Source organism: Paractinoplanes globisporus DSM 43857, from assembly GCF_000379645.1.
GTDB classification, from domain to species: Bacteria; Actinomycetota; Actinomycetes; order Mycobacteriales; family Micromonosporaceae; genus Actinoplanes; species Actinoplanes globisporus.
This window is the reverse complement of record NZ_KB903310.1, coordinates 54,266-109,475: the sequence shown is the minus strand read 5'-3', so window position 1 is coordinate 109,475 and position 55,210 is coordinate 54,266. Positions and strand designations below refer to the sequence as shown.

The window sequence follows — 55,210 nt, the reverse complement described above, 5'->3', positions numbered from 1 at the left end:
CCGAGCAGCGGGTGGCCCGGTTCGACCGGCCGCGCAACCGGGTGGTCGGCCGGAGGTCGATGTGAAGAAGAACAGGCGCCGGTCGAGCCGTGGCACCGAGCCCGAGCCCGCCCTGCCGCTGCCCGAGCCCGAGGCGGCCAGGGTCGGCGGGCGTCGGCCGCGGCGCGAGCCCGAGGCGCCGCCGCCCGAGCCGGAGGCGGTCAATGCCGGCGCGCGCCGCCCGCGGCGCGGAGCCGAGCCCGTGGTGGAGCTGCCGCCAGACCCGCTGCGCCCCGAGCCGGCGGCGATGGGTGCGCTCTCCGGCCAGCTGCCGCCCGGAACGCCGCGCGGGGCCGGGCTGATCGCCACCGACGCGGGCCGCTATCTGCGGCAGGCCGCGCGCGACGACGCGCCGTCCCGGTTCGGCTCGCCGGACGGCGAGGTAGACGAGTCGGCGCGTCGGGTCTGGGAGATCGCATTCGGTCTGGCGGTGCGGCGGCGATTCGAGCCCGACACCGCGCTCGCCGAGATCAGCCGCACGGTCGCTACGGCCGTGCACGAGCACGCGGCGGCGGGGCTGCCGATCCTCGACGCCGAGATGCTGGTGCGCGCGGCGCTGGGCGAGGTCGTGCCGGTCGGTGACATCGACGGGAGCGTGCTCCTCGGCGTACACCTGCTGCTTTTTGCCTCGCTCGCGGATGAGCTGGCCCTGGGCGACGCCGAATTGGACCAGCTCATCGCGGAAGCCGAGGAGAAAGCCGAAGCCCTGGTGGGCGTGTAGGTCAGGCGGCCAAAGCGGCCAGGTGGTCCTTGACCTGGACGATGGACGGGTTGGTCAGCGCCGACCCGTCGTCGAAGCGCAGCGTGGGGACCGTGCGGTTGCCGCCGTTGACGGTCTGCACGTACTCCGCGGCGGCCTCGTCCTGCTCGATGTCGACGACGTCGTAGGCGATCCCTTCGCGATCGAGCTGCGACTTGAGCCGGTGGCAGTAGCCGCACCAGGACGTCGAATACATGGTCAACATCGGTCAGAGATCCTCTCGCCGGGGTCACATGGCACTCCGCCTTGCCGCATAACGTCAGACCGGGGTGCCATGATTCCCTCCGTGCGGACTGATGCGGTGCTGGCGGGGCTCGACCCCGAGCAGCGGGCGGCGGTGACCGCTCCCGCCGGCCCGGTCTGCATCCTGGCCGGCGCCGGCACCGGCAAGACCCGCGCCATCACCCACCGCATCGCCTATCGCACGCTCACCGGTGAGGTCAGCCCCCGGCACGTCCTGGCCGTCACCTTCACCACCCGCGCCGCCGCCGAGATGCGCGCCCGGCTCGGCGCGCTGGGCGCCACCGGTGTGCAGGCCCGCACGTTCCACGCCGCCGCCCTGCGCCAGGTGCGCTATTTCGCGCCCCGCCTGCTCGAGGGCCGCCAGATGCCCGAGCTGCTGGAATCGAAGGCACGCATGGTCGGCCTGGCCGCCGCCCGGGCCGGGCTCCGCGCCGACCGCACCGGCGCCCGCGACCTGGCCGGCGAGATCGAGTGGGCGAAATCCTCCCTGGTCGAGCCGGGGGAGTATGCGGTGGCCGCCACCAAGGCCCGGCGCGAGCCGCCGCACGACCCGGCCAAGGTCGCCGAGGTCTTCGCGGCCTACGAGACACTCAAGCGTCGCCAGGGCGTCATCGACTTCGAGGACATGCTGCGCGCCGCCGTCTGGGGCATCGAGGAGCACGCCGACGTCGCCGAGGAGATCCGCAACCAGTACCGGCACTTCGTGGTCGACGAGTATCAGGACGTCAACCCCCTTCAGCAGCGCCTGCTCGACGCCTGGCTGGGCGGGCGCGACGACCTCACCGTGGTCGGCGACGCCAGCCAGACGATCTACTCGTTCACCGGTGCCACCGCGTCGTACCTGATCGACTTCCCCCGGCTGCGGCGCGAGGCGGTCGTGGTCCGCCTGGTCCGCGACTACCGCTCGACCCCGCAGGTGGTCGGGCTGGCCAACGCGGTGATCCGGCAGGCCCGCGGGAGCGAGGCGCGTCTGCGGCTCGAGCTGGTCGGCCAGCGCCCGCCCGGCGCCGAGCCCGAGCTCAAGATCTTTCCGGACGAGGGGGGCGAGGCCGCCGCGGTGGCCCGCCGCTGCCGCGAGCTGATCTCCTCGGGCACCTCGGCCAGCGAGATCGCTGTGCTCTTCCGCACCAACGCCCAGTCCGAGACGTATGAGGAGGCCCTCGCCGAGGCCGAGGTGCCCTACGTGGTGCGCGGGGCCGAGCGGTTCTTCGAGCGGCCCGAGATCCGCCAGGCGATGATCGCGTTGCGTGCCGCCGTGCGCTCCACGCCGGGGGAGACCCCGCTCGTGACGGCGGTCGTCGAGGCTCTCGCGGCGACCGGCTGGGCGCGGGAACAGCCCCCGGCCGGCGGCTCGGCCCGCGAGCAGTGGGAGGCGCTGGCCGCTCTCGTCGCCCTCGCCGAGGAGTATGCGAAGGCGCCCACCCTCGTCCCGATCGGCGAGGCCGGCGCCGTGCAGAGGGACGTGTCGCTTGCCGAGTTCAACGCCGAGCTCGCCCGCCGCGCCGAGCAGCAGCACGCGCCGACCGTCGAGGGTGTGACGCTCGCCTCACTTCACTCGGCCAAGGGCCTCGAGTGGGACGCGGTCTTCCTCGTCGGCCTCTCCGACGGCACGCTCCCGACGACGTACGCGAAGACTCCCGAGCAGCTGGAGGAGGAGCGACGCCTGCTCTACGTCGGGGTGACCCGGGCCCGGCAGTGGCTGTGGCTCTCCTACGGCCAGGCCCGCTCGGCCGGTGGCCGCGCCCGGCGTCCCTGCCGCTTCCTGCCGCAGCTCGAGCGCAACTCGCCGACCGAGCGCGCCGCCGACCGCAGTCGGAAACCCGACCGGCGACGCGCGCAGGTGTCCTCCTGCCGGGTCTGCGGCGCCACCCTGCTGGCCGGCGCCGACCGCAAGCTGGGCCGCTGCCCGACCTGCCCGTCCGACCTCGACGAGGATCTTTTCGAGCGCTTCCAGGTGTGGCGGAAGGCCACCGCGGAAGACCTGAAAGTTCCTGCGTACGTCGTGTTCACCGACGCCACCTTGGTCGCTCTGGCCGAGCGGCGGCCGGGCACACCCGCCGAGCTGCTCGCGATCGCCGGGATAGGCCCCCGCAAGCTGAGCCAGTACGGCCCCGCGGTCTTCGCTCTGGTGGGCGGCGCGAGCCCCGGCGAAGCCTCGTCAAAAAAGTTTGAAAACTAGTCCGGAAATTCGTTTGCCCTCTCCTGAGGGGGAGGCATAGCCTCAGAACACACCTTGGCGAGCAGTCCCGCCCGCCTGGGCAAACCATTCGAGTGCAAGGCATATGGAGGAGGTGGCAACGATGGAGATTTACACGATGACGACTCGACCGTCGGCGCCGCTGACCCGTGCCTGCGCTCTGACCGTTCCCGAGCCGAAAGCTCCGGCTCAGGCTGTCCGACCGGTAGCCATCCTGGCTGCCGCGCGGGCTTCGGTTTCGCGGGTGCACCAGGTCCAGATCCAGGCCGAGCTGGCTCAGGCCCTGACGCTTACCGACGGAATCAATGGCACCACTGGGTTCATGGGCATCAATGTCTCCAAGAAGCGCTACGCGGATGGTGGCAGCGGTGTCCCGCCTCGAGGAAGGCCGGTCTGATCAACCAGACCTACCGGCTCACCTCGAGGCCGCGGAACCCGTACAGGGTCCGCGGCCTAATTTTTTGCCGGCTCACCGGCCGGTGCATGACCAGCACTGCGATCCAGAAGATCGTCGAAGAAGAGAGAGGTGACCGGGCTTTATGAGTCTGGCGCTGGCCCCGATCGACGTGAGCGTCGACATCGAGGCAAACCTGCCCTGTCGGAAGTTCGACCCGGACCTGTGGTTCTCGGACTCCCCGGCCCAGCTGGAGCTGGCCAAGTCGCTCTGCGGGGACTGCCCGCTGCGCGTCGAGTGCCTGGCCGGTGCGGTCGAGCGGAACGAGCCCTGGGGTGTCTGGGGCGGCGAGATTTTCGAGCGCGGCGCCGTGGTTCCGCGCAAGCGTCCGCGTGGCCGTCCGCGCAAGGCCGACGTGGCGCGCGACGCCGAGCTGGCCGTCGAGGTCGAGGAGCGGCTCGCCGCGAACGGTCTCGAGTCCCGCAACCAGGTCCGCCTCGCGGCCTGAGATCCCACCAACCCCCTCCCCCTGACGGCCTTCGAGGCCACCAACCGAAAGCAGAGACCAAGATGAGCACGAATGGAGCTTCCAAGATGAGACTTCTCCAAGAAGCGTTGTCCCGGGCCCGAATGCGTCGGCCTCAGCGTGACTACACACCTGAGGCGCACCGCCCCGCTCGACTCGTAGCCATGCGGGCCCATCACCGGGCCTCGCGCGAACTCGGCGGTGGCAGCTACTGAGACCCGGCAACCGATGAGAAGACGGCCCGTCCCCGATGGGGGCGGGCCTTTCTCGTGCCGGAAACGATCAGACGAGACCGGTGAAGAAGACCGCGGCGGCGGCCGCGAGCGAAGCCGGGTCGTCCACGTGACAAAGCTCACGGGCCGAATGCATGGAGAGAAGAGGGGTGCCGACGTCGAGGGTCGGTATGCCGATCCGGGTCGCGGTGAGCGGGCCGATCGTCGACCCGCAAGGGACCGCGTTGTTCGACACGAACGGCTGCCACGGCACCTCGGCCGCCGCGCAGGTGCGCGCCCACAGCGCCGACCCGACCGCGTCGGTCGTATAACGCTGGTTGGCGTTGATCTTCAGGAGTGGCCCGCCGCCGACGATCGGCCGATGCGTGGGGTCGTGCTTCTCGGGCCGGTTGGGATGCACGGCGTGGCCGGCGTCGGCCGAGAGGCACCACGATCCCGGCAGCGAGCGGACGAGATCGATGCCGAGCGCCCGGGCGACCCGGTCGAGCACGTCGGCGAGGAACGGGCCGGACGCGCCGGAACGACTCTCCGAGCCGAGCTCCTCGTGATCGAAGGCGGCGAGAACGGCGATGGCGTCGCCCCGCTCGAACGAAAGCAGGGCGGTCACCCCGGCATGCACGGAGGAGAGATTGTCGAGCCTGGCGGCCGCGAAAAGCGAGGCGCCGAATTGTGCCGGAGCGGCCGAGTCGACCGCGACCACGTCGTGACCGGCGATCTCGGCGGCGTCGATGCCGGCGTCCCGGGCCAGATAGTCGAGCACTTCAGGGCCGTCGACGCCGAGGACCGGCTGCACGTCGCGCTGGCGGTCGGGCGCGAACGAGCTGTTCACCTCGCGGTCGAGGTGGATCGCCAGGTGCGGGATGCGGGCGAGCGGACCGGTGCGGACCAGGTGGACCGTGCCGTCGCGGGTGACGAGCCGGCCCGCGAACTCCAGCTCGCGGTCGAACCAGGAGGCGAGGATCGGGCCGCCGTAGACCTCGACGGACGCCTGGAGCCAGCCGTTCGAGGCGAGCGCGGGCCGCGGCTTGAGCTTGAAGGTCGGCGAGTCGGTGTGCGCGCCGAGGATGCGGAACGGGGTGGTCGCCACGACCCGGCCGGGCACCGCGAGCGCGATCACGGCGCCGTCGCGAACGATGACGACCCGGTCGCCGGGCGAGAGGTGCCACTCGGCGGTCTCGTCCAGCGCGGTGTAGCCGGCCTCGACCAGCCGGCGGGCCGTCTCGGCCGCCGCGTGGTACGAGCTGGGCGAGGCCGTGATGAAGCTGGCAAGATCATCGATGTGTGTGGTGGCGTCCATGCCCTTCATCGAAGCACGGTGGCCACGAAGCCGATCACGCGACCGGCGCGAACCCCGGCAGCCATTTCTCGACGATCGAGCGGTAGGGCGCGGACGCCTCCAGCTGGCACAGCACGCCGATCGAGCCGAGCGTCACCCGGTGGATAAGAAGGTAGGACGGGGGGAGGTTGAGCTTGCGGCTCAGCTGGTAGGCCGGCGAGCGGGGGCTGCCCAGCCGCGCCGCCTCGCCGCGCAGCCAGGAGCGGGTGAACCGGAACTCGTCGACCGCGATCGGCTCGATCATCGGCCGCAGGAACTTCAGCACCGCATCGGCGTCGATCTCGTCGTCCGGCTTGATGAAGCCCTGGTCGCGCAGCCCGTCGGCGACCGCCTCGGCGTCACCGTCGAGCGCGAGCCGCACCAGCCGGCCGATCGGCTCGGGGTGGCCGCCGGGCAGCCGCGCCACCGCGCCGAAGTCGATCACGCCGAGCCGGCCGTCGGGCAGGATCCGGAAGTTGCCCGGGTGCGGGTCGGCGTGCAGCAGCCCGGCCCGGGCCGGGGCCGAGAAGTGCAGGGTGGCCATCAGCCGGCCGGCCTCGTCGCGCTCCTCGGGCGTGCCGTCGGTGATCACCTTGGCCAGCGGGGTGCCCTCGGCCCACTCGGTGACCAGCACCCGCGGCGACGAGGCGATCACCCGGGGGACGTAGATCTCCTCGTCGCCCGCGTAGGCCTCGGCGAACGCCGCCTGGGTCTCGGCCTCGAGCGCGTAGTCGAGCTCCTCGGTGATCCGGGCGCGAAGCTCGGCGAGCAGGGGCTTGATGTCCATGCCCGGCTGGATGATCTTGAACATGCCGGCCAGCAGGGACAGCTGCTTGAGGTCGGCCAGCAGTGCCTCGCCGGCCCCGGGGTACTGCACCTTTACCGCGACCTCGACCGTCTTCTGCCTCGCGTTCTTCCGGGCGCGGGGCAGTTTCCACAGCGCACGGTGCACCTGGCCGATGCTGGCCGCGGCGGCCGGGCTGTCGTCGAACTCGGCGAATTTCTCCCGCCAGTCGTCGCCGAGCTGCTCGGCCATCGCCTTGTGCAGGCTGGCGGCCGGCATCGGCGGTGCCGCCTCCTGCAACTTGGTCAGCGCCTGCCGGTACGGGCCGGCCATCTCCTCGGGCAGCGCGGCCTCGAAGACCGACAGCGCCTGCCCGAATTTCATGGCGCCGCCCTTGAGCTGCCCGAGGACGCTGAACAGCTGCTCGGCGGTGCGCTGCTGGATGTCGGCCGAGATGACGTCGCTGGCGATCCCGACGGCTCGCTTGCCCAGACCCAGGGCGGTGCGCCCGGCGAAGCCCAAGGGCAGCGCGGCCAGCCTCGCGGTGCGGGACGCGGCTCGCCGCGGTATGTCGCTCACCAGATCATTGTGACCGACGGATCGCCGGTCATCCGCCCGCCCGATCCGGCTTCGCCCGATCTGCCGGAAAAGTCGAGACAGAGAACGTCAGCGCGCGCATGAGCACTCCGCATGCGGCTGCCAACTGCGCCGCCGCACCCGCCCGGGCGAGGTGATCTCCGCGGTGGCGGCCGCCGTCTGCGGGACGGTGCCGTCCAGGAAGGCCAGCGCCTCGGCGACCGCGTACGCCGTGGCCGCCAGCAGGGTGCTGACCGCGCACGGTTCCGCGCTCGCCGATCCGGCCGAGACCGGGCCCGGCCAGGTGCGGTCCCGTTCGCGCCGATGCAGGTCGAGACAGTTGAGACAGGGCCGGCCGACGGCGGGGACTAGCGGCCCGATCACGGCGGCGCCCTCCCGGATGGTGACGGCCAGGTGTGGCTGCCGACGGTTGGCCAGAGAAGCGGCCAGCAGTGCCACGGGCTCGTCGTGGTCGAGCTGGATGACCAGGGTCGCGGCGGCCCGGCGTACGCCATGGTTGGTGCCCGGCGCCGAGCGGGAGAGGGCCTCGATGATCGCGTCTCGCCGGGGCCGGCCCACGTCGGCGCCGCGCAGCGGCCCGCCGGCCAGCTCACCCCGGCGCACCAGGCCGGTGACCTCGGGCCGCACGTGACCCACCCCGGCCTGGGCGAGCCCGACCGCGATCGCCGCACCCAGTCGGCCGTGCCCGGCCAGCACCACCTGGGACGCGCCGCGGCGGCGCAGGATCTGGGCCGGGGCGTCGGAGCCGCGCAGGGCCAGGGCCGCCGCCTCACCGGTCAGCCGCTGCCGGGAGTCGGCCGGCATCGTGGGCGGGACCAGCGCCGAGGCCGGCAAGGTGAGACCGGCCGCGCGCAACGTGTCGAGCAGGGCCCGGCAGTCGGACGGCGGGACGCCGAACTCGGCGGCACGCAGCAGGACGAGCCGCTCCGAGCGGCTGCCGTCGAGCAGGTCGAGGACGCGCTCGCAGCGCGGGTCGGGTAGGCGAAGCAGCAGCGCACGGGCCGGGTCGGAGCCGATCTGCAGCTCGCCGGGGCCGCGCCAGACGCGGGGAAGACCGGGAATCAGGGTGGGACGGTTCACCGTGACAGGTTGTCATCGATGGGACGCGGAACGCGTTGGTTGTCCACAGGGCCCCGGGGCCCGTGACACGTATTGTCCACAGCTAAACGCGAGTTATCCACAGGCGCTTGCCGTTATCCACAACAACTCAACGTGTCGGGTTCGACACGGTTATGGGTAGAGCGACACCCCCGGCCCCGCTCTACCCAGCCGGGTGAATCAGGCCTTGGCCTTGCCGAGGATCCGGTTCACGGTCGTGCCACAGACCGGGCACTTGCCCTTGGCCATGTTCATGCCGGTCTTCGACACCTCGACGGTGCCCTGGAAGTCACGCTTCTCCTTGCACTTCACGCAGTAGCCGTTGTACGTGTTGTCGGCCACGGTTCCTCCTCGTCATGTCGTCGGCCGGGGTCGGCCCGATGCAATGTGGCGGCGCCGGCCGCTCCGGCCACGTGGATGTGGCCTCCCCGCCAGGGGCGGTCACTACCCAGGTCCGGCCGTTTCCATGTCTCATCTGCGCCGCCGACGTGAGTGTGCCGGGAGAAAACGCCCTTTTCGCGAAGTTAAGCCCGAACACGCCGGAAATTTCTGGCAAAGACTGGCAAATGGGACGCTGGGCACCGGTTCCGCCCATGCGCTAGGTTGGCCAACCAACGAAGATGTTGCGCCCTGGAAAATTTTTTCGGTTATACGGGGAGAAAGCGCACATATCCGACGCGTGTCATCGGCCGTACTCTTGCGGTGACATGGGTCTCACGGATTAGCGTCTCAACGTGAACCCGAATCTGGGCCGCGCGAGCCGGTAATGGCCCGGACGCGCAAGCCTGTCGTCGAAGTGCGGCGTAGCCAGCGCCGGCGCCGGACGGTGTCCGCTTATCGCGACGGTGAGCGCGTGGTCGTGCTCATCCCGGACCGTTTCTCCCGCGCCGAGGAAACCGAGTGGGTCGAGCGCATGCTCGCCCGCCTGGCCGCCCGCGAGGAACGCATCCGGCGCACGGATGACGAGCTGCTGGCCCGCGCTCGCCGGCTCACGGCACGCTACCTGGCCGATCACACCCACCTGGTGACCCCGGCGAGTGTGCGCTGGGTGACCAACCAGAACGGCCGCTGGGGTTCCTGCACCCCCGACGACGGCACGATCCGCATCTCCCACCGCATCCAGGAGATGCCCGACTGGGTGATCGATTACGTGCTGCTGCACGAGCTGGCCCACCTCGCGGTCCCGTCGCACAACAACCGCTTCTGGGACCTGGTCGCCCGCTACCCCAAGTCCGAGCGGGCCCGAGGCTACCTCGAGGGCATCAGCGCCGCGACGGGCCTCGTTCTCACCGACGACTAATTCATTTGCCCGTACGAGGTCAGCCAGGCCCCGGCGTCCCGAGGGCGAGCTGGGTGCCGTCCCGGCCCCGTGCCGCCCGCATCCGGGCTGAGCTGCAACTCAGGCTAGTGTTGCCCCGTGGTCCGCCGGGTTGTCGCCGCTCTGCTCGTGCCCGTTCCGTGGAGCCCGCCCGGCGTCGACCTGCGGGCCTGGCGCACCGCGCTCGCCGAGGACGTCGTCGACCTCCTGGCCCGCCTCGCGCAGGCCGAGGCCGCGATCGCCACGACCCCGGCGGACCGCGAGCTGGCCGACGAGATCGCCTGGCCCGGCATGCGCGTCTACGAGATCCCCACCCCGACGTACCTGCCCGTGCTGACAGCGGCCGCGGCGGACGGATTCGACCAGGCCGCGGTCATCGCCGCCGACGCACCCGACCTTCCCGGCATGATCCTCGGCAAGCTCCTGCGCCCGCTGGAGAACAAGGCGGTGGCCGTCGCCTCCGGCGGCCCCGGGAACGGCCTGCTCGGCCTGGCCACGAGCCTGCCCGCGCCGGCCTGGCTGGAAGACCACGAGCTGGACACGGCGTCGGCCGCGCTCCTGCGCAAGACGGCGCCGCAACCCGGGGACGTGAGCTCCACGCCCGAGTGGCGGCGCCTGCGCGGCCCGGCCGAGCTCGCCTCGCTCGACCCGGCCCTGGAGGGCTGGGACAACACCCGCGCCCTCCTGGGCGGCTGAGCCCCTACTTCTCGGTCTCCGACGGGCCGTTTTCCTCGGGGCCCTTCTCGTCGGGGGCCTGGCCGAGGTTGTCGAGCTCGCTGATGTCCCAGTCCATGGCGCTCTGGGCGAACACCTCGGGGTTGGCGAAGTCCTCGTCGGTGGGGAGCAGGTCGGGGTGACCCCACAGCGCGTCCCGGCCCTGGATGCCCCGGTGCTCGGTGACGGCCGCCCACAGCGCGCCGGCCTCGCGCAACCGGCGGGGCCGCAACTCGAGGCCGACCAGCGCCGCGAAGGTCTGCTCGGCCGGGCCACCGGCGGCCCGACGACGGCGGAACGCCTCGCCCAGGGCCGACACGCTCGGCAGGCGCTCGCCGGCCGCCGTGTCGACCACGTGGCCCACCCAGCCCTCGATCAGGGCCAGCGCTGTCTCGAGGCGGGCCAGGCTCGCCTTCTGTTGCGGGGTGTCCTCCGGGGTGAAGATGCCCTCGAGGGCCATGGCCTGCATCGACTCGGGGTCGGCCGGGTCGACGCGGCTCATCGCTTCCTCGATGGCCTCGCGGTTGACGGTGATGCCGTTCGCATACGTCTCGACGGCGGTCAGCACGTGCGCCCGCAGCCACGGCACGTGGCCGAACAGCCGCTGGTGGGCCGCCTCGCGCAGGGCCACGTACAGGCGAACCTGATCTTCCGGAAGCTCCAGGCCCTCGCCGTACGCCTTGATGTTGGCCGGGACCAGCGCGGCGGTGCCGGTCGGGCCGAGCGGGAGACCGATGTCGCCGGCCGAGAGCACCTCGGCGGCGAGCTGGCCGAGCGCCTGCCCGAGCTGGCCGCCGAAGAGCGCGCCGCCGAGCGTGGCGACCATCGACTGCATGGGGCCGAGCTGCGCTTTTGCTTCCTCGGGCACCAGGTCGCCCATCGCGCCCACCATGCGGCCCGCGATCGGGTCGCACAGCTTCTTCCACACGTCGAGGGTGTTGTAGATCCACTCGTTGCGGTTCCACGCGGCGGCCACGCGGATGCCGCTGGGCAGGGCGGAGACCGGGTCGATCCACAGGTCGGCGAGGCGGAGGGCCTCTTCCACCTGGTGGCGCTCGAACATGTTGACCGCCGGGTCACCGGAGGCGGAGAGCTGGCCGGCCGCGACCTGCCGGGCCATGTCCCAGTTCACCGGGCCGCTGCCGGGGCCGCCGGCGAACATCCGCTGCAGGTCCGCCATGAACTGCTGCATCTGCTGCGGGTCGGAGGGGTCGGGCGGCTGCGCGCCCGGCAGGCTGAAACCGAACGGGATATCAGGCACGTAGTCAACCGTACGCGCGAATCGCACGCTCCGGACCGATGGCGGTGTCAGCTCAGAGAGAACTCAGGGTGGGACGATAGTCTCTCGCGCATGAGACGTCGCGGTGTCACAGTCATCCTCGGCGCCCTGCTCACCGCCCTGCTGGCAGTCGGTGTCATGGCGGCGCCGCTGCCGTACGTCGTGCTGAAGCCGGGACCGACGGTGAACACGCTCGGTTCCAGCGACGGCACCGAGGTCATCCAGGTGACGAACTCCAAGACCACGGAGTCGTCCGGGCAGTTGCGGCTGACCACTGTGAATGTGCAGTCGCAGGTGGAGCTCGTGTGGGCGATCAGCAGCTGGTTCAGTAAGAAGGACGCGGTGGTCCCGCGCGCGCTGATCTACCCGCCCGGCCAGACCGAGAAACAGGTCGAGCAGCAGAACGCGCAGGAGTGGACCGAGTCGCAGGACAGCGCCGTGACGGTCGCGCTGACGAAACTGGGCTACCCCGTCCAGACGTACGTGAAAAGCGTGACCGCCGGGGGCGCCGCGACCGGACTGCTCAAGGCCGGCGACGTGATCACCTCGGTGAACGGTGCGAAGGTCACCAGCCCGACCGCGCTCACCGACGCCCTGCGGGCCAAGCCGGCCGGCACCACCTTCACGATCGGCTACACGCGCTCCGGCCAGGACGCCACCGTCAAGGTCACGACCAAGGCGAGCGGCAGCGACAAGACGCCGCGCCTGGGCATAGAGATCGACACGAAACAGAACGCCCCCTTCAAGGTCGAGATCGACCTCGACAAGATCGGCGGACCCAGCGCCGGCCTCATGTTCACGCTCGGGATCATCGACAAGCTCGAGCCGGAAGACCTCACCGGCGGCAAGATAATCGCCGGGACCGGCACGATCGACGACGCCGGCAACGTCGGACCGATCGGCGGCATCCCGCAGAAGCTGGTCGGCGCCAAGAGCGCCGGCGCTCAAATCTTCCTCGTGCCGAAAGACAACTGCGCCGAAGCACTCAAGAACGCCGTGTCCGGCCTGCCGATGGCCGAGGTGGCCACGGTGGACGACGCCCTCACCGCGCTCAAGACCTTCATCGCGGGCGGCACTCCCAAGCCGTGCTCGGCCTCGTGACCGATGTCGTAATGTGAGACACCGGTCGCCCCGATTGATGTGTGGAGCCCACGTTGGTTATGCGTAACAGCCCTCTACCGAGGATGAGCCGGCGCGGTCGCGTCACCGTCGGCGTCCTGGTCGGGGTCTTCCTTCTTTTCACGTTGCTCGGTTGGGGCATCGACGCGTACACCGACTATCTGTGGTTCAACGAGGTCGACTTCGTCAACGTCTTCTCCGGCGTGCTGGTGACCCGGCTGCTGCTCTTCGTGATCATCGGCCTCGCGGTCGCCCTGATCATCGCCGGTAACCTCTACCTCGCGTACCGGCTCCGGCCGCTGCTCCGGCCGCACTCGGCCGAGCAGGCCACCCTCGAGCGGTACCGGATGGTCATCGCCCCGCGCCTCGGCACCTGGATCACCGTGCTCTGCGTGATCATCGGCTTCTTCGCCGGCCTGTCCGCCCAGGGCCAGTGGAAACAGTGGATGCTCTTCCAGAACGCCCAGCCGTTCAACATCGACGACCCGCAGTTCAAGATGGACATCGGGTTCTACATCTTCGACTACCCGCTCTGGCGTTACCTGCTCGGCGTCGCGTTCACCGCGGTCGTGCTCTCGGTGCTCGGCGCGCTCGCCGTTCACTACATCTTCGGCGGGGTACGGCTGCAGGGCGTCGGCGACCGTATGACGACCGCGGCCCGGGCCCACCTGACCACGCTGGTCGCGATCTTCGTGCTGCTCAAGGCCGTGGCGTACGTCCTGGACCGGCGGGCCCTGCTGCTCGAGCAGCATGTGTCGCCGGGGCTCTACGGCGCCGGCTACACCGACGTCAACGCGCTGTTACCGGCCAAGGAGATCCTCGCGTACATCTCCATCGTGGTGGCGATCGCGATCATCGTGTTCTCCAACGCGGGCATGCGCAACCTGGTCTGGCCCGGCGTCTCGCTCGCCATGCTGGCCATCTCCGCGGTCGCGATCGGCGGTATCTACCCCCTCGCCGTGCAGAACTTCTCGGTGAAGCCCAGCCTCGCCGACAAGGAACGGCCGTACATCCAACGGTCGATCAACGCGACCCGAGCCGCCTTCGGCCTGGAAACCACCGAGGACCAGCGCTATCAGGCCAACAACGTGGTGCCGCCCGCGACGCTGGCCAGCGACACGAGCGCTCAGAACGCCCGGCTCGTCGACCCGCAACTGGTGTCCCAGGCGTTCACCCAGTCCCAGCAGTCCCGCGGCTTCTACGACTTCGGCAAGAAACTCGACGTCGACCGGTACACGATCGACAACAACACCGCCGACTACGTGGTGGGCGCCCGCGAGATCAACGACGACAAGCTGACCCCGCAGCAGCGAAACTGGCTCAACCGGCACACGGTCTACACCCACGGCTACGGCCTGGTGGCGGCCCCGGCCAACGAGGTGGTCTGCGGCGGCCTGCCGTACTTCGTCTCCGGCTTCCTCGGTGACGACCGTCCGCCCGGCTGCTCCTCGAAGACCGACGAGATCAAGGTCACCCAGCCGCGCATCTACTACGGCGAGCAGTCCACCGAGTACGCGATCGTCGGCCAGACCGACAAGAGCAAGAACGTCGAGTTCGACCGGCCGCAGGAGGGGAACAACAACGCCGAGGAGCTGTACACGTACAGCGGCAAGGGCGGCGTGCCGATCGGCTCGTTCTTCCGCCGGCTGGTCTTCTCGATCAAGCTGACCGAGAGCAACTTCCTGCTTTCCGACGCGGTCAACTCGAACTCGAAGCTCATGTACATCCGCGACCCGCGGTCCAGGGTTGAGAAGGTCGCGCCGTTCCTCACGATCGACGGCGACCCGTACCCGGCGGCCGTCGACGGACGGATCGTCTGGATCCTCGACGGGTACACGACGGCGAACACGTACCCGTACTCGCAGAAGGTCAACCTGGCCAACGAGACCAAGGACGAGCTCACCGGGCAGGGGCAGTTCGCGCTGGCCCGGGACGACGTCAACTACATGCGCAACTCGGTGAAGGCGACCGTCGACGCGTACGACGGCACCGTCAAGCTGTACGAGTTCGACGACCAGGACCCGCTGCTCAAGGCGTGGAACAAGGCCTTCGGCGGCCACCTGATCATCCCGAAGGCGCAGACGCCGGCGTCGCTCGCGGCGCACTTCCGGTACCCGCAGGACCTGTTCAAGGTGCAGCGGAACCTGCTGACCAAGTTCCACGTCACCGACCCGCGGACGTTCTTCTCCGGCCAGGACAACTGGCAGGTGCCCAACGCCCCCGACGAGCCGTCCAGCAACGTCAAGCAGCCGCCGTTCTACCTCAACGTGCAACTGCCCAACCAGGACAGCACCCGGTTCCAGCTCACCGCCGGCGTGACACCGTTCAACCGGGAAAACCTCGCGGCGCTGATCTCGGGCTCGTACGTCAACAACAAACCCAATCTGCAGATCCTCGAATTACCCGACCAGACCGTCATTCCCGGCCCGGTTCAGGTCCATCAAAAGATGACCAACAACGCCGCGGTCAGACAGCAGCTCAGCCTGCTCTCGACCAACAACAACCAGGCGCAGGTCCTCTACGGCAACCTGATATCCCTGCCGGTCGAGAACGGCATCCTGTACGTCGAGCCCGTCTACGTGAAGACCGGCAACCAGGACAGCGCCGCCCCGCTGCTGCAGAAGGTCCTCATGTCGTACGGCGACGGCGGCACCTACGTCGTGCTCGCCGACAGCCTCAAACAGGGCCTCGACGCGCTGGTCACCCAGGGCAAACAGAACACCAACCCGGGCCAGACCCCCAACCAGGGGCAGACCGGCAACAACAACAACGGCAACACCAGCGGAGGCTCGCCGCCGCCGTCGCTCAGCACCGAGCTCGCACAGGCGGCTGCCGAGGTCGACCAGGCCATCAACAACGTCCGGACCGCACAGCAATCCGGCGACTTCGCCAAGTACGGCGAGGCGCTGCAGGCCCTCGACGCCGCGATGACCAAGTTCCAGGCCGCCCAGCAGGCCGCCGCCGGCACCAAGCCGTCCGGCTCGGCCACGTCCGGGCCGTCCACACCGGCGACACCAACGCCGACCCCCAGCGGATGACGTGACGCGCGTGACCCGGAGGCCGTTTTGCAGACGACCTCCGGGTTGCGCTAGTGTTAACGAGCCGACGCGGGGTGGAGCAGCTCGGTAGCTCGCTGGGCTCATAACCCAGAGGTCGCAGGTTCAAATCCTGTCCCCGCTACGAGTCCTGAGGCCGCATGTCCGCAAAAAGCGCGGACGTGCGGCCTCTTCGCATGTCTGCTCAGGGGGCCGAGCCCCCTGAAACCCCCACGGTGCGGCAGCTTGCGCGCCGTCGTGGGTCCTTCGCATTCTGCTCGGGGGGCCGAGCCCCCTGAAACCCCCATGGTGCGGCAGCTTGCGCGCCGAGCCCCCTGAAACCCCACGGTGCGGCAGCTTTGCGGGTCGTGGGTCCTTCGCATTCTCGCTGAAGGCCCGCCCTTAGCGGCCGGGTGGTGTGGGGACTTGGGCTTGTGGCGCCTTGCGCTGGGGGGCGTGGGCGTTTGGGGTGGGGGTGGGGGTGGGGGGTGGCGGTGTAGCGTGACATTTGGTGACGGTGGTGGCTCATCGTCTGACGTTGCTCCGGACCCCGGCAGCGCACCGCGTTGACCGTGTGGCGTTGGAGCAATTGTGATCGTTGATATCCGTTGTGTATGGGTCGAGCCTGCGTGGGTGCACCGTGGGCGGGCATAGCACCGTGGGCGCGCGTAGCTGGGGGACGCAGGCGCTTCGGGCGCCGTATCTGGTCGCGGCCAGCACCTATGGGCGTGGCGTGTCGGTGGGTGTTGTCGCCGATGCGGGTACGGCTGTGGTGGAGATGACGGTGCATGGGCCGTGGTCGCAGCATCTCGACAGTCAGGTGACGGCGGGACTGCGGCTGTGCCGGGCGGGACCGTGCGCGTCGGTCATCATCGACCTTCATGATCTCAGTGACCCGTATGGGTTGAGCTATCCGTTCTGGTCGGAGGCGGTCCGGGAGGCATCGGTGGGGCCGGCGCCGGTGTGGCTGGCGTTGTGTGTGCGGGGGATGACGACGCTTGATGGTCGGCTGGGCGCTTCGGATGGGCAGAATTCGCTCGTGTTCGCCACCATGCCCGAGGCGCGGACGGCGATCGCCGGCCTGCTGTCGCGCACCCGCCGGGTGCAGGCTCGCCTCGCGCCGGAGGCGGCGTCCGTCCGGGCCGCGCGAGATCTCGTCGCGCGGGCGTGTCACGCCTGGCATCTGCCGCAGGTGCACGATGCCTGCTTGGTCGTGTCGGAGTTGGCGGCCAACGCCGTGGAGCATGCGGGCACCGAGTTCGTGGTGACCGCGTCCACGGATGCCGTCCGGCTGCACGTCGCGGTTCGGGACGGCGCTCCTCAATATCCAGAACTGGGCGAGCAGGCACTCGTCGACCAGCCGGCGTCGATCAACATGCGGGGGCGAGGCCTGCGGCTGGTCCACGCGGTGTCCACCGCGTGGGGTGCCATGCCGGCCCGCGTCGGCAAGGTCGTCTGGGCCACGGTGCCCCCGAGCCCGCCCTTGTAGCACCGTGCCGTGCTACCGGTGGCCGCCGGACAAACCGGGCGGCTAGGCGGAAACGGAGCGGCCGACCGAGTTCAGGTGACGTAACGCCTGCGCGTACGAGGCGATCAGGCCGCTCTCCAGGTAGGGCACCTGGTGGGTGCGGCAGAACTCCTTGACGATGTGCTGGGCGTGGCGCAGGTTTCCGCGAGGCATCGAGGGAAACAGGTGGTGTTCGATCTGGTAGTTGAGGCCGCCGAGAGCGAAGTCGGTGGACCAGCGTCCGCGCACGTTGCGCGAGGTGAGAACCTGGCGATTGAGGAAGTCGGCCGCTTCGGCGTCGGTCAGGCTGGGCATGCCCTTGTGGTTCGGCGCGAAGGAGCAGCCCATGTACAGGCCGAACAAACCTTGATGGACGGCGATGAAGACGACCGCCTTGAGCGGTGACATGATCAGGAAAACCGTCGCCAGGTACGCGGCGAGGTGCGTGGCGATCAGCAGCAGCTCCCGGAGACGGGGCCGGCCGCGGTCGGCCACCAGATGCCTGATGCTGGACACCCGAAGGTTGATCGCCTCGAGCAACAACAGCGGGAAGAACGTCCAGGCCTGCCTGCGGTAGAAGGCGCGCCCGACCCGGCCGCTGCGAAGGACCTGCCGGACCGTGAACGCGATCGCACCCGCGCCCACGTCAGGATCCTTCTCCTCGTCGTTCGGGTGGGCGTGATGGCGGTTGTGCTTGTCGATCCACCATCCGTAGCTGAAACCCACGCAGAGGTTGGCCAGCAGAACGCCGAGTCGTTCGTTTGTCCTCGCCGAGGTGAAGATCTGCCGGTGACCGGCGTCGTGTCCCAGAAATCCGAGCTGCGTGGAGATCACTGCGAAGTACGCGGCCAGGCTGACCTGCCACCACGAATCGCCCAGGAGAACGAACGCCGCGACGCCCACGGCGCACATGGTGAGCAGGACGGTCGCGTGCCGGACGTAGTAGGCGGGCCGTCGCTCGAGCAGGCCGGCCTGTTTGATCTGCCGAGACAGCTCGGCGTATTTGCTACCCCGCGATCGGGGAACCGTTAGGTCGCGTGTGACTGGTGAGGCGCTTGTGGATGGCATCTGTCCGCTCCCGATGAACTCCGACGACTGGGGGATCTGCCGCCGGGGTCCTGGGCGAACTCGTGCTCTGCGTTCAGGCTAGCTTGTCGACGCGCCCGTTAGTTCGGGCGCGGCTGGTGGTCACGGGCGATAGAGGTCGGGAACGCTGGCGAAGTCGGTGACGATCACATGGGCGAGATCGACCAGCCGGTAGTTGTGGCTGCGGGCGTATCTCCGGATGATGTCGAACGCGTCGTCGACGCTGGTCGCTCTGGCCTGGGCGACCGCGCCCTTGGCCTGTTCGATCACGATCCGGCTGTTCAGGGCGCCCTGCAACTGCTCGGTGAGCACCTCGCCGCGCCGGATGGCACGTTCCTGCAGCAGGCCGATCGTGGCCACGTCGGCCAGGGCCTGCATGATCGGCACGTCGTTCCCGGTGAGCAGCCTGCCCCTCGTGTTGCCGAAGACGTTCATAGCGCCGATCACACGTTCGCGCAGCCGTAGCGGAAACGCGTGCACGGACAGGAACCCGGCCGCCGTGGCCCGTGGCGCGAACAGAGGCCACCGGTCGGCGGCGGCCGTCAGGTCCACGTTGATCACCGGCTCGCCGGTCCGGAACGACTCGAGGCACGGCCCTTCCTGGTTCTGCAGCTGGAAGAGCTCCACCAGCCGTACGTTCTCGTTGGTGCCGGCCATGAACTCCAGCCGGCCGCGCTGGTCGGCCAGCATCAAGCCGACCGCGCTGGCCTCCACCAGGCTGGCCGCGCGCTCGGTGAGCATGTGCAGAAAATCGAGCAGGTCGAACTCGTCGACGAGCGTGTCCGCGACCTCCACGAAGATCGCCGCTAACCGCTCTCCCGAAACGGTGGTCATGCATGCCTCCCGGCGTTCTCGGTCACAGACATGTTCACGGCGTGTCCAGGTCGAATCTGAGCGTTCGATTCACGATGTCCCGGGCCACATCGTCGAGCCGGCGATCCTCGGCGAACGCGTAGGCCCTCATCCGCACCAGCGCCTCGTCGAGCGCGATTCCCAGCTGGATCATGACCATTCCTTGCGCCTGGTACAACTGTGCTCGGTTTCCCACATCCCAGGCAAGCCCATCCGTGTCGCCCCGCCGGCCCTCCTCCTCCTGCCGGTCGAGCAGGCCCTCCACCGTGGCGTCCGCGAGGTGGAGCGCGATCTCCAACTCGGCCTCGGACAGTGGGCCGGGCTGCCGGCGGAAGACATCCAGCATGCCGAGCCGGGCGGCACCGACCTGCAACGGGAAGGCGAACACCGCCCCCACCCCGCCCTCCCGGACCGCGGGCGCGTAGGCCGGCCACCGGGACATCGCCGGGCCCGACAGGTCGGCGATCAATACCGGACGCCGACTCTCGATCGCGTCGATGCACGGACCCTCGCCGAGCGTGAACTGCAGCTCTTCGAGGCGCTCAATGACCGGGTCGGAGGCGGCGGACAGGCCGCGCAGGCCGTCGCCCGTCAGTACGGTGACGGCCGCACCGAGCGCCGCCAGCTCTCGCGCCGCGACCAGGCACACCCGCCCCAACAGGCCGACGTGACCCGGCGCGCCCGGAGCCCCGGCGATCAGGCTCCGGATCGCCGCCGCACGAGCACTGGCTCTGTCGCCGTCAGCGACCACGGTCGCCGGCCGCGCGCCGCCGGCGCGAACAAGCCGATGACTGGCGCACCCGCCCTGACATGACCGCACCTTCCCGCCAGGCACCGCCCAGGGTCCAGGGGTCGGTTCGAGAGTTGACCCCGACACCGTACTCCCCCGGAGCAGCGCGATTGAAGCCTCCGGACTATCGGCGGGCCTCCAGGAGCTTGCGGGCGGTCGGCGCGTCCGCGGCCGCGACATAGACCTGGACGCCCTGCAGCTGCAGGGCGGGTTCCTGGGCGCCCGCGTCGTCGGCGTTGATGCCCACCTTGATCCCGTTGCTGCGCAGCAGGCCGGCGATGACCTCGGCCTCGATCCGGCTGCCGACGACCGCGACCGCCACCAGGTCCGTGTTGTCCACGTCATCCTCCGCTCGTCGGGGTATCCGCCCCGGTTCTGTCCCTAGGCTTCCACCCCCGCGACCGTTGCACACCAGTGAATGACCCTGGTTGCCGGCCCGGGCCCGCCACCGGGGCGTTGCTTGTCGGTTGTAGCGGCGCGGCGGGGGTCAACCGGAGGTGACGACCGGCCGAAAAGGCGCGGGTGAGAAGGGATCGCGTCAGCCGCGTGGTAGCCGCGGTCGCGGCCGTGCTGGCGGGTGGGCTCATGGCCTCCTGCGCCGCCCCGGTGGTCGACTCGTCCGCAGGGACGGCCCGGCTGACGGTCACCCGGCCGGCGGCCCGGCCCGTGGCGCCGTTCGTCATGGCGAGCACCACGCCTTCGCCGTCGGCCTGTGCCGCGCGGACCATGAACGTGGTCGCGCATCAGGACGACGACCTGCTGTTCATCAACCCCTCGGTGAGCGACGACCTGGCGTCCGGACGGTGCGTGGTCACCGTCTACGTCACGGCGGGCGATGCCGGACGGCCCCGCAGTTACTGGCTGGGGCGCGAGAAGGGTGCGCGGCGGGCGTACTCGGCGATGGCCGGCAGCACCCAGTGGTGGGCCGACGACCCGCTGCGGGTCGACGGGCGGTCGATCACCCGGTTCACGCTGGCCGGTGGCCGGATCGCGCTGCTCTTCCTGCGGCTACCCGATGCCGCCACCGGGGCGCGGCGGCCGGCCGACGGGCTGCGGCGGCTCTGGCGTGGGTCGCTCGCGGAGGTGCGCTCGATCGACGACGGCGACCGGTACACGCGCGGCGGGTTGCTCGGCACTCTCACCGCGCTCATGTACGCCTATCGGCCCGACCGCATTCGCACGCTCGACTTCGCGGGTGCCTACGGCGACGGCGACCACGCCGATCACCATTCGGTCGGCTATTTCACGCGGGAGGCGCAGCTCTCCTACGCGGTGCCGCACGCGCTCAGCGGATACCTGGGCTACCCGGTCGCGGATCAGCCGGCCAACCTCACCGACGACGTGCGGGATGCGAAGCTCGGTTACTTCCTCGCATACGCGCCGTACGACCGGAAGGTCTGCCAGACGTACGCGGCCTGCATGGGCAATTTCTACGCGCCGCGGTTCTCCCGCAGCGTCGAAGCGGGCTCCTAGCCGCGGCGCCGCAGCAGGTTGATCGCCACCAGGCTGAGCACGATGCGGTCGTCCTGGTTGAGCAGCTGGCCGCGGGTGCGCACGATGCCGCGGTCGGGCTTCGAGCGGGACGGGCGCGTCTCCAGGATCCGCGCGCGCAGCCGCAGCCGGTCGCCGGGGCGCACGGGGTGCGGCCAGCGCAGCTCGTCGACGCCGGGCGAGGCGAGGCTGGCCACCCGGGAGAGGTAGTGCTCGGCGAACAGCCGCATGAAGATGCCGGACGTGTGCCAGCCGCTGGCGATCAGGCCGCTGAACGGGCCGTCGGCCGCGTACGCGAGGTCGACGTGGATCGGCTGCGGGTCGAACCGGCCGGCGAACTCGAGGATCTCCTCCTCGGTCACGAGGACCTCGCCGAACTCGTAGACCGCGCCGGCCTTGTAATCCTCGAACCAGCGGTCGTCGATCGGGGCGGGGAACTGCGACATGCTGATCAGGGTCGCACGCCTTGTCACGTCATTCCGAAGTGATTCTGCGCACCCACAGCGCAGTGATGTATGTCAATATTGCGGAGACATATTGAGGTGATCACTGTGCGCAATTTCCGTCGTTCCGCGGCCGCCCTCGCCCTCGGCCTGGCCGCCGTCACCACACTCAGCTCAGCCGGTCCGTCCAGCGCCGCCGGTGGCGCGAGTTCCGCCGCGCCCGCGGGCATCTGGTCGGCGTCCCTCGAGGGCGTGCACGGCGTCGCGCCGGACGCGACCGTGCGCCAGATCGCCCGGGTCTCAGTGGCGGGCACCGGGATCCGCGTGCGCCTCGGCAACCCGTTCGGCGCGACCCCGGTCGTCGTCCGGGACGCGTGGCTCGGCCGGCCGATCGCGCCCGGCTCGGCGCGCCTCACGCCCGGCTCCAACCATCGCCTCACCTTCCACGGCGCACGGACCGTGACCATCGCGCCCGGTGCGCAGGCGGTCAGCGATCCGGTGCCGATCACCGTGCCGGCGCAGCAGGACGTGGCGGTCAGCATCTACGCGCCGGGCAGCCCGGTCGACGACCACACGTTCCCGCCCTTCGCCTACGACCCGCCGGCCTCCTACATCGGAACCGGGGGCGACACCGCGTCGGCCGTCTCCGACGACGCCTTTCCGGGCTATCCGGTGATTCCCGGCAACACGAGCAGCACCGCGGCCGGCTACCACCCCGGCCAGACCTGGTGGATGGACCTGATCACCGCCGATCTGCCCGCCGCGCGGGGCACGCTGGTCACGCTCGGCGATTCCATCACCGACGGCTACAACGCGTACGGCCCGCCGGGTCAGCGGTGGACCGACGTGCTCGCCGAGCGGCTCGACGCGCTGCCCGCCGGGGCCCGGCTGGCCGTGGCGAACGCCGGCATCTCGGGCAACACGGTGAGCGTCCAGCCCAACCCGTACGACGCGACCGGCCAGTGCTGCGGGCCGCCTGCGCCGCAGCGGCTCGACCGCGACGTGCTGTCGGTACCCGGCCTGCGCACGGTGCTGCTGCTGGAGGGCACCAACGACATCGGCGGTGGCACCTACGCGCCGCCCGCCTCGGCCGCCCAGGTCATCGACGCGATGCGCACGATCGCGGACCGGGTGCACGCCCGGCACGTGCGGATCGTGGCCTCGACGATCCTGCCGATGTGCAACGCGGCGGGCAGCGACAAGGAGGCCACCCGCCTCGCGGTCAACGCGTGGATCCGCACGTCGCACGTCTTCGACGCTGTCCTCGACTTCGACGCCGTCCTGCGCGACCCGGCCGACCCGACCGTGATGATCGCCGACCTGCGCAACGACTGCTACCACCCGAACGCGGCCGGCGACCAGCTGATCGGCCGCTACATCCCGCTCGCCGCGATCCTCGGCTGATTTCCGTCCGCCCCGCGGTGCGGATACGGGCGAGGCGGCGGAGCCGCGAGCCCGGGACGCCACGACGGGTCAGCCCGGCGGTCGCGTGACGAGCTCTTGCGGCCGCCCGGCTCGCGTTGTCGATCGTGGACTCCTCGTCGGGGCGTACGGGAAAAGGCTTTGAATGCGGATCGGGCAGACTGGGCCCATGCCCTTGGTGGAGCGCGAGACCCCGCTGGCCTCGCTGGTGGAGTACGCGGCGCAGGCGCGCGACGGCGACGGACGGCTGGTGCTGGTGCCGGGTGAGGCGGGGATCGGCAAGTCGAGCCTGGTCGAGGCGCTGTCGGCGCGGGTGCCGGACGCGCGCTGGTCGTGGGGGCTGTGCGACGGGATGTTCACGCCGCGGCCGCTGGGACCGCTCTTCGACATCGCCGCGTCGCTGGGTGGTTTCGGGGATCTGTCGCAACGGGACGATCTGTTCGATGCGCTGCTGCGGGCGGTGAGCGGGCCCCGGCTGGACGTGCTGGTGATCGAGGACCTGCACTGGGCCGACGAGGCGACGATCGATCTCGTACGCTTCCTCGCCCGGCGGGTGCGTAATCTCGCGGTGCTACTGATCGTGACCTATCGGGATGACGGGCTCGCTGCGGGTCACCCCGTTCGGGTCGCGGTCGGTGAGCTCGGCACGCTGCGGTCGACGCGGAGGGTGGGGCTCGGCCCGCTGTCGCGCGACGCGGTCCGGGAACTGGCCGGCGACTCGGGGCCCGACGGGCTCTACGAGCTGACCGGGGGCAATCCGTTCTTCGTCACCGAGGTGCTGCGGGCGGGGCCGACCGGCGAGGTGCCGGCGACGGCGCGGGACGCCGTGCTCGCCCGGGTGGCGGCGCTGTCCGGCGAGGCGCGCGAGGTGCTGGAGACGAGCGCGCTGGTCGGCGGGCGGATCGATCCGCGGCTGCTCGGTGTGGCCGTCGACGACGTCGTGACCTCCGGGCTGCTGATCAGCGACGGGCCGGTGCTGCGGTTCCGGCACGAGCTGGCGCGGCTCGCGGTGGAGCAGGCGATCCCGGCGCATCGGACCGGGCGCATCCACGCGTCGATCCTGGCCGGTCTTCGGGCCCTGGCCAGCGAGGACGACGCGGGGATGGCGTTCCACGCCGAGGGCGCGGGGGACGGCCCGGCGGCGCTGCACTACGCGGTGCGGGCCGGGCGGCGGGCGGCCGAGCTGGCGTCGCACCGGGAGGCGGCGGCGCAGTACGAGCGGGCGTTGCGGTTCGCCGGGGCGCTGCCGGCGGCGGAGCGGGCCGAGCTCTACGACCGGCTCGGCGACGAGCTTTCGCTCGTCGACCGGGGAGACGACATGGTCACGGCCGCGGAGAGGGCGCGGCAGCTGTGGCGTGCGGCAGATGATCCGGTACGGGAGGCGGACGCGCTCCGCCGGCTCTCGGTGGCCATGGTCAGCCTGTGCCGTGGCGCCGAGGGAATGGCGTCGGCGGAGGAGGCGGTCGGGCTGCTGGAACCGCTCGGGCCGAGTCCGTCGCTGGCCCGCGCGTATGCGCACCTGGCGACCCAGCGGGTGCTCGCCAACCAGCTGTCGGAAGGGGACCGGCTCGCCTCGCTGGCCCGGTCGGTGGCGGCGCAACTGGGGCTGCACGAGGTGGTCAGCGACGCGCTGAACACTCGGGCCTGCGCGGCCCACGCGGTCGGGCGGCCGTGGGCCGGCGAGATGCGGGAGGCGCTGGAGGTGGCGCTCGAGCATCGGCTCGAGGAGCAGGCGGGGCGTGCCTATCACAACCTCTACGGGCTGCTGGTCTGCGAGCGGCGATACGCGGAGGCCGAGCCGTTCTACCGGGACGGGGTGGCCTACTGCGACGAGCGGGACATGCCGGCGTACGGGACGAGCATGCGCGGCGAGCACGCGGTGTCGCTGTGCCGCCTCGACCGGTGGAGCGAGTCGGCGTCGCTGGCGGGGCGACTGCTCACCCGGTACGACGCGTCGCCGATCAACCGGATCAGCCCGCTGCTGGCCCTGGCGACCGTGCGCGGGCGCCGCGGCGAGGACGGGGTGTGGGCCCTGCTCGACGAGGCGGCAGCGGCGGCCGACGGGTCGGGGGAGCCACAGTGGATCGTCTGCGCCCGGCTGAGCCGGATGGAGATGCGCTGGCTCGCCGGGGATCTCGCGGCGGCCCGGGCCGAGGGCCAGCTCTGTGCCGACGCCGCGGAGGAGGGGAATCCGTGGCTGCTCGGGTCGGTGGCGGTGTGGCTGCGGCGGGTGGGGCTTTCCCGTGCGGTGCCGGGGCCGTATGCGCCGCCCTATGAGCTGGTTCTCTCCGGCGATGTGGCCGGGGCGGCGGCGCTGTGGACCTCGATCGGGAGTCGGTATGAGGCGGGGCTGGCGTTTCTTTCGCTGAATTCTTCGGAGGCCTCGCTCCGGGCGGCATTGGGGATTTTTGACGATTTGGGGGCGGGGCCTGCCGCCCGATTTGTCCGTCAGCGGCTCCGCGCCCTGGGCGTGCGATCGATTCCGGTCGGGCCGCGTAGTGCCACTCGGGCTCATCCCGTGGGGTTGACCCGGCGGGAGCATGAGGTGCTCGACCTGCTGGTGGCCGGCCGGACGAATGCCGAAATAGCGGCACAACTGGTCATCGCGCGGAAGACCGTCGATCATCACGTGTCGGCGGTGCTGGCCAAGCTGGGGGCGGCCAACCGGTCGGTGGCGGCCCGGCAGGCTCGGAGCCTGGGGCTCGTCTCGCGGATAGATGGGTAGCCGCTCGCTCAAATCTGGGTAGTCGCTCCCGATCTGCGCGGGGGTGCGGTCGCCGTACGGTCTTCTCGTCGACCCGCGATAAGGAGCGAGAAATGCCGATTTATATGGACGTGCACACCGTCGACGGTGGCGTGGCGATCGACGACGTGGCCAAGGCGCACCTGGCCGACCTGCAGACGCAGGGGCGGCACGACGTGAGCTACCTGCGGTACTGGGTGGACGAGGCGCGGGGGAAGATCTTCTGCCTGGTCGAGGCTCCGTCGGCGCAGGCGGCGGCCGCGGTGCACCGCGAGGCGCACGGGCTGGTGGCGGACGAGGTCTACCAGGTGCAGGAAGGGTCGTAACTCCGGGGGGATCGCGGCGGCCGGGTTTCTCCTACCTCTTACCCGGCCGCCGTCGCCAGGTGTTCGCCCAGGATCGCGATCTGGGTCTTGCGGGCCTCGGCGTGGCGCTGGAAGCCGGCCGCGGTGAGCTCGACGAAGACGCCGCGACGGTCGTCCTCGCAGTGGGAGCGGCAGACGAGCCCGCTCTTCTCCAGCCGCGCGACCGTGCGGGACAGGGCGCTCTGGCTCAGGTACATGGCCGCGGCGAGATCTTGCATGCGTCGCTTGTCACAGTCCCTGGTGGTGAGACGGTCGAGCGTCTCGAAATCGCTCAGAGTGAGGCCGTGCGCTTCCTGCAGGGCGCGCTCCAGCTGCACCGCAACGATGTTGTAGCTCGTCAGCAGCGACCGCCACCGGTCGACGAGCTCGGTTTCGGCCTCCATGGCGGGCATCCTACTCGGCTTTCCCCTTCGATGCACCAGCATTTGTTGCGCACGACTCTAATGCGTTGTCATTCTATGCGTACGCATATAGCGTCGCCGCCGTGACTATCACAGAAGCCCTGCCGCAGCAGACCGCGGCACCCGCAGCGCTTCGCTGGAGCCCCCGACTGTGGGGAGTGCTCGCGGTGCTCTGCACCGTCCTGTTCCTGGACGGACTCGACGTCTCCATGGTCGGCGTGGCGCTGCCGTCCATCGGCTCGGAACTGAGCCTGTCCACCACCTCACTGCAGTGGATCGTCAACGGCTACGTGCTCGGCTACGGCGGCCTGCTCCTGCTCGGCGGCCGCACCGCCGACCTGCTCGGCCGGCGCCGCGTGTTCCTGGCCGCGCTCGCCGTCTTCACCGTCGCCTCGCTGGTCGGTGGCCTCGTCGACGACGGAGGCCTGCTGATCGCGACCCGGTTCGTGAAGGGCCTGGCCGCCGCGTTCACCGCGCCCACCGCCATGTCGATCCTCACCACGACGTTCTCCGAGGGCCCGGCCCGCAACCGGGCGCTGTCGATCTTCACGGTGTTCGGGGCCAGCGGTTACTCGTCCGGCCTGATCCTCGGCGGCCTGCTCACCAGCCTCGGCTGGCGGTGGAACTTCCTGGTGCCGGTGCCGCTCGCCATTGCCGCGCTGGTCGGAGGAATGGTTTTGATCGCCCGGGACAAGCCCGCCGCGTCCGGCGGACACGACCTGGCCGGGGCGGCCACACTGATCTCCGGCATGCTGCTCGCCGTCTATTCGGTCGTGTCGGCGCCCGCCCGCGGCTGGCTCGACCCGGTCACGATCGGCCTTTTCGTGCTGGCGATCGCCCTGCTGGCCGGGTTCGTCGTGATCGAGAACCGGGTGAAGCACCCGCTCGTGCGCCTGGGCATCCTGCGCGCCGGCTCGATCGTCCGGGCCAACGCCAGCATGGTCGCGCTGATGGGCTCGTACGTGAGCTTCCAGTTCATGATGACCCTGTACCTGCAGGACGTCCTGCACTGGGCGCCGCTGCGGATGGCGCTCGCGCTGCTTCCGGCCGGCCTCGTGGTCGCCTTCGGCTCGCCGTTCGTGGGCCGGCTCATCGACCGCTACGGCACCGCCCCGCTGATCGTCACCGCGATGGTGTCGCTCAGCCTCGGCTACGTCTGGTTCCTGGCCACCGCCGGCACCCAGCCGCACTACCTGGTCACCGTCCTGCCCACGATGCTGCTGCTCGGCGGCGGCTTCGGCTTCGGCTTCAGCTCGATCATGGCCCAGGCCACGGACGGGATCGCCGACTCGGAACAGGGGCTGGCCTCCGGGCTGGTGCAGTCGTCGGGCCAGGTCGGCACCGCTCTGGTCCTGGCCGTGGTGACCGCCCTGGTCTCCACGGGCGCGGGCGCGGCCGAAGACTTCGGCCAGTTCCACCCGGGCCTGAACCTGGTGACCGGAGTCGCCGTCGTCGGCCTGCTGCTGAACGTGATTCCGCTGCTGGCTCGGGTCGCCCGGACCCGGGCGGCATGAGCTTCGCCCCGCGGGGTAGGGTTGTCCTACCGACGCGGGGTGGAGCAGCTCGGTAGCTCGCTGGGCTCATAACCCAGAGGTCGCAGGTTCAAATCCTGTCCCCGCTACGAGTCCTAGGGGCCCCCTGTCCGCGGAAAGCGCGGACCGGGGGCCTCTTCGCATGTCTGCTCAGGGGGCCGAGCCCCCTGAAACCCCCACGGTGCGTCACGTTGCGGCTCGCGTTGCCTCGGCCGCGGAAACAACCCCTAGTACCGCGGTACTAGGGCGGGGTTTGAAGATCGGTCTGCGGTACGACGGAACGTTGTCGGGACGGACATAGCGTTTGGCTCAGGCGCTGGGAGAACGGCGCACGGAATCTGAGGGCGGCGCGATGATCGAGGCACGGCAGCTCACGAAACGGTATGGCGACAAGGTCGCAGTCGATGGGGTGGACTTCACGGTTCGGCCGGGGGCGGTTACCGGATTTCTGGGGCCTAACGGGGCCGGCAAGTCCACGACCATGCGGATGATCATCGGACTGGACGCGCCTACGGCCGGGACGGTGACCGTGAACGGTCGTCGGTACGCCCAGCATTCGGCGCCGTTGCGCGAGGTCGGGGCGCTGCTCGAGGCCCGGTCGATCCATCCCGGGCGGTCGGCGTTCGATCACCTGATGGCCCTCGCGTACACCCACGGCATCTCGCGGGCCCGGGTGTCCGAGGTGATCGAGATGACCGGGTTGCAGTCGGTGGCCCGCAAGCGCGCCGGCGCCTTCTCGCTGGGCATGGGCCAGCGCCTGGGCATCGCCGCCGCCGTGCTCGGCGACCCGCAGACGGTCATGCTGGACGAGCCGGTCAACGGGCTCGACCCGGAGGGCGTGCTCTGGATCCGTAACCTGCTCACCGGCCTGGCCGCCGAGGGCCGCACCGTCTTCGTCTCCTCGCACCTGATGAGCGAGATGGCCCTGGTCGCCGACCATCTGATCATCGTCGGCCGCGGCCGGGTCCTGGCCGACACCACCGTGCGGGATCTGGTTCTGCAGGCAGGAGGCGACACCGTCGTGGTCGCCACCGACGACCCCGCCGAGCTGCGCCGCGTGCTGGTCGGGCCGGGCGTGGAGATCACCGGGCACCCCGGGTCGGAGCAGTTGACCGTGACCGGACTGCCGGCCCGGGAGATCGGCCGCAAGGCCGCCGAGCACGGCCTCGTCCTGTTCGAGCTCACCGCCAAGACCGTCTCGCTGGAGGAGGCCTTCATGGAACTCACCAAGGAATCCGTCGAATACCATGCCGCGAGTACGACGGGGAGGGCGGCATGACCATCGTCGCTGACACCCGGCCCGCCGGCGCGGCGCCCTCGCTGCCCACCGACACCCACCTCAAGGTGACCCCGCGGCGGGTGCTGCGGTCGGAATGGGCCAAGTTGTGGTCGCTGCGCTCGACGTGGATCACGCTCGGACTCGGGCTGCTGTTCCTGCTCGCCTTCGGCACCATCGCCGCGCTGCGCTACAAGTCGATGCTCAACTCCGGCCAGCGGATGGATCCCGACTTCGCCGACGCCACGTCGTACAGCCTGGCGCTGTTCGGGGTGCCGTTCTCCCTGATCGCACTCGGGGTGCTGGGCGTGCTGACCGCGTCGGGCGAGTACACGTCGGGCATGATCCGCTCGACCCTGGCCGCCGTCCCGCGCCGCCTGCCGGTGCTGTGGTCCAAGGCCGCCGTCTACGGCGTGATCGCCTTCGTCACCGGGGCGGTCGGCGCGCTGGCCGGATTCCTGCTCAGCAGCGGCGTGCTGTCAGGCACGGCCGCCGGGATGAGCCTCTCCGACGGTGGCGTCGTGCGCGGCCTGCTCGGCGCGGGGCTCTATCTGGGGCTGGTCGGCGTCATCGGCGTCGCGCTCGGCACCCTGCTGCGCTCCACCGCCGGCGGCATCTCGGCGCTGGTCGGCACGTTCCTGCTGGTGCCCGGGCTGATGTCGCTGCTGCCGAAGTCCTGGCGAGACGACCTCACTCCGTACCTGCCCAGCAATGCCGGCGAATCAATCTTCGCTTTGCACCACTCCACCGGAACCCTGTCGGCCGGTGCCGGGCTGCTGGTTCTGCTCGGCTGGACCGCGCTCGCGCTCGGTGGCGCCGCCTATCGGTTGATGCGGTCCGACGCCTGATTCCTGAGCGAGACATGCGGCATCCGGCTCGGCCGGGTGCCGCAGGCCGCCATGCCGGAGGATGAATCCGTGAGCAGCTCCGTGCGCAGCTTTGTGCGCAGCGAGGCCAGCGCCGCCGGCGACCTGGCCGGGCACCCGCTGGCCGACCGGCTGTTCCGGGCCGGTCGCCGCCTCCGTGAATGGGACGCGGAGCACCGTTGGGCGCTGGACACCGCCGTGGTTCTCGTCATCCTCCTGCTGTTCTGCATCCCCGACCTCTTCCACCACCCCGACCGGTCGGACTCGCCGCTCACCTTCACCGAGCGCCCGCTGCCGCAGATGCTGCTGCTCCAGGCCGCTCTGGTGCTGCCGCTGTTCTGGCGCCGCCGGGCTCCGCTGGCCGCGTTCTACACCGTCCTGGCGGTCTTCCTGGTGGAGTGGGCCGCGGGGATCATGCTGCGCGCGGACGTCGCCGTCCTGGTCGCCCTCTACAGCCTGGTGCTGCACGGCCGGCTGCGTCATCTGCCCTGGGCCGTGCCGGGCCTGGCCGTGGCGGTGACTCTGGTCGTGGTGCGGGTCTCCGGCATCGTGTCGGTGTGGGACGTGCTGTTCTTCGTGGCCAGCGTCGGGACGGCGGCCGTCGCGCTGGCCCTGGCGATCCGGATCCGCCGTGCGCAGCTTGCCGCCCTGCGGGAGCGGGCCGTCCAGCTGGAGATCGAGCGCGACCAGCGCAGCCGGCTCGCGGCCGCGACCGAGCGTGCCCGGGTCGCTCGCGAGATGCACGACATCCTCGGCCACAGCCTCTCGGTGATCATCACGCTTGCCGACGGCGGCCGGTACGCGGCGAGCACCGCCCCCGAACGTACCGAGGAGGCGCTCCAGCTGATCGGAGCCACCGGCCGGAGCTCCCTTGCCGAGCTGCGGCGGATGCTCGGCGTGCTGCGCGAGCAGACCGACGAGCCCAACCTCAGCCCGCAACCCGGCATCGCCGACGTCGATCCGTTGTGCCGGCAGATCCGGGCCGCGGGGCCGCAGGTCGAATACCAGAGCAGCGGGGCACTCGACGCTCTCGACGTCGGCGTACAGCTGGCCACCTATCGCATCGTGCAGGAGGCACTGACCAACGCGCTCAAGCACGCCGGCCCGCACACCCGGATCCATCTGGCCGTCCGTGTCGACGACACCCGGTTGCGGATCACCGTCCGCGACACCGGTCCGCCCGCCGGTGACCCGCCCGCTCCGTCCACCGGGGAGGGTCACGGCCTGGTCGGCATGCGCGAGCGCGCCGCCCTGTACGGCGGAACCGTCACGGCCGGACCGGCTCCCGGCGGCGGCTGGGCCGTGTCGGCCGACATCGATCTCGAGGGCGACCCGGCATGATCACCGTGCTCATCGTGGACGACCAGCCGCTGCAACGCTTCGGCTTCCGGATCCTGTTGGAAAGCAACGAGGACACCGAGGTGGTCGGCGAGGCGGGCAACGGCCTCGAGGCGGTGCGCCAGACCGTGGCGCTACGGCCCGACGTCGTACTGATGGATGTGCGGATGCCCGGTCTCGACGGCATCGAGGCCACCCGGCGGATCGTCGCGGACGGTGGCCGGTCGCACATCCTCATCCTCACGACGTTCGACCTCGACGAGTACGTGCACGCCGCGCTGCGAGCGGGCGCCAGCGGTTTCCTGCTCAAGGACGCGTACCCGGAGGAGCTTCTCGCCGGCATCCGCGCCGTCGCCGCCGGGGACGCGGTGATCGCGCCCGCCCTGACCCGCCGCCTGCTCGACACCTTCGCCACCCATTTCGGCGACGCCGCGACCGACGGACGATCGGCCGACCCGCGGCTCGACACGCTGACCGACCGCGAGCGCGAGATCCTCGTGGCGATCGGCCGCGGCTGGACCAACCGCGAGATCGCGGAGCGGCTGGTGCTGTCCGAGTCCACGGTCAAGACCCACGTCGGCCGGGTCCTCGCCAAGATCGGCGCCCGCGACCGCGTCCAGGCCGTCATCTTCGCGTACGACCTCGGCCTGACCCGCCCGCACCAGCCCGGCTGAGGCGACGCCGGTCCGATAACAGTTTTTCCTGGGTCTTTGGGCTCAAGACCGTGGCCTTCCGGGTCGCTAGCGTTCGGCGGCGTACTCGATCTACAGGCCAGCAATGGAGAGATCCGATGAGATCCCAATCCCCGTCCGCCCGACGCTCGCCGTGGTCGCGGCGCCTCACCATGGCCGGCGTCGCCGCCGCGCTCGCCGGCTTGGTCACGTGGTACGCCGTCGGGACGCTGCACGTGGCCGGCGCCCAGGAGATTCCGCTGTCCCAGGGCAAGCCGGTCACCGCCTCCTCCAGCGAGGGACGCGCCTTCCCCGCCGCGGCGGCTGTCGACGGTGACGCCAAGAGCCGCTGGTCGAGTGCGTTCGCCGATCCGCAGTGGCTCACCGTCGACCTGGGCGCTCCGACGGCGCTCGACCGGGTGGTGCTGAACTGGGAGCGGGCGGCGGCCCGGGCGTACCAGATCCAGGTTTCGCCCGATGGGAAGGCCTGGACCACGGTGTACGAGTCGGTGACGGGCGCCGGGGGTGTCGAGACGCACGCCGTGAACGCCACCGGCCGCTTCGTGCGGATGCTCGGCACCCGGCGCACGACGGGCTACGGGTACTCGCTCTTCGAATTCCAGGTGTTCGGAAAGCCAACCTCGAGCAGTCCGAGCGCGCCGGCCAGTGCGCCCGCCAGCGCGCCGGCCGGCGCCTCGGCTGCGCCCGGTCAGACCACCGAGGCCGGCTACATCATGGCGCCGAACCCGGTGACCAACGTCAAGCCGTCGCACGAGGTCCCGCCGAACAAGGGCGGCTTCCACGAGTTCCAGGCGAACTGCTCGGTCAGCCGGACCAACACCGGCGACGACCCGATCGTCTTCCCGAAACTGCCCGGGGCGTCGCACACGCACACGTTCATGGGCAACACCACCACGAACGCGAACAGCACGATCGATTCGCTCTCCGCGGGCCAGACCACCTGCAAGGCCAAGGGTGACCTGTCGGCGTACTGGATGCCGACGCTCTACAACGGCGACACCGCGGTCAACCCCGAGGGACCGCAGGTCATCTACTACAAGACCGGCGTGACGGACTACCGCAGCGTACGGGCGTTCCCCAAGGGTCTTCGGTTCGTCGTCGGCAACGCCAAGAACACCGACGCGGACAAGTTCCTCGCCGCCACCGAGGAGGGCTTCGAGTGCGGTGACAGCTACAAGAACAAGACCATCCCGCTGACCTGTTCGAGTGACCGGAGCGTCAAGCTCAACATCCGCTACCAGGCGCCGAGCTGCTGGGACGGTATCCACCTGGACTCGCCGGACCATCAGAGCCACATGGCGTACCCCATCGACAGCCACACGGCCGCCGGGATGGTCTGCCCGGACGACCACCCGGTGGCGGTGCCGAAGCTGGAGTTCAAGATGGCCTGGCCGGTCAACGGCGACATGTCGAAGGTGCACTTCTCCAGTGGCGCCGGACCGACGTTCCACTACGACTTCATCAACGACTGGGACGACCGTACGCTCGCCGCGATGGTGAATGGATGCATCGTCGCGGCCCGGCAGTGCGACGCACAGGGCCACGACGGCCGGGATGATCAGCAGCCCGCGCCGTACGTCCTGAATGCGGACTTCGTCCTGCCGTAAGCGTTGCCGGAGTTTTCAGGGGGCAGGGTGGCCGTCCGCGGCCGCCCTGCCCTTGTTCACGTATTCTCGACGCGCCAAGATCCGCAGGGGAGGAGTGCCGGTGACCCATGGCATCCTGCCGGACACGGCGCGCCCGAGTCGCCGTCGAAGTCAGTGGCTGGGGCTCACCGCGGTGACGGTCGCCATCGCGGTCGCCGCGATCGTCGTGCCGCCGCTGATCACTCCGCACCACCGAGCTCAACCGCCGGCCGTCGCCTCGGCGGCGCCCAGCACCAGCCTCGCTCAGCCGGTTGCCGCCACCAGTTCCCCGGCCCGATTCGCGCCGATCACCGTCGAGGCCGAGGACCCGCACAACACCGTGTCCGGCGGTGCGGCGGCGACCGAGTGCGCCACCTGCCACGGCGGCGGACGAGTCCGATACATCTGCCTTGCCTGCCGGGTGGTCGTGCGTACCACCATGCCGGTCTCCGGGCGGCGCACCGTGACCGTCATCTACGAGGCCGACGGCCCGCGATCGCTCAAGGTGGGTGTCAACGACACACGGGCCGCCGGCTGGCCGGTGACCGGCCCCGGCTGGACGACGCAGCGTTCGTTCCACTTCACCGCCGACCTGCCGGCCGGTCCGCTGCGGCTGACCCTGTTCAACGACGAGTCCCCGGCCCCGGACGTCGACGCGGTCATCATTTCCTGACTGAATTCCTGATGAAGCGTCTTACCAGCGAAGACCCGGGTCCGGTAGCGTCCGGCTGCAATCGAGGGGCGGAGCTGTCAGTGGTGGGTGTCGGCCGCGAGGTCGCTGCTGCGGCGCTGGCCCGGGCAGTGCTGATCGGCCGGGCGACGGCCACCGTGATCGCGGCCGCGGCCGGCCTCCTGCTGGTTCACGACCGCCGGTGGGTCCTGGCCGCGATCGTCCTGGTCCTGGCCGCGACGGCCGCGCAGTTGGCCGCCCTCGGCCGCTGGCCGGGCCTGGTCACCCGGCCGGCCCTCGCGATCGCCGTCGACTCGGTGCTGGTCCTCGCCGTGCTGGCGGTCAGCCGCGGCAGCGTGGCGTACTTCTGCTTCGCCGCCGGAGCCGGGGCCGTGGCGGGAGTCCTGCTCGGCCTGCGCGCGCTGCCGGTGTGGGCCGCTCACGCCGCGCTGGGCTTCACGGTGATCGCCGAGGTGCTGCGCCGCACCGAGCCGCCGGTCGACATCATGGCGTTCGTCGTCGCGTTCCCCATGGCCGGCGCTCTGGCCGGCGTCGGAGCGGCCGTGGCCACCACGGCGCTGACCAATCAGATCGAGTTCTCCACCCAGCTGGTCGCCTCGGCCCAGCGCTCGGCCGCCGCGTCCGAGCGGGCGCGGCTGGCCCGGGAACTGCACGACTCGGTGACCAAGACGCTGCGGGGCGTCTCCCTGGCCGCGCTCGCGCTGCCCTCGCTGCTGCGACGCCAGCCCGCGCTGGCCGAACACCTGGCGAGTACGGTCGTGGCCGGCGCCACCGCGGCCGCCCAGCAGGCCCGGGAACTGCTCGAGGAGATGCGGTTCGACGTCCGTGACCTCGCCGCCGGCGTCGACGAGCTCTGCCGGGCGTGGAGCGCGTCGAGCGGTATCCCGGTCCGGGTCTCGGCGGCCGCCGTCGACCCACCCGATGCGGTGGCCTACGAACTGACGCGAATCCTCCGGGAAGCGCTCGCCAACGTCGCCCGGCACGGACACGCCCGGTGGGTCGAGGTCCGGCTCGCGCCCCAGCCGTACGGCCTGACGCTCGAGATCACCGACGACGGCGTGGGTTTCGCGGTGCCGGACGACCTCGCCGGGCTGCAGTCGGCCGGCCACTTCGGCATCGTCGGGATGGACGAGCGAGCCCGGGCCATCGGCGGTGTCCTGCGGATTGCCTCGACGCCCGGCTCGGGCACCAGGATCACGGTCAACGTGCCGTCCGGCGCACCCGTTCGCGGTCATCGGCGCTCGATCGGCGCGCGATGATGCGGGCCGGGACGACGCCGATCGACGTGCTCGTGGTCGACGACAACCCGATCATGCGATCCGTCCTCCGGGGCATTCTCGCCGCTGACCAGAGGCTCCGGGTGGTGGCCGAGGCGGCGAACGGGCGGGAGGCGCTCGACCTGGCCCAGCGGCTGCGCCCGGCCGTCACGTTGCTCGATCACCGGATGCCGATCGCCGACGGTCTGTCGGTGGTCGCCACCCTCGGCCGGCATTCCGCTGTCCTGGTGCTGACCAGCTCCGACGAGCCGCAGATCATCGCCGAGATGTTGCGTCTCGGCGCCCGGGGATACCTGGTGCACGGCGAGTTCGAGCCGGGCGACCTGGTGCGGGCCGTGCACGAGGTGGTCGGCGGGCGCGGCTGGCTCTCCCCGATCGCGGCGTCGGTGGCCGCCTCGATGGCCCGCGGGGAGAGCGTGGCGGGCCCGGTCCGGCACCCCGAGGCGGGCCGCACCGAGCGGCTCACCGAGCGGCTCACCGAGCGCGAGCGGGAGGTGGTCGAACTGCTGTGCCAGGGCCTGTCCAACGCCTCGATCGCCCAGCAGCTCTGGCTCACCGAGAAGACGGTGAAGAACCATCTGAATCACATCTTCGCCAAGCTCGGCGTCCGCAGCCGCACCGAGGCGATCGTGCGGTGGACGTCTTCCGGATGACGCCTCGCGTTGACTTCAAGCTTGGTTCAGGTTGCATTCTGCGGGGATGACGTTCACGGACTTTGAGATTGCGTACCTTGGCGAGCAGCGGCTGGGGCGGCTGGCGACGTTGCGGCCGGACGGGACGCTGCAGAACAGTCCGGTGGGGTTCGCCTACAACGCGGCTACCGACACGATCGACATCATGGGCTTCAACCTCGCCGCCAGCCGCAAGTTCCACAACGTCGCCGCGACGGGGGAGGTCGCGTTCGTGGTGGACGACCTGTACTCGACCGAGCCGTGGCGGGTGCGCTGCCTCGAGATCCGGGGGCGGGCGGAGGCCATCGAGCGGCCCTCCGATTCCGTGTGGGGCACGTCGGCCCCGATCATCCGGATCCGGCCGCGGCGCATCATCAGCTTCGGCATCGACGACCCCGATCGGCCGCCGCACGAGCTGGTTCCCCACAACCGTACGGTCGCCGGGAGGTCCTAGAGCGTCGTCGTCAGCCGCTCACGTGGCGGAGGACGGCCAGGACTCGGCGGTTGTCGGTTTCCGAGGACGGCAGGCCGAGCTTCGCGAAGATGTTGGCTACGTGCTTCTCCACGACTCCGGGGGTGATGACCAGAGCGGCGGCGATGCCGGCGTTGGAGCGGCCCTCGGCCATCAGCGAGAGCACCTCGCGCTCGCGGGGAGTCAGCGAGGCCAGTCCCGCCATGTCCTGCCCGGCCCGCATCAGGTGGCCGACCACCTCCGGATCCAGTGCGGTGCCACCGGAAGCCACCCGGGTCAGCGCGTCCACGAAGTCGGCGACGTCGGCCACCCGGTCCTTGAGGAGGTATCCGACGCCGGTCGGGCGGTCGGCCAGCAGGCGGGTCGCGTAGCGGGTCTCCACGTACTGCGAGAAGACCAGGACACCCACGGTGGGATGGTCGCGGCGGATGTCGATCGCGGCGCGGAGGCCCTCGTCGGTGTGGGTCGGCGGCATCCGGATGTCGATGATGGCCACGTCCGGTACGGCGGCGGCGATCGCGGAGCGCAACGCGTCCGCGTCGGCGACCGCGGCGCACACCTCGAAACCGCGGTCGGTGAGCAGCCGGACCAGGCCCTCGCGCATCATCGCGGCGTCCTCGGCGATCACTACCCGCATGTCGTCGTCTCCGTTCACACGTGTGTGGGCAGCTCGATCTTGACCCGGGTCGGGCCCCCGGCCGGGCTGTGCACGCGCATCCGGCCGTCCACGACGGCGATGCGGCGGGCCAGCCCGGACAGGCCGGGACCGTCCGGGTTCGCCCCGCCGACGCCGTCGTCCTCGGCGGTCAGCAGAAGGCGCTCGCCGGACCGGGCGACGACGATCTTGATGCGGGTCGCCCGGCTGTGCTTGGCCGCGTTCGCGAGCAACTCGGAGGCGCAGAAGTAGGCGATCGTCTCGATCGCCGGCGCCGGGCGATCGGGCAGCTCGACGTTCACCGCGACGGGGATGGCGCTGCTCGTCGCGAGCGTCGCCAACGCATCGCCGAGACCGTTGTCCAGGACCGGCGGGTGAATGCCGCGCACCAGGTCACGCAGGTCGGCGAGGGCATCCTTCGCTCCGCGGTGTGCGAGCGCGACCAGCTCGCGGGCCTGGGCGAGGTCGGGCGGCGGGCCGTCGGCACCGAGCTTCTCGGTCGCCATGCCGAGGTTCATCGCCAGGGTGGCCAGCCGGATCTGCGCGCCGTCGTGCAGGTCCCGTTCCAGCCGGCGCATCATCGCGGCCGCGTCGTCGATCGCGCGGGCCCGGCTGACCTGCAGTTCGCGTACGCGCTCGGCGAGCCGTCCCGGACCGAGCAGCCGTCGCATCGCGGCCAGGTCGAGCATCGTGCCGGCCCGCATCAACCACGGCGCGACCAGCAGCATGGCCAGGCCGGCCGCGGCGATGAGGAACGTTCCGCCGAGTGTCCGCGTACCGATGCGGCCGAACGGCGTCAGCGCCCAGACCGGCCCGAGGATGGTGCCGGGCGGGTGGTTGCGGAACAGCGGCCACCACACCGGATAGCTGAGGTTGACCAGGCCGAACACGTAGCAGAACACGCCGTACCCCTGTGGGATGGCCAGCGGCACCTTGAGCAGGCAGTACCCGACGGCGCGCCAGCCCGGCCGGGCTTGGGGGGCGGCCACGTGCTCGTCGAGCAGCCGGTCGGCGAGCCGGCGGTGCACGGCTCCGATCGCGCGCCCGATCGGGACGACCAGCACGGCCAGGAGCGCGATGGTGAGCGGGAACAGGACCAGGAACACCGGTGCGACGGCAGGTGCGGGCTTTTCGGAGAGGGCGCCGCTCGCCCAGAGGATGAGGACGCCCACGCCCGGCACGATCGCCGGTACGGCCAGGACCGCGACCGCGGTGACCACGCCGGCGACGCAGAACACCGCCCGGCGCAGGGCCAGTATGGTGAACGGAGCGCGCAGCGCGGTCATCAGCCCATTGTCGTTGCTCACGCGTCGCGGTGGCGCAGCAGGACGCCGCCGCACAGGATCACCACCGCCGCGTACCCGCACATCAGCAGCGCGCTGATCCAGCCGGCGAACAGCCCGGGCACCGGCGAGGTCACCGCGATCGAGTTGAGCAGCATCAGCAGCGGGAAGAAGCGGCCGACCCCGATTCCGCTCTCGCCGAACAGACCGGCCACGATCACCGGGACGAACATCAGACCGAACAGGGTGCCGATCGCGGCGCCCGAGTGCCGCACGATCGTCCCGATGCCGACCCCGATCAGAGCGGTGGCGCCCAGATAGACGCCGGTCAGCAGGACCGGGCGCAGGATCGCCGGGTCACCGAGGGACGCGGCCGGGATGGCGGTGCCGCGGATCGCGAGCTGCCCGCTCAGATAGCCGGCGAAGCTCGCGACCAGGCCGACGGCGAGAGCCGCGCCGCCGCATACGGCGACCTTCGCGGCCAGGACTCTCCGGCGCCGCGGGACGGCGGCGAACGTCGAGCGGATCATCCCGGTGCCGTACTCGCCGGTCATCACGAGGACGCCGAGCGCTCCGAGGAGCAGTTGGGCCAGAATGGCGCCGCCGAGACTGTTGTCCAGGATCTGGGCGGCGGTGGCGACCGGGGTGTGCGATCGGTAGCCGAGTCCCACCCCGGCCCCGGCCGCGGCCATCGAGACCACCGCCATGATCGCCAGCCACCATGTCGTACGGACGCTGCGTAGTTTGATCCACTCCATGCGGGCTGCGTTCTTCATGGCGTTCCCACTCCGCGATAGTCGGTGGTCTCCGAGGTGAGCCGGAGGAACGCGTCCTCCAGGCTGTCCGCGCCGGCGGCGAGCGCGGCGACGGTCGTCTCGGCCAGCAGCCGGCCGCGGCCGATGACGACCAGCCGATCGGCGGTCAGGGCCATCTCGGCGATCAGGTGGCTGGAGACGAACACCGTCCGTCCCTCGGCGGCGAGCCCGCGCAGCAGGTCCCGGATCCAGCGGATGCCTTCCGGATCCAGCCCGTTGACCGGCTCGTCGAGCAGGAGGACGGCCGGGTCGCCGAGCAGGGCCACCGCGACGCCGAGCCGCTGGCGCATGCCGAGCGAATAGGTACCGGCGCGCCGCGTCGCCGCGTCGGACAGGCCGACGATGCGCAGGACCTGCTCGACCCGGGAACCCGGGATGTCGTTGCTCGCGGCCAGTGCGGCCAGATGCGCACGACCGCTGCGGCCGGGGTGGAACGCTCCGGCGTCGAGGAGCGCGCCGACGGTTTTCAAGGGCCACTTCAGGTTTGCGTACGGGACGCCGCCGATCAGGGCGTCGCCACGGTCCGGGGCGTCGAGGCCGAGAATCATCCGCATGGTCGTCGACTTGCCGGATCCGTTCGGCCCGAGGAACCCGGTCACCGCCCCCGGCTGCACGCGGACGCTCAGCTCGTCGACGGCGACCCGGCCGCCGTAGCGTTTGGTCAGTTCACGTAGTTCGATCACACCTACGACGCTAGGCAGCGCCGCCGGCGGTCAGAAGCCGGAAACCCTCCGACTCCGCCTGGGGGTTTTCCCGCCCCCGGACCGCTACGGTTGGTCCATGCCGGTGCCGGATGAGATCGCGCGCAGCAAATACGTCAGCCTGACCACGTACCGCAAGGATGGAACCGCGGTGGCGACCCCGGTCTGGCAGGCGACGAGTGACGGCCTGATGTACATCGTCTCCGACGCCGACGCCTGGAAGGTCAAGCGCATCAGCCGCGACAGCCGGGTCCGGGTCACGGTCTGCGACCTCCGCGGCCGCATCGCCGAGGACGCCCCCACCGCCGAAGGCACCGCCCAGATCCTCGACGACGACGGTACGCAGACGGCGCGAGCGATCGTCGCCCGCAAGTACCTGCTCTCCCGCGTCGGCAACTGGTTCGCGAAGACCTTCCACCTCCCCAAGGCCCCGGTCGTCGGCATCTCCGTGACCATCTAGTCCACAGGCCGCACGCGCGAATCGCCGTCCGCCGGGTCCGCAATGATGACCGGCGTGGCGGGTGATGACGTGTTCGGCGATCTCGCGGAATTCGAGCTCGATGGGCCGTTGTCGCGGACCGACAAGGCGGTGACCGCTGCCGGCTGGTGGCGCGGGCGCGAGGCGATCGCCAAGCGGTTGACCAGCGGCGAGCGGCATTGGCGCAAGCGGTTCGCCCACGAGGTCGACGCGTACCGTGTCTTCGTGGCCTGCCCGCCCGATTGGCGCGTGCCCGAACTGTTCCACGCCGGGGAGACGGTGCTGGTCATCGAGCGGCTTCCGGGATCGCCGCCGCACACCGAGCGCTATCCACTGGCGCTGCCCGAGCCAATCGTGACCGGGCTGCTCGATGCGCTCGCGACCTTCGCCGCCTGGCGGCCGCCGTCCGGACCGCTGGCCAGGCAGGCCACGGACTGGGCGGCCCGCGTGCGCCGCTACGTCGCCGATGGCGACCTGCCCGCAGTCGACCAGGACGACCTGCTGGCGGCCATCGCGAGGGCACCCGCCTCGTTCGGCCACGGCGACCCGCTGGCGAGCAACGCCCTCGTCGCCGCCGACGGCCGGCTGACCTTCATCGACTTCGAGTTCGCCGGTCTCTACCCGGTCGCTGCCGACCTGGCGCTGCTCGGCATCTGGCTCAGCCGCCACGACCCGCCCGCCGAGCAGCGGTGCGCCGACGCCGCCCGCGCGGCAGGTCACCTGGCCGCCTACCGGGCGATGCGGGTCCTGTGGCTCGCCCGCGAGCAGCGCCTCTACCGAGACCGGATTGCCGACACCGACAACCACAGCGCCTGGGTCGCCGCTCAGCTGGCCGAGGCAACCGCTACCTTCCGCGCGAACGCCCACCGCGCCTGATGCCGGAGATTCCGGCCCCAAGATGCGGAACAAGTCTTCCGGGACGGTGTCGATCTGGGGCGGGGCCGTTCGTATCTCTGGCGATAGGCCGGGACGAGCCGGCCACCTAGTTGCCGGAGGGCACACCATGGCCACCATCGCCAACCAGACCCGCACCAGCCACCTGTTCCTGGCCGGCGTTGTCGGCATCGCGGCCGCCAGCGTCGCCACCGCCGCTGTCGCCGCCGTGGGACATGCCGCGGGCATCAGCCTCGACGTGAGCGGCGCGCCCATCCCGATCCTGGGGTTCAGCACGACGACGGCGATGTTCTCGTTCGTGGGGCTGGTGCTCGCCGCCGTGCTGGCCCGGACGGTGCGGCGCGCACGCCAAGTGTTCGTGCGGACCACGGTGGTGCTGACCGCGCTGTCGTGGATCCCGGACCTGCTCGCGGACGCCGCCCCGGCCACCAAGGCGCTGCTGATGTTCACGCACCTGGTCGCCGCGGCCATCGTCATCCCCACGATCGCCCGCCGGCTGCCCGCCTGAACCCACCCACGGAGGCGCGGTCGCCCTCGCGCGACCGCGGGCCACCACTCTCCGTAGGTCAGCGTTGCCAGGCGCGCAGGAGGTCGTCGGGGGTGTAGGACGCGGCTAGGCCCGCGATCGGCGCCGACGACGCCGATCTCGACGTTGTTGGATCGGGTCCAGTATGAGCCGATGGCCGGTGCCGATGGCAGCGCGCCGTCCGGTAGAAGGCGCGCCAGGGATTCGCGGAGGAGAGGCTCGATCGCGCGCCCCCGCCAGGTCGTCCAGCCCGCCCGGACGCGCTCCAGCGTGATGTCGCCGCGGAGGCGTTCGATCTCGGCCAGATGGGGCGCCACGAAGGTCAGCCAGAACCGCAGGTAGGGGTCGGTGACCCGGTAGCGTCGCTCCTTCGACGCCGTGGTGGAAAGGGGCAGATCGGCGGCGACCATGCGTTTGTCGATGATGACCTGGGCGGCGCGGGACAGGGTTGAGTGGGAGATGCCGCCGGCGCCCCGGGCGATGTTTGTGAAGGTGCGCTCCCCGCTGCCGATCGTCGCCAGCACCGCGCGAGGCATCGCGGAATCGGGAAACTCCGCGGCGAGCGACCGTTCGGCCGAGACCAGCAGCGGCGACACCGGGTTGGCGAGTTCGGCCGCCAGGAACTGCCACAGATCGTGGTCTCGCCGCCAATCGGCGCAGATCAGCGGGAGTCCGCCGGTCACCAGGGCCGCGTCGAAGGCGTCGGCCGGGGCCAGATGGAGCATCTCGCCCACCTCGGCCGGATTGAGTGGGCCGAGAGCCATCTCCCGGCCGCGCTGATGGAAAGGCCGTCCGTAGGAGCTCAGCGCCTCCATCATGGACAGATCGGATCCGATCAGGGTCAGCAGGACTGGTTTGCGGCTCAGTTCGCGGTCCCATGCGCGCTGGAGGATGCCCTCGAAAAGCGTCCACCCGCTCGATCAGATAGGGCACCTCGTCGATGACTACCACGGTGGGGCGGTCGTCGGCCAGCACGCCGGCCAGCTGACGGAGGGCGGCGCTCCAATTTCCCGGCGTCGCGTCGTCGAAAACAGCCCGCTCCGGGAGCGTCGACGAGCGAACCGCCTCGATGAACGCCTCCACGAGCGATACTATCCGCGAGCGCGCATGGCTGGTGAGGCGTAGCCGGTGGGGACTCGGACGCCGTCCAGCCACTTTGTCAGGCGGGTGGCCTTGGACTCCAGGGCCTCGCGCGCGGCCGGCGCCACTTCTTCGAGCAGGTGCAGCCGGACCTCGCCGGACGGGTTCTGGGTCCAGCAGCCGACGATGCGGCCGTTCGCCCAGGCGGTCGTGCCCGCGTTGCCGGTGCGGTCGAAGAGGTGGGGGCGGTGCGGGCCCAGGTAGAAGTCGCGGGACTTCCAGCCCATCACCGTCGGGTCCAGGATGGGGAGCAGCGCCACCCAGGGGCCCGGATCGGCGGTCTCGTCGATGTCATCGGGCAGGAGCCAGCCGGTCTCGCCCCGGTCGAGGGTGACGGGTACCGCCTCGAGGGCGGCCAACGCCGTGCGGACCACCGACTTGGTCGAGCCGAGCCACCACACGATGTCGTCCTCGGTGCCGGGGCCGAACGTGGACAGCCAGCGGCCGATCAGCTCGCGGTAACCGTCCTCGGCCGCCCACGGCGCGGGCATCGCGCCCAGCCAGTCGCGCATGAGCGTCCAGCGGGGGCGGGAGGTCGGCCAGCGGCCGGTGTTGACACCGCGGACCACGTCGGCCGTCAGCCCGAGGTGGACGAGCACGCGGGACGCCGACCAACTCTCGCCGGCACGAGCTTCCACGCGTACGTCCATCAAAGGAACGGCCCGGCGGATATCGGCCGCCTGAAGGCCCTCGGGTTTGCTCGCCAGCAGGGCGAGGACCTCGGTCCGAGCCTGGTCGAGCCAGGCGTCGCCATCGGTGACCAGGCCGGCTCGCACGACGTCGCGGGTCATCCGGGCCCGTTCGGTCGCCGCGACCCGGGCCGAGGCGCCGGGCCAGACCGCGGGCAGCAGCTCGCGCGGGAAGACGAACAGCGTGCGGCGCATGGCCAGCTGCTTGACCAGGGTGCGGTCGGTGTAGAGGGCACGGTCGAGATCGGCGAGTTCGAACGACGCCGAGCGTGCCCAGCAGGAGAGGTAGACGGTGGCCGGCTCGGTGGCGTGCAGCGCCGTCATCGCCGCGGTCACCGCCTCCGGCGTTTCCAGAGACCGAGCAAGACCATGGCGTACGCCCACACGGGCGCGACGCTCGTCGTCGGTCACGTGGAGCATCGCGCCATCGTGTCACGCGGACGTCCTACCCTTGGCCCGTGTCCGCCGACCGCCTGAACCGCGTCGCCGTCCTCGTGCTCGAGGGCGCGAAACCGCTCGACGTCGGCATCCCGGCGCAGGTCTTCACCACCCGGGCCAGCATGCCGTACGAGGTGCGCGTCTGCGGGCCGGCGCCCGGCCTGGTGACCGGCGGCGACGGGCTGTCCTACCATGTGGCCGACGGCCTCGAAGCGCTGGAGTGGGCCGACATCGTCTTCATCCCGGGGTACCGCTTCCCGGACCGGGAGGACCCGCCGGCGATCGTGGTCGACGCGCTGCTGGCCGCGCACGCCCGGGGTGTCCGGCTGGCCGCCATCTCGACCGGGGCGTTCGCGCTGGCCGCGACCGGGCTGCTCGACGACAAGCGGGCCACGACGCATTGGCACTACACGCGGCAGCTCGCCGCCAAACATCCACGCGTACGAGTCGACGAGAACGTGCTCTTCGTCGACGAGGGCAGCGTGCTCACCTCGGCCGGCGCCGCCTCGGGCATCGACCTGTGCCTGCACATCCTGCGCGGCGACGTCGGCATGGCCGCCTCCAACCACGCGGCCCGGCGCCTGGTCGCGGCCCCGTACCGTAGCGGCGGCCAGGCGCAGTACGTGCCGCATTCCGTCTCGGAGCCGCTCGGCGAGCGCTTCGCCGCCACCCGGGAGTGGGCGCTGCGCCGCCTCGACAAGCCGCTGACGCTGGAGGTGCTGGCCCGGCACGCCTCGGTGTCCCCGCGCACATTTTCCCGGCGATTCCGCGAGGACACCGGGCACACGCCGATGCAATGGGTGCTGCGGGCCCGCATTGACATGGCACGCGAGCTGCTCGAGCTCTCCCAGCGCGGCGTCGAGCAGATCGCCGCCGACGTGGGCCTCGGCACCGGGTCGAACCTGCGCCTGCATTTCCAGCGCATCCTGGGGACCACGCCGAGCGAATATCGGCGGACCTTCTCCAGCGGTGGCTAGATTCTTGCGAACCGTGGCGCTCCGGCCGCTGTCTGCTTCGTAGGACATTGGCGAGGCTTGAGTCATGACTCGCATCGCCATCAACGGATTCGGTCGCATCGGGCGCAACGTTCTGCGAGCCCTGCTCGAGCGCGACAGCAAACTCGACGTCATCGCCGTCAACGACCTCACCGATCCCGCGGCCCTCGCCCGTCTGCTCGCCTTCGACTCCACCGCCGGTCGCCTCGGTCGCCCGGTCACGGTCGACGGCGACACGCTGGTCGTCGACGGCCGGCGCATCAAGGTGCTCGCCGAGCGCGACCCGGCCAACCTGCCCTGGGCCGAGCTCGGCGTCGACGTGGTGCTGGAGGCCACCGGCCGCTTCACCAAGGCCTCGGCCGCCCGCGCGCACATCGAAGCGGGCGCGAAGAAGGTGCTGGTCGGCGCGCCCTCGGACGGCGCCGACGTCACGATCGCTCCCGGAGTCAACACCGGTGCGTACGACCCGGACGCGCACACGATCATCTCGAACGCCTCGTGCACGACCAACGCGCTCGCCCCGCTGGCCGCCGTGCTCGACGAGCTGGCCGGCATCGAGCACGGGTTCATGACCACGATCCACGCGTACACGCAGGAGCAGAACCTGCAGGACGGCCCGCACCGGGACGCCCGCCGGGCCCGGGCCGCCGCCGTCAACATCGTGCCGACCACGACCGGCGCCGCCAAGGCGATCGGCAAGGTGCTGCCCAACCTGGACGGCAAGCTCTCCGGCGACTCGATCCGCGTGCCGGTGCCGGTCGGCTCGATCGTCGAGCTCAACACGACCGTGCGCCGGGACGTGACCCGCGACGAGGTGCTCACGGCATACCGCGTGGCGGCGGACGGGCCGCTGGCCGGGATCCTCGAGTACTCGGAGGACGAGCTCGTCTCGTCGGACATCACCGGCAACCCGGCGTCGTCCATCTTCGACTCGAAGCTCACCCGGGTCGAGGGCCGTCACATCAAGGTCGTCGCCTGGTACGACAACGAGTGGGGCTTCTCGAACCGCGTGATCGACACGCTGGAGCTGCTGGCCGGCGTACCCCCGCTGGGGTAGCCGGACTGACCCCAGCGGAGCGACGACCCGGGCGGCGGCCGTCCCTAGCGTCAACAGGCATGACAGCCGTACTGAATTCGCAGGTCACCGTCATGCCGCGGTATCGGCCTCGCACCGTCCTCGCCCTGTGGCTGGCCGCGGCCGGTCCGATGGGGCTGCTCGCCTGGGTCGTCGCGCCCCTCGTCGCCGGATCAGATCCCACGCCGGAGAGGTTCGCGGTCTGCCTGATCGCCGCGCTGACCGCCGGGCTCATCTGGCAATTCGTACTCGTCCTGATTGTGGTGTGGCGGGAGCGGCGGAGCCTGCGCTGGCCCGTGCTCAAGGACGCGCTCTGGCTCCACGCCCCGTCCAACGCGGTCCGGCGCGGCGGACGTCTTTGGTGGTGGGCCGTCGCCGCGATCGCCGCGGTGGGCGTCATCGAGTTTCTCCCCACCGGCCCGGCCGGCCCGACGAATCGGAATTTCGGCGAGTTCATCGGGTCGAACGCCGGTCACGACCTCATGCACGGCAACTGGGCCCTCTTCGCGCTGCTGGTCGTCTCGTTCGCCTTCAACACGGTCCTCGGCGAGGAGCTCTTCTTCCGCGGCCTGCTGCTGCCGAGGATGGGCGGCAACGTCCCCGCCAACGCCGCGCTCTTCGCGCTCTACCACGTCCACCAGCCGTGGGGCATGCTCAACGCGTTCCTCACCGGCCTGATCGGGGCGTACGCGACGAACCGCTGGCGCAGCGCCTGGCTGGGCATCCTGGCGCACTCCGCACAGAGCGTCTTCTTCACCGTCCTGCTCGTCGCCCTCGTCCTATCCTGAGCGCCGTGACCAGCGAGATCCGGCAGGCCCGGCTCCTCGACGCCGGGCTTGCCGCCCTGCTGCTCGCGGCCATGGTCGCCGAGCGGATCGTCTCCGGCCACCCGGCGGGCATCCCGCTCAGCGTGATCATCGCGGGCGCTCTTTACTTCCGCCGCACCTGGCCGCTCGCGTCGTATCTGGCCGGCAGCGCCGCGCTGTCGGCCGAGGCGCTGTTCGTGCAGCCGAGCGCGATCTCCCCGTACGCCAATCTGATCGGTATTTATTCGCTCGGCCTCTATGCCACCCGCAACCGCGCGCTGGTCGGCCCGCCGGCGATCCTGATCGGCACGGTCGCCTATTTCTGGGGCGAGACCGACATCCTCGTGCCGGCCGGCGTCCTGTTCAGCTGGCTGCTGGCCTGGGGCATCGGCTTCGGCGCGGCCCGCCGCCGGGAGGAGCGCGACGCCGCCCGCCAGTCGCTGCAGCGCCAGGTCGCCGACGACGAACGCAACCGCATCGCCCGCGAGGTGCACGACCTGATCGGCCACACGGTCAACGTCATGCTGGTCCAGGCCGGGGCCGCCCGCCGGGTGCTCGACACCGACCCCGCGCAGAGCCGCGAGCTGCTGATCGGCCTCGAGACGGCCGGGCGGCAGGCGCTCGACGAGCTCGATCAGGTGCTGGGCCTGCTGCGCGACGCCCAACCGGGACTGGCCGAACTGCCCTCACTCACCGAGCGTCTGGGCCAGGCGGGCGTACGGGTCGACACGACCATCGAGCCGGGCGAGCTGTCGCACACCGTCGACCGCTCCGCGTACCGGATCGTGCAGGAGGCGCTGACCAACGCGGTCAAGCACGGCCGGGCGACCACCGCGTCGGTGCGTGTGCGCCGGGACGGAAGCGAGCTGCACATCGAGGTGGACGACGACGGAGCCGGGGTGCCGGAGGGTTACTCGGCCGGCCGCGGACTGCTCGGCATCACCGAGCGAGCCACCATGCTGGGTGGTCACGTCACGCACGGTCCGGGTCCGGCCGGCGGTTTCCGCGTACGCGCGAAGTTGCCGGCCCGATGAGCGTGCGAGTGGTGCTGGCCGACGACGACGCGTTGTTGCGCGCCGGGGTGGCGGTCGTCCTCGGCACCGACCCGGGCATCTCCGTCGTCGGGCAGGCGGCCGACGGCCTTCTCGCCGTGGAAATGTGCCGCTCGCTGGTGCCCGACGTCGTCCTCATGGACGTCCGCATGCCCGGGATCGACGGCATAGAAGCCACGCGACGCATCGTCGGGGCCGGCCTGGCGACGCGGTCACTGGTCCTGACAACTTTTCAACATGACGAGTACGTCTGGGAAGCCCTGCGGGCCGGAGCGAGCGGGTTCCTGCTGAAGCGGGCCTCGCCGGAGCGCCTGATCGAGGCCGTCCATCTGGTCGCCGGCGGGGACGCGCTGCTCGACCCCGCCGTCACCCGCGAGCTGGTGGCCCGGTTCGTCGGACGCCCGGGCGACCGGGCCCGGAGCGATCCCCGGCTGGCCGGTCTGACCGAGCGCGAGCTGCAGGTGCTCAAGCTCGTCGCCGAGGGCTACACCAACGAGGAGCTGGCCGCCCTGCTGGTCATCGCCGAGTCGACGGCGAAGACCCACGTGAAACGGATCCTCGCCAAGATCGGCGCCCGCGACCGCGCTCAGGCCGTGGTGATCGCCTACCGGGCCGGGCTCGTCACGCCGTAGTGCCCAGCATCGACTTCTCCGGGAGGCCGCAGGCCCGCTCGGCCTTGCGCATGTGCGCGTCCAGGGAGCCCGCCAGCGCCACCAACTGCGTCAGCGTCTTGTCGTCCGGGTCGTCGAGCTTGCCGCTCTGGACCAGCGTCTTGGCCGTCGCGAGGTCGTCCACGTACCCGTGCGTCGCCTCCTTCAACTCACCGTGGAAGAACAGCAGGGAGGCCCGGCTGCTCAGCGCCGACTGGGCCTCGTTGATCTCGGCGACGGTCGGCATGAGGCTTTCGGCGCTCTCGCCGTCGCTGCTGCCGCCCTTGCCGCCCTTGCTGGGCGTCGACTCGGCAGCGACCTCTTGCTTGACCGCGTCGCAGATCTGCCCCTTGGCCCAGGCGTCGGCCCCGAACGCGCCCACTCCGGCCACGACGACCAGCGCCCCCACGACGATCATCGCGACCTTCCGGCCGGCGCCCGACCGCCTGATGGCCGGCTCCGGCGGACCGGCCGTGACGATGTAGGCCGGCGGAGCCTGCGGCGGCCCACCCCACCCTCCGCCGGCCGGCGGATATCCCGGCGGTTGCTGATGTCCGGGCGGTTGCTGGTATGCCGCGGACGGCGGGGTCACCGCGGGCGCCGGGGCCGTCTCGTAGGCCGATGCCGCCGCGGGTTGCTGGTACGAGGCGGGCTGCTGGTATGAGGCGGGCTGCTGATACGTCGGGGTCTGCTGATATGCGGCCGCCACGGCCGATGCGTCGTAGCCGGGCGTCGGCCTGGGCGCGAACCGCTGGGTCTGGTCGTAGCCTGGCGGCCCGTAGGACGGCGCCGGCGGCGGCGTGTACTGCTCGACCTGGTTGTGGCCGGACGCCGGCGGCAGCGCGTATTGCTGCGACTGGTCATAGCCGGGCGGCGGCGGCGCGTACTGCTGGGTCTGGCCGTAGCCGGGAGCCGGCGGCGAGTACTGCTGGGCCGGATCGTAGGCGGCCGGCGAGTAGGGCTGCTGCGGCTCGTAGCCCGGAGGGGGCGACCCGGCGACCGGCAGGCCGCTCGGTTCCGGCGTGCCCGGCTGCTGCGCATAGTCGTGCGGATACATGTGCCGTTCCGTTCCGTCGAGGCGTGGATACCCCTTCGGCAGGCACAGCGAGGACTTGACCGGAGTCAGGCCGCCGTTTCCGCCCGCGTCTTCTCCCGCCGCCGGCGCCCCCAGCTACGCGTCTCGTCCAGCACCAGCGCGTCGATCGCCGCGACCAGCTCCCGCTGCCGCTCCGGCGTCCGCTCCTCGCCGGACAGCAACCGATACTGCGCGATCTCGGCCGCCGCCTTGGCCCGCGCCTCCGACGCCGCCACCCAGTCGTCGTGCCACGACACGATACGCCGCAGCCCCGCCAGAAACGCGACGGTGGCGGCCACGGTCGCGGTGATCCAGGCCGGCGCACTCAACGCCGCGAGGACGGTAGCCGCCCCCGCCAGAAACAACGCCCCCGACTCCGACAGCACATACTTGGTCCGCGTCTTCCGCATCTGAGCCCGGTACCACTCGAGCTGCACCATGGCATGCACAAGCCCGCGATCGCCAAGCTCGTCCTCAGAGAGCCGACCATCAATCTCGATAAGCTGCTGCCGCTGATCCTGCGTCACACGCCACAGTCTGCCGCCATGGTCAAGAAACCTGAGAAGGCGACGAAGCCTTCCGCCGATGCGACCCCGCCCCCGGCCGATTGATCAGCTCGACGTTCTGCAACGTCGGCTCATCCAACGGCACCCGATACCGATAGGTGATCCCCTCGTCCCGAACCACAAAGTCATCGGTATCCGGCCGCCGCCACGTCAGGATCATCTGCCCGTACTTCTCGGCCAGCTTGACCAGGGCCGGAAAGTTGTCGACGTTGACGACCGGCTTCCCCGGCGGGCTCGGCATCGGCTCGACATGCACGAGAAGCTGGGGGTAGCGCCGTTCAATTTCTTGACGATTGCGGAGCGGGGTGCCACGACGCACCAGCAGCATGATCACGAGGCCGCCGCCGATCGCGGCCAGCATGAGCAGCAGGGCCCAGCTGCGGGCGGAGGCTGCGCGGATGCCGAGCAGCCACACTTCGCGCGGCACCGTCACGGTCTTTCCCGCCGTGGCGGTGTCGACCGTGAGCGATTCGCGGTCACTCAGGACGAACTGGAGAGGAGCGAGCTGAAAAGCCACGGGCGCAGTAAAATCCGCTTGCCCGCTTGCCCGCACCCGTGCCGTGACGGTGACCGTCACGGGACTCGAGCCACCGATCCCGGTCGCGGTGGCCGCCTGCTTCGCGCGCCTGTCGAACTCGTCGAGATCCAGGCGGACGGTGGAATCGTAGGTGTTCCCGGTGAATTGCTTGGCGGAACCCAGCTGTTGGATGGTGTGCCAACCACTGCTGTCCGAAAGCTCCGCGGTGACGTCGAAGGTGCCGGCGTGCCCGCGGTACCGCATCCGGACGTCGACCAGGTGGGCGAGTTTACGGAAAACGGGGTCGGGTGAGGTGACCGTGGTGCTGTCGTAGGCGGCCGAGCGTGGGACGGAGGCCGAGTAGGAGAAGGTCATCGATTGGCCGGGAGCGGCGCCGGCCCGATGGGTCTCGACGATCGGTTTCATCCAGCCGAGGACGCCCAGCCCCACGCCGACGAGTGCGGCCGTCGCCGAGACGATTGCGAGGACGCGGGGGCCGAGAGGCAGACGGTTGATCGACTTGGCAACGGCCAGCACCGCCGTCCACGAGCCGCCCTGGCGCGCCATCGCCTTCACCTTTTTCTTCCGGCGGCCCCGGGGGATCTCCCGCCGGGTCCGCGCCGTCGCCAAGCCCCCACCGACGAACAGGAAGCTAAGCATCCCGAGGCCGGTCGGGCCAAGGAGAGGCCGCAGCCATTTACCGCCCTTCGGCACGAGCAGGACGGGACTGCCGATCAGTTCCTTGGCGGTGGGCTTGATTCCGTCGTTCGCCGGGTTGTTGTCCCCCTTGAAAACAAAGCCGGTTTCGGGGTCTCCGCCGACGATGCGGTGGAGCACCTTGAGCCCGGGAACGGCTCCATGGTATGCGGCGATCTGACCTATTTGGTAAGAATCGGCCCGGACGACGAAGATCAGATCGTCCTGGTGGTAGACCGGGTTCATGCTCACGCCGCGCGTGACGACGTAGGAGATTCGGTCGGTGCTGATGGCCCACGCACCAATGGCCGCCATCAAGATGATGGCGGCCATGGCGTAGCGTCTGACCTTCGGGTTTATAACAGCCCCGGCGAGCGAGTGATCAACGAGTCGTCAGACTGCACTCTCGCAGACCACCTGTCATCAGACGTCGGTAACGACGAAGTTGACCTTGGTGATCCCGTTCCACACCTCGGCGGCGGTGTGCGGGATGCACTTCCAGTTGTTGCCGCTGACCCACGAGCAGTCGACGGCGTGACCAGCAGCCGTGCCGCCACTGGCGGTGACCGTTGCGGTGACAGCCACCTTCGTGTGGTCGGCGAACGCGGCGTCGCTCTCATCCATGAGCGTCAGCGTGATCTTGTCGACATCGTTGTCGTTCGTCGAGGAGGAGATGACGAAGGCGTCGACGGTGGCGCCGACCACATCGAACGAGGCGCCACCGTACAGGGCGGTGGCCGAGAGACCGGTTTGGTCGTCGATGCCGGAGCCGGCGGTGAAGGCGGTGGTGCCGGCCGCGACCGCACCGGCGACGGCGACGCCGCCGACGAGCTGGAACAGGCTCATGCTGCGCATAGGATGGTTCCCCCAAATTTGGTAGCCGTCGGCCGGTCGGCCTGTGGCTGAGGCTCGGCTCCGCCGGGCTCTCGCGTACTTCGGCGGGCTTCCCTGCCCGCCTTGGACACCTGATGAATCGGCTGAGGTCCGGCGGCAAGTGAAGGTTTGAGGGGCGCTTTTCTGGCAAGTTGCTGTGGGCTTGGCACACGCGTTGCCGGGTGCCTGCTTGGGCACCAGCCGTCTCGGATCGGCCACCGGGGACGTCCGCCACCAACCCGTCTGAGAGAGTGGGTGGGATGGGCGAACGGGTGCTGGAAGCGGATTGTGCGGAGTGTGTGGGGCTCTGCTGTGTGGCTCCCGCGTTCTCTAAATCGTCAGACTTCGCGATTGATAAAGCGGCCGGGAAGGCTTGTCCGAATCTTGGGAGTGACTTCGGCTGCACCATCCATGAGCGGCTGGAAGGCGCGGGGTTTCGCGGGTGTGTGGTGTTCGACTGTTTCGGGGCGGGGCAGCGGATCACGCAGGAGACCTTTGGCGGGCGGGACTGGAAGAGCGCGCCTGAGATGCTTGGGTTGTTGGCCGTCGTGCGGCAGCTTCACGAGCTCATGTGGCTGCTCACCGAGGCGTTGCGGCTGGACGAGGCTCGGCCCGTACACCCGGAGATGCGGGACGCGCTCGCTCGGATGGACCACCTGGCGGGCGGGACGCCCGCGCAGCTGAAGGCGTTGGACGTGGAGGCGCAGCGGCGGAAGGTCAACCCGCTGCTGCAGAAGGCCAGCAACCTCGCCCGGGGTGGGACGCCGGGGAAGGACTATCGCGGGGCGAACCTGATCGGGCGGAAGATGCGCGGGAGCGACCTGCGCGGGGCAAGTTTTCGCGGGGCCCTGCTGATCGGCGCCGACCTGCGGGAGTCCGATCTGCGGCGGGCCGACTTCACGGGGGCGGACCTGCGCGGAACCGACCTGCGTGGGGCGAACCTCACGGGTGTCCTCTTCCTCACGGGATCACAACTGCGCGCGGCGGTCACCGGTCCCTAGGATGTGCGCATGCAGAGCGTGTCGGGGTGGGTGTGGCTGCTGACCGTTCTCGGCATCGTCGGGCTGCTCCTGTTTGACTTCTTCTTTCACGTGCGGCGGGCGCACATCCCTACGCTCGCTGAGGCCGCTCGGTGGACGGCGATCTACGTGGCGATCGCCCTGCTGTTCGGGCTCGGGGTGACGATCTTCGCGGGCGGGCAGTCGGGGGCCGAGTACTTCGCGGGGTACGTCACCGAGGAGGCGCTGTCGGTCGACAACCTCTTCGTGTTCCTGCTGTTGCTCGGCAGCTTCAAGGTCCCGCGGGCCGACCAGCAGAAGGTGCTGCTCGTGGGCATCGCCGTGTCGCTGGTGGCGCGCACGGGGTTCATTTTTCTCGGCGCGGCGCTGATCGAGTCGTTCGCCTGGGTGTTCTACATCTTCGGGCTGATCCTGCTGGTCACGGCCGGCAACCTGTTGCGGCAGGAGGGCAACGAGGAGGAGACGCCCGACAACATCATCATCCGGGGAGCGCGGCGGGTCCTGCGGACCTCCGACGTGTACGACGGGGACAAGCTCTTCACCTACCAGAACGGCCGCCGGGTGATGACGCCCATGCTGCTGGTCATGGTGGCGATCGGCGGGACGGACATCCTGTTCGCGCTGGACAGCATCCCGGCGATCTTCGGGCTGACGCAGAACGTGTACATCGTCTTCACGGCGACCGCGTTCTCGCTGCTCGGGCTGCGGCAGCTGTACTTCCTCATCGACGGGCTGCTCGACCGGCTCGTGTACCTGTCGTACGGGCTCGCGGCGATCCTCGGGCTGATCGGCGTGAAGCTGATCCTGCACGCCCTGCACGAGAACAACGTGCCGTTCATCAACGACGGCGAGCCGATCCACGCCGCCGAGATCTCCACGGGACTGTCGCTGACGATCATCGTGGCGATCCTGCTGATCACGGTGGTGGTGTCGCTGCTGAGCCCCAAGGGGCGCGCGCAGACCTACGTGGCGGCGGCCCGGCGGCATGCCACCGAGTTCCTCGACATCGAGACCGATCCCGCTTACTGCGACGAGATCTTCCATAAGCTTGTGTACGAGGAGAGCCGACTCAAAAC

General features: G+C 70.5%; 55 protein-coding genes, 2 tRNA genes and 1 pseudogene (2 of these 58 cut by a window edge). 36 read left to right on the top strand and 22 right to left on the bottom strand.

The genetic code is table 11. The features are described from left to right. Positions 1-65, top strand: the 3' end of a protein-coding gene (locus A3CQ_RS0125545) for a hypothetical protein (protein WP_020513794.1). 412 nt of this gene lie to the left of the window's left edge; only the last 65 of its 477 coding nucleotides appear in the window; its start codon lies beyond the left edge, outside the window; it ends in the stop codon at positions 63-65. After that, entirely contained in the window at positions 62-760 is a 699-nt protein-coding gene (locus A3CQ_RS0125540; protein ID WP_026206182.1) for a hypothetical protein, read from the top strand. The genes A3CQ_RS0125545 and A3CQ_RS0125540 overlap by 4 nt, the downstream gene beginning before the upstream one ends. 1 nt (position 761) lies before the next feature. Here A3CQ_RS0125540 and A3CQ_RS0125535 read toward each other — a convergent pair whose 3' ends face one another. Beyond that, on the bottom strand, positions 762-1,004 hold the full coding sequence (locus A3CQ_RS0125535; protein ID WP_020513793.1) for a mycoredoxin: 243 nt from the start codon (positions 1,002-1,004) through the stop codon (positions 762-764). Positions 1,005-1,073: 69 nt separating this feature from the next. Here A3CQ_RS0125535 and A3CQ_RS53970 point away from each other — a divergent pair, with 69 nt between their 5' ends. The 3 genes from A3CQ_RS53970 (at position 1,074) to A3CQ_RS0125525 (ending at position 4,141) form a co-directional block, all read left to right on the top strand. After that, entirely contained in the window at positions 1,074-3,221 is a 2,148-nt protein-coding gene (locus A3CQ_RS53970; protein ID WP_040432816.1) for an ATP-dependent DNA helicase UvrD2, read from the top strand. A gap of 121 nt (positions 3,222-3,342) precedes the next feature. Next, positions 3,343-3,636 (top strand): hypothetical protein, encoded by a 294-nt coding sequence (locus A3CQ_RS61005; protein ID WP_084699214.1) that lies wholly within the window; start codon positions 3,343-3,345, stop codon positions 3,634-3,636. Positions 3,637-3,778: 142 nt separating this feature from the next. Then, on the top strand, positions 3,779-4,141 hold the full coding sequence (locus A3CQ_RS0125525) for a WhiB family transcriptional regulator (protein WP_020513791.1): 363 nt from the start codon (positions 3,779-3,781) through the stop codon (positions 4,139-4,141). A 300-nt stretch (positions 4,142-4,441) separates the two neighbouring features. On the opposite strand, the gene A3CQ_RS0125520 is transcribed toward A3CQ_RS0125525, so the two are convergent. From A3CQ_RS0125520 to A3CQ_RS61745, 4 genes are all read right to left on the bottom strand, one after another. Further along, positions 4,442-5,698 carry a M18 family aminopeptidase gene (locus A3CQ_RS0125520; protein WP_026206181.1) on the bottom strand — a complete coding sequence of 419 codons (1,257 nt, stop codon included), beginning with the start codon at positions 5,696-5,698 and terminating at the stop codon, positions 4,442-4,444. Positions 5,699-5,723: 25 nt separating this feature from the next. Continuing rightward, a complete protein-coding gene (locus tag A3CQ_RS0125515; protein ID WP_020513789.1) occupies positions 5,724-7,070 on the bottom strand; it encodes an ABC1 kinase family protein in 1,347 nt (448 codons plus the stop codon). 87 nt (positions 7,071-7,157) lie between these two features. Continuing rightward, on the bottom strand, positions 7,158-8,168 hold the full coding sequence (locus A3CQ_RS0125510; RefSeq protein ID WP_020513788.1) for a hypothetical protein: 1,011 nt from the start codon (positions 8,166-8,168) through the stop codon (positions 7,158-7,160). Between the two features lie 198 nt (positions 8,169-8,366). Continuing rightward, on the bottom strand, positions 8,367-8,528 hold the full coding sequence (locus A3CQ_RS61745) for a DUF5679 domain-containing protein (protein WP_015625326.1): 162 nt from the start codon (positions 8,526-8,528) through the stop codon (positions 8,367-8,369). A 424-nt stretch (positions 8,529-8,952) separates the two neighbouring features. Between A3CQ_RS61745 and A3CQ_RS0125500 the strand changes: the two genes are divergently transcribed. Together A3CQ_RS0125500 and A3CQ_RS0125495 are read left to right on the top strand one after the other, a co-directional pair. Next, positions 8,953-9,486, top strand: a complete 534-nt coding sequence (locus A3CQ_RS0125500; protein ID WP_026206180.1) for a M48 metallopeptidase family protein — start codon at positions 8,953-8,955, stop codon at positions 9,484-9,486. Between the two features lie 117 nt (positions 9,487-9,603). Next, a complete protein-coding gene (locus tag A3CQ_RS0125495; RefSeq protein WP_026206179.1) occupies positions 9,604-10,200 on the top strand; it encodes a hypothetical protein in 597 nt (198 codons plus the stop codon). A gap of 4 nt (positions 10,201-10,204) precedes the next feature. Here A3CQ_RS0125495 and A3CQ_RS0125490 read toward each other — a convergent pair whose 3' ends face one another. Further along, positions 10,205-11,410 (bottom strand): zinc-dependent metalloprotease, encoded by a 1,206-nt coding sequence (locus A3CQ_RS0125490; protein ID WP_505558656.1) that lies wholly within the window; start codon positions 11,408-11,410, stop codon positions 10,205-10,207. A gap of 159 nt (positions 11,411-11,569) precedes the next feature. Between A3CQ_RS0125490 and A3CQ_RS0125485 the strand changes: the two genes are divergently transcribed. The 4 genes from A3CQ_RS0125485 (at position 11,570) to A3CQ_RS53965 (ending at position 17,140) form a co-directional block, all read left to right on the top strand. Beyond that, complete coding sequence (locus A3CQ_RS0125485) at positions 11,570-12,598, top strand: YlbL family protein (protein WP_020513784.1); 1,029 nt, start codon at positions 11,570-11,572, stop codon at positions 12,596-12,598. A gap of 83 nt (positions 12,599-12,681) precedes the next feature. After that, entirely contained in the window at positions 12,682-15,654 is a 2,973-nt protein-coding gene (locus tag A3CQ_RS0125480; RefSeq protein WP_020513783.1) for a UPF0182 family membrane protein, read from the top strand. A gap of 68 nt (positions 15,655-15,722) precedes the next feature. Further along, a tRNA-Met gene (locus A3CQ_RS0125475) sits at positions 15,723-15,796 on the top strand. A 513-nt stretch (positions 15,797-16,309) separates the two neighbouring features. Further along, positions 16,310-17,140, top strand: coding sequence for an ATP-binding protein (locus tag A3CQ_RS53965; protein WP_157296292.1), 831 nt, complete (start codon positions 16,310-16,312; stop codon positions 17,138-17,140). A 42-nt stretch (positions 17,141-17,182) separates the two neighbouring features. On the opposite strand, the gene A3CQ_RS53960 is transcribed toward A3CQ_RS53965, so the two are convergent. The 4 genes from A3CQ_RS53960 to A3CQ_RS0125450 form a co-directional block, all read right to left on the bottom strand. Continuing rightward, positions 17,183-18,226: a fatty acid desaturase family protein gene (locus A3CQ_RS53960; RefSeq protein ID WP_051115348.1), complete on the bottom strand. Its 1,044-nt coding sequence runs from the start codon at positions 18,224-18,226 to the stop codon at positions 17,183-17,185. 120 nt (positions 18,227-18,346) lie between these two features. Then, positions 18,347-19,078, bottom strand: coding sequence for a GAF and ANTAR domain-containing protein (locus tag A3CQ_RS0125460; protein ID WP_020513780.1), 732 nt, complete (start codon positions 19,076-19,078; stop codon positions 18,347-18,349). A gap of 34 nt (positions 19,079-19,112) precedes the next feature. Beyond that, entirely contained in the window at positions 19,113-19,745 is a 633-nt protein-coding gene (locus A3CQ_RS0125455; RefSeq protein ID WP_245577330.1) for a GAF and ANTAR domain-containing protein, read from the bottom strand. Positions 19,746-20,010: 265 nt separating this feature from the next. Beyond that, the gene (locus A3CQ_RS0125450) at positions 20,011-20,226 is read right to left on the bottom strand and encodes a putative signal transducing protein (RefSeq protein ID WP_020513778.1); all 216 of its coding nucleotides are present in this window, start codon (positions 20,224-20,226) and stop codon (positions 20,011-20,013) included. Between the two features lie 182 nt (positions 20,227-20,408). Between A3CQ_RS0125450 and A3CQ_RS0125445 the strand changes: the two genes are divergently transcribed. After that, entirely contained in the window at positions 20,409-21,359 is a 951-nt protein-coding gene (locus A3CQ_RS0125445; protein ID WP_157296288.1) for a PIG-L family deacetylase, read from the top strand. On the opposite strand, the gene A3CQ_RS0125440 is transcribed toward A3CQ_RS0125445, so the two are convergent. Then, positions 21,356-21,823 carry a MaoC family dehydratase gene (locus A3CQ_RS0125440; RefSeq protein ID WP_020513776.1) on the bottom strand — a complete coding sequence of 156 codons (468 nt, stop codon included), beginning with the start codon at positions 21,821-21,823 and terminating at the stop codon, positions 21,356-21,358. The genes A3CQ_RS0125445 and A3CQ_RS0125440 overlap by 4 nt on opposite strands. Before the next feature lie 105 nt (positions 21,824-21,928). Between A3CQ_RS0125440 and A3CQ_RS0125435 the strand changes: the two genes are divergently transcribed. The 3 genes from A3CQ_RS0125435 (at position 21,929) to A3CQ_RS0125425 (ending at position 26,311) form a co-directional block, all read left to right on the top strand. Further along, positions 21,929-23,224, top strand: coding sequence for a GDSL-type esterase/lipase family protein (locus tag A3CQ_RS0125435; RefSeq protein ID WP_020513775.1), 1,296 nt, complete (start codon positions 21,929-21,931; stop codon positions 23,222-23,224). Positions 23,225-23,411: 187 nt separating this feature from the next. Next, positions 23,412-25,967 carry an ATP-binding protein gene (locus A3CQ_RS53955; RefSeq protein ID WP_169516305.1) on the top strand — a complete coding sequence of 852 codons (2,556 nt, stop codon included), beginning with the start codon at positions 23,412-23,414 and terminating at the stop codon, positions 25,965-25,967. A gap of 92 nt (positions 25,968-26,059) precedes the next feature. Beyond that, a complete protein-coding gene (locus tag A3CQ_RS0125425) occupies positions 26,060-26,311 on the top strand; it encodes a DUF4242 domain-containing protein (protein WP_026206177.1) in 252 nt (83 codons plus the stop codon). Between the two features lie 38 nt (positions 26,312-26,349). Here A3CQ_RS0125425 and A3CQ_RS0125420 read toward each other — a convergent pair whose 3' ends face one another. Continuing rightward, complete coding sequence (locus A3CQ_RS0125420) at positions 26,350-26,733, bottom strand: MarR family winged helix-turn-helix transcriptional regulator (RefSeq protein ID WP_020513772.1); 384 nt, start codon at positions 26,731-26,733, stop codon at positions 26,350-26,352. A 101-nt stretch (positions 26,734-26,834) separates the two neighbouring features. Here A3CQ_RS0125420 and A3CQ_RS0125415 point away from each other — a divergent pair, with 101 nt between their 5' ends. The 11 genes from A3CQ_RS0125415 (at position 26,835) to A3CQ_RS0125365 (ending at position 37,173) form a co-directional block, all read left to right on the top strand. Then, positions 26,835-28,265: an MFS transporter gene (locus A3CQ_RS0125415; RefSeq protein ID WP_040432814.1), complete on the top strand. Its 1,431-nt coding sequence runs from the start codon at positions 26,835-26,837 to the stop codon at positions 28,263-28,265. Positions 28,266-28,298: 33 nt separating this feature from the next. Then, a tRNA-Met gene (locus A3CQ_RS0125410) sits at positions 28,299-28,372 on the top strand. Positions 28,373-28,635: 263 nt separating this feature from the next. Then, a complete protein-coding gene (locus A3CQ_RS0125405) occupies positions 28,636-29,562 on the top strand; it encodes an ABC transporter ATP-binding protein (protein WP_020513770.1) in 927 nt (308 codons plus the stop codon). After that, positions 29,559-30,407 carry an ABC-2 transporter permease gene (locus A3CQ_RS0125400; RefSeq protein WP_020513769.1) on the top strand — a complete coding sequence of 283 codons (849 nt, stop codon included), beginning with the start codon at positions 29,559-29,561 and terminating at the stop codon, positions 30,405-30,407. Before A3CQ_RS0125405 ends, A3CQ_RS0125400 begins: the two co-directional genes overlap by 4 nt. 69 nt (positions 30,408-30,476) lie before the next feature. Beyond that, entirely contained in the window at positions 30,477-31,766 is a 1,290-nt protein-coding gene (locus A3CQ_RS0125395; protein ID WP_245577324.1) for a sensor histidine kinase, read from the top strand. Next, positions 31,763-32,437 (top strand): response regulator, encoded by a 675-nt coding sequence (locus tag A3CQ_RS0125390; RefSeq protein ID WP_020513767.1) that lies wholly within the window; start codon positions 31,763-31,765, stop codon positions 32,435-32,437. The genes A3CQ_RS0125395 and A3CQ_RS0125390 overlap by 4 nt, the downstream gene beginning before the upstream one ends. A 116-nt stretch (positions 32,438-32,553) precedes the next feature. Continuing rightward, positions 32,554-34,062: a DUF1996 domain-containing protein gene (locus A3CQ_RS0125385; RefSeq protein WP_026206176.1), complete on the top strand. Its 1,509-nt coding sequence runs from the start codon at positions 32,554-32,556 to the stop codon at positions 34,060-34,062. A 100-nt stretch (positions 34,063-34,162) separates the two neighbouring features. Beyond that, positions 34,163-34,753 (top strand): carbohydrate-binding protein, encoded by a 591-nt coding sequence (locus A3CQ_RS0125380; RefSeq protein WP_157296286.1) that lies wholly within the window; start codon positions 34,163-34,165, stop codon positions 34,751-34,753. Between the two features lie 83 nt (positions 34,754-34,836). Further along, the gene (locus A3CQ_RS57685; RefSeq protein ID WP_169516304.1) at positions 34,837-36,030 is read left to right on the top strand and encodes a sensor histidine kinase; all 1,194 of its coding nucleotides are present in this window, start codon (positions 34,837-34,839) and stop codon (positions 36,028-36,030) included. Beyond that, positions 36,027-36,701, top strand: a complete 675-nt coding sequence (locus A3CQ_RS0125370) for a response regulator (protein WP_084699205.1) — start codon at positions 36,027-36,029, stop codon at positions 36,699-36,701. Before A3CQ_RS57685 ends, A3CQ_RS0125370 begins: the two co-directional genes overlap by 4 nt. A 46-nt stretch (positions 36,702-36,747) precedes the next feature. Beyond that, a complete protein-coding gene (locus tag A3CQ_RS0125365) occupies positions 36,748-37,173 on the top strand; it encodes a PPOX class F420-dependent oxidoreductase (RefSeq protein WP_020513762.1) in 426 nt (141 codons plus the stop codon). A 10-nt stretch (positions 37,174-37,183) separates the two neighbouring features. Here the strand turns inward: A3CQ_RS0125365 and A3CQ_RS0125360 are convergent, their stop codons facing one another. The 4 genes from A3CQ_RS0125360 to A3CQ_RS0125345 are packed head-to-tail and all read right to left on the bottom strand — an operon-like array spanning position 37,184 to position 40,627. Next, entirely contained in the window at positions 37,184-37,828 is a 645-nt protein-coding gene (locus A3CQ_RS0125360) for a response regulator transcription factor (RefSeq protein WP_026206174.1), read from the bottom strand. Between the two features lie 14 nt (positions 37,829-37,842). After that, positions 37,843-39,132 (bottom strand): sensor histidine kinase, encoded by a 1,290-nt coding sequence (locus A3CQ_RS0125355; protein WP_020513760.1) that lies wholly within the window; start codon positions 39,130-39,132, stop codon positions 37,843-37,845. Positions 39,133-39,149: 17 nt separating this feature from the next. After that, on the bottom strand, positions 39,150-39,905 hold the full coding sequence (locus A3CQ_RS53945) for an ABC-2 transporter permease (protein ID WP_040432812.1): 756 nt from the start codon (positions 39,903-39,905) through the stop codon (positions 39,150-39,152). After that, entirely contained in the window at positions 39,902-40,627 is a 726-nt protein-coding gene (locus A3CQ_RS0125345) for an ABC transporter ATP-binding protein (RefSeq protein ID WP_020513758.1), read from the bottom strand. The genes A3CQ_RS53945 and A3CQ_RS0125345 overlap by 4 nt, the downstream gene beginning before the upstream one ends. 97 nt (positions 40,628-40,724) lie before the next feature. Here A3CQ_RS0125345 and A3CQ_RS0125340 point away from each other — a divergent pair, with 97 nt between their 5' ends. The 3 genes from A3CQ_RS0125340 (at position 40,725) to A3CQ_RS0125330 (ending at position 42,525) form a co-directional block, all read left to right on the top strand. Beyond that, positions 40,725-41,105: a PPOX class F420-dependent oxidoreductase gene (locus tag A3CQ_RS0125340; protein WP_020513757.1), complete on the top strand. Its 381-nt coding sequence runs from the start codon at positions 40,725-40,727 to the stop codon at positions 41,103-41,105. A gap of 54 nt (positions 41,106-41,159) precedes the next feature. Beyond that, positions 41,160-41,999 (top strand): aminoglycoside phosphotransferase family protein, encoded by an 840-nt coding sequence (locus A3CQ_RS53940; RefSeq protein WP_157296284.1) that lies wholly within the window; start codon positions 41,160-41,162, stop codon positions 41,997-41,999. Positions 42,000-42,126: 127 nt separating this feature from the next. Next, entirely contained in the window at positions 42,127-42,525 is a 399-nt protein-coding gene (locus A3CQ_RS0125330) for a DUF6069 family protein (RefSeq protein WP_020513755.1), read from the top strand. A 170-nt stretch (positions 42,526-42,695) separates the two neighbouring features. On the opposite strand, the pseudogene A3CQ_RS64070 reads toward A3CQ_RS0125330, so the two are convergent. Both A3CQ_RS64070 and A3CQ_RS0125320 read right to left on the bottom strand, forming a co-directional pair. Then, positions 42,696-42,953 (bottom strand): annotated as a pseudogene (locus A3CQ_RS64070) (ATP-binding protein); the annotation flags it as partial. Between the two features lie 681 nt (positions 42,954-43,634). After that, positions 43,635-44,792 carry a winged helix DNA-binding domain-containing protein gene (locus A3CQ_RS0125320; protein ID WP_026206173.1) on the bottom strand — a complete coding sequence of 386 codons (1,158 nt, stop codon included), beginning with the start codon at positions 44,790-44,792 and terminating at the stop codon, positions 43,635-43,637. Between the two features lie 38 nt (positions 44,793-44,830). Between A3CQ_RS0125320 and A3CQ_RS0125315 the strand changes: the two genes are divergently transcribed. The 5 genes from A3CQ_RS0125315 to A3CQ_RS0125295 all read left to right on the top strand — a co-directional run bounded on the left by A3CQ_RS0125315 (position 44,831) and on the right by A3CQ_RS0125295 (position 49,370). Continuing rightward, entirely contained in the window at positions 44,831-45,787 is a 957-nt protein-coding gene (locus A3CQ_RS0125315) for a GlxA family transcriptional regulator (RefSeq protein WP_020513752.1), read from the top strand. 64 nt (positions 45,788-45,851) lie between these two features. Further along, entirely contained in the window at positions 45,852-46,862 is a 1,011-nt protein-coding gene (gap, locus tag A3CQ_RS0125310) for a type I glyceraldehyde-3-phosphate dehydrogenase (protein WP_020513751.1), read from the top strand. Between the two features lie 59 nt (positions 46,863-46,921). After that, the gene (locus A3CQ_RS0125305; RefSeq protein ID WP_020513750.1) at positions 46,922-47,668 is read left to right on the top strand and encodes a CPBP family intramembrane glutamic endopeptidase; all 747 of its coding nucleotides are present in this window, start codon (positions 46,922-46,924) and stop codon (positions 47,666-47,668) included. Between the two features lie 5 nt (positions 47,669-47,673). Continuing rightward, the gene (locus tag A3CQ_RS53935; protein ID WP_020513749.1) at positions 47,674-48,720 is read left to right on the top strand and encodes a sensor histidine kinase; all 1,047 of its coding nucleotides are present in this window, start codon (positions 47,674-47,676) and stop codon (positions 48,718-48,720) included. After that, complete coding sequence (locus A3CQ_RS0125295; RefSeq protein ID WP_026206172.1) at positions 48,717-49,370, top strand: response regulator; 654 nt, start codon at positions 48,717-48,719, stop codon at positions 49,368-49,370. The genes A3CQ_RS53935 and A3CQ_RS0125295 overlap by 4 nt, the downstream gene beginning before the upstream one ends. Here the strand turns inward: A3CQ_RS0125295 and A3CQ_RS0125290 are convergent. The 4 genes from A3CQ_RS0125290 to A3CQ_RS0125275 form a co-directional block, all read right to left on the bottom strand. Next, a complete protein-coding gene (locus tag A3CQ_RS0125290) occupies positions 49,360-50,445 on the bottom strand; it encodes a hypothetical protein (protein ID WP_020513747.1) in 1,086 nt (361 codons plus the stop codon). The two genes, A3CQ_RS0125295 and A3CQ_RS0125290, sit on opposite strands and share 11 nt — an antisense overlap. Before the next feature lie 65 nt (positions 50,446-50,510). Then, the gene (locus A3CQ_RS0125285) at positions 50,511-50,990 is read right to left on the bottom strand and encodes an SLATT domain-containing protein (protein ID WP_020513746.1); all 480 of its coding nucleotides are present in this window, start codon (positions 50,988-50,990) and stop codon (positions 50,511-50,513) included. Positions 50,991-51,012: 22 nt separating this feature from the next. Continuing rightward, the gene (locus tag A3CQ_RS0125280) at positions 51,013-52,575 is read right to left on the bottom strand and encodes a DUF5305 family protein (RefSeq protein WP_020513745.1); all 1,563 of its coding nucleotides are present in this window, start codon (positions 52,573-52,575) and stop codon (positions 51,013-51,015) included. Positions 52,576-52,665: 90 nt separating this feature from the next. Beyond that, the gene (locus tag A3CQ_RS0125275; protein WP_157296282.1) at positions 52,666-53,088 is read right to left on the bottom strand and encodes a hypothetical protein; all 423 of its coding nucleotides are present in this window, start codon (positions 53,086-53,088) and stop codon (positions 52,666-52,668) included. Between the two features lie 554 nt (positions 53,089-53,642). On the opposite strand from A3CQ_RS0125275, the gene A3CQ_RS62985 reads away from it, so the two are divergent. Both A3CQ_RS62985 and A3CQ_RS0125265 read left to right on the top strand, forming a co-directional pair. Then, positions 53,643-54,116: a pentapeptide repeat-containing protein gene (locus tag A3CQ_RS62985; RefSeq protein ID WP_245577323.1), complete on the top strand. Its 474-nt coding sequence runs from the start codon at positions 53,643-53,645 to the stop codon at positions 54,114-54,116. Positions 54,117-54,125: 9 nt separating this feature from the next. Next, positions 54,126-55,210, top strand: the 5' portion of a protein-coding gene (locus A3CQ_RS0125265; RefSeq protein ID WP_040432832.1) for a TerC family protein. The gene runs 157 nt beyond the window's last position; only the first 1,085 of its 1,242 coding nucleotides appear in the window; it begins with the start codon at positions 54,126-54,128; its stop codon lies off the right edge, out of view.

What these genes read in the sequence shown, in the direction of transcription:
- A3CQ_RS0125535 (WP_020513793.1), bottom strand. Translation starts at nt 1,004, where the DNA reads ATGTTGACCATGTATTCGACGTCCTGGTGCGGCTACTGCCACCGGCTC.
- A3CQ_RS53970 (WP_040432816.1), top strand. Translation starts at nt 1,074, where the DNA reads ATGATTCCCTCCGTGCGGACTGATGCGGTGCTGGCGGGGCTCGACCCC.
- A3CQ_RS61005 (WP_084699214.1), top strand. Translation starts at nt 3,343, where the DNA reads ATGGAGATTTACACGATGACGACTCGACCGTCGGCGCCGCTGACCCGT.
- A3CQ_RS0125525 (WP_020513791.1), top strand. Translation starts at nt 3,779, where the DNA reads ATGAGTCTGGCGCTGGCCCCGATCGACGTGAGCGTCGACATCGAGGCA.
- A3CQ_RS0125520 (WP_026206181.1), bottom strand. Translation starts at nt 5,698, where the DNA reads ATGAAGGGCATGGACGCCACCACACACATCGATGATCTTGCCAGCTTC.
- A3CQ_RS0125500 (WP_026206180.1), top strand. Translation starts at nt 8,953, where the DNA reads ATGGCCCGGACGCGCAAGCCTGTCGTCGAAGTGCGGCGTAGCCAGCGC.
- A3CQ_RS0125490 (WP_505558656.1), bottom strand. Translation starts at nt 11,410, where the DNA reads ATGCAGCAGTTCATGGCGGACCTGCAGCGGATGTTCGCCGGCGGCCCC.
- A3CQ_RS0125485 (WP_020513784.1), top strand. Translation starts at nt 11,570, where the DNA reads ATGAGACGTCGCGGTGTCACAGTCATCCTCGGCGCCCTGCTCACCGCC.
- A3CQ_RS0125480 (WP_020513783.1), top strand. Translation starts at nt 12,682, where the DNA reads ATGAGCCGGCGCGGTCGCGTCACCGTCGGCGTCCTGGTCGGGGTCTTC.
- A3CQ_RS53960 (WP_051115348.1), bottom strand. Translation starts at nt 18,226, where the DNA reads ATGCCATCCACAAGCGCCTCACCAGTCACACGCGACCTAACGGTTCCC.
- A3CQ_RS0125460 (WP_020513780.1), bottom strand. Translation starts at nt 19,078, where the DNA reads ATGACCACCGTTTCGGGAGAGCGGTTAGCGGCGATCTTCGTGGAGGTC.
- A3CQ_RS0125440 (WP_020513776.1), bottom strand. Translation starts at nt 21,823, where the DNA reads ATGTCGCAGTTCCCCGCCCCGATCGACGACCGCTGGTTCGAGGATTAC.
- A3CQ_RS53955 (WP_169516305.1), top strand. Translation starts at nt 23,412, where the DNA reads ATGCCCTTGGTGGAGCGCGAGACCCCGCTGGCCTCGCTGGTGGAGTAC.
- A3CQ_RS0125425 (WP_026206177.1), top strand. Translation starts at nt 26,060, where the DNA reads ATGCCGATTTATATGGACGTGCACACCGTCGACGGTGGCGTGGCGATC.
- A3CQ_RS0125420 (WP_020513772.1), bottom strand. Translation starts at nt 26,733, where the DNA reads ATGGAGGCCGAAACCGAGCTCGTCGACCGGTGGCGGTCGCTGCTGACG.
- A3CQ_RS0125405 (WP_020513770.1), top strand. Translation starts at nt 28,636, where the DNA reads ATGATCGAGGCACGGCAGCTCACGAAACGGTATGGCGACAAGGTCGCA.
- A3CQ_RS0125400 (WP_020513769.1), top strand. Translation starts at nt 29,559, where the DNA reads ATGACCATCGTCGCTGACACCCGGCCCGCCGGCGCGGCGCCCTCGCTG.
- A3CQ_RS0125390 (WP_020513767.1), top strand. Translation starts at nt 31,763, where the DNA reads ATGATCACCGTGCTCATCGTGGACGACCAGCCGCTGCAACGCTTCGGC.
- A3CQ_RS0125385 (WP_026206176.1), top strand. Translation starts at nt 32,554, where the DNA reads ATGAGATCCCAATCCCCGTCCGCCCGACGCTCGCCGTGGTCGCGGCGC.
- A3CQ_RS0125370 (WP_084699205.1), top strand. Translation starts at nt 36,027, where the DNA reads ATGATGCGGGCCGGGACGACGCCGATCGACGTGCTCGTGGTCGACGAC.
- A3CQ_RS0125365 (WP_020513762.1), top strand. Translation starts at nt 36,748, where the DNA reads ATGACGTTCACGGACTTTGAGATTGCGTACCTTGGCGAGCAGCGGCTG.
- A3CQ_RS0125360 (WP_026206174.1), bottom strand. Translation starts at nt 37,828, where the DNA reads ATGCGGGTAGTGATCGCCGAGGACGCCGCGATGATGCGCGAGGGCCTG.
- A3CQ_RS0125355 (WP_020513760.1), bottom strand. Translation starts at nt 39,132, where the DNA reads ATGACCGCGCTGCGCGCTCCGTTCACCATACTGGCCCTGCGCCGGGCG.
- A3CQ_RS53945 (WP_040432812.1), bottom strand. Translation starts at nt 39,905, where the DNA reads ATGAAGAACGCAGCCCGCATGGAGTGGATCAAACTACGCAGCGTCCGT.
- A3CQ_RS0125340 (WP_020513757.1), top strand. Translation starts at nt 40,725, where the DNA reads ATGCCGGTGCCGGATGAGATCGCGCGCAGCAAATACGTCAGCCTGACC.
- A3CQ_RS0125330 (WP_020513755.1), top strand. Translation starts at nt 42,127, where the DNA reads ATGGCCACCATCGCCAACCAGACCCGCACCAGCCACCTGTTCCTGGCC.
- A3CQ_RS0125320 (WP_026206173.1), bottom strand. Translation starts at nt 44,792, where the DNA reads ATGCTCCACGTGACCGACGACGAGCGTCGCGCCCGTGTGGGCGTACGC.
- gap (WP_020513751.1), top strand. Translation starts at nt 45,852, where the DNA reads ATGACTCGCATCGCCATCAACGGATTCGGTCGCATCGGGCGCAACGTT.
- A3CQ_RS0125305 (WP_020513750.1), top strand. Translation starts at nt 46,922, where the DNA reads ATGACAGCCGTACTGAATTCGCAGGTCACCGTCATGCCGCGGTATCGG.
- A3CQ_RS0125295 (WP_026206172.1), top strand. Translation starts at nt 48,717, where the DNA reads ATGAGCGTGCGAGTGGTGCTGGCCGACGACGACGCGTTGTTGCGCGCC.
- A3CQ_RS0125290 (WP_020513747.1), bottom strand. Translation starts at nt 50,445, where the DNA reads ATGTATCCGCACGACTATGCGCAGCAGCCGGGCACGCCGGAACCGAGC.
- A3CQ_RS0125280 (WP_020513745.1), bottom strand. Translation starts at nt 52,575, where the DNA reads ATGGCCGCCATCATCTTGATGGCGGCCATTGGTGCGTGGGCCATCAGC.
- A3CQ_RS0125275 (WP_157296282.1), bottom strand. Translation starts at nt 53,088, where the DNA reads ATGAGCCTGTTCCAGCTCGTCGGCGGCGTCGCCGTCGCCGGTGCGGTC.
- A3CQ_RS62985 (WP_245577323.1), top strand. Translation starts at nt 53,643, where the DNA reads ATGCTTGGGTTGTTGGCCGTCGTGCGGCAGCTTCACGAGCTCATGTGG.